This window comes from Micromonospora sp. TSRI0369 (assembly GCF_001905625.1).
In the GTDB taxonomy this organism is placed as follows: Bacteria; Actinomycetota; Actinomycetes; order Mycobacteriales; family Micromonosporaceae; genus Micromonospora; species Micromonospora echinospora_A.
Genome location: NZ_LIVU01000006.1, coordinates 57589 through 114936 on the forward strand (window position 1 = coordinate 57589; position 57348 = coordinate 114936).

Genomic DNA, 57348 nt, shown 5'->3' on the forward strand with positions numbered 1-57348 from the left:
GTACTGGCTGGTCGAGGAATTCGTGACGTCGACCTCGGTCAGCGCCACGTCCACACCCAGCGCCGCGAAGTTCTGCAGCGTGGTCTGGAAGTTGCCCGGCAGCGAGCTGCCACCGGTGAAGTGGGTCTGCAACCCGACGCAGTCGATCGGCACGCCCCGGGACTTGAAGTCCCGGATCATGTTGTAGACGCCCTGCGTCTTGCCGTACGACCAGTTCTCGATGTTGTAGTCGTTGTAGCACAGCTTCGTCGACGGATCGGCCGCCCGCGCGGTGCGGAACGCCACCTCGATCCAGTCGTTGCCGGTGCCCTGCAGGTTGGAGCTACGGCGGCTGCCGTCCTCGTTGAACGCCTCGTTCACCACGTCCCACGCGGCCAGCTTGCCCCGGTAGTGGGCCATCACACCGTTGATGTGATCGATCATCGCCTGACGCAGATTGCTGCCGCTGAGGCTCTGCATCCAGCCCGGCTGCTGCGCGTGCCAGGCCAGCGTGTGCCCCCGGACCTTCAGGCCCCGCTGGGTCGCCCAGTTGTAGATCTGGTCGCCCGAGTTGAAGTTGAACTGGCCCCGCTGGGGCTGTGTCGCGTCCGGCTTCATCTCGTTCTCGGCCGTGATCATGTTGAACTCACGACCGGCGATCGTGCTGTACGTCGAGTCGTTCAGCCGGTTCGCCGCGATGGCGGTGCCGAAGTACCGGCCCGACTGCGCGGCGGCCGCGCCCAGCGTGCTCGCGGCAGCGTTCGCCGACGGCATCATCACCGCGACGGCGGCCACCGTCACGACGCTGACCGCGCCGGCGAGCAGCGCTCGGACGGCGGGCGACCGCCGTCGCCGACTCCCGCCGCGATGAGCGGATGGGCTCATTGCCATCTTGGCCTCCTTACTGGCCAACACCCAGGCCGTCGGGGCGGGACGACTGGACGTTTCGGTTGGGGTATCTAGCTTTGTCGATGCTTCCACCACGCATCGGCGGGGACAATGGTGTTTCGGAAAAGTTTCGGAACGTTTTTGGCCGCGCGCGGCCCGGCGCGGCGTGGCTGGTCACCCGGGGTGCGATGCCGGCCACGCCGCGTCGACGGTCAGGAGACCGTGCAGGCGGTCCCGTTGAGCGTGAAGCTCGCCGGCCTCGGGTTGGCGCCGGTGTGGGTGCCGTTGAAGCCGAAGCTCGTCGAGGCCCCCGGCGCCAGCGTGCCGTTGTAGGACAGGTTCGACGCGGTCACCGCCGTGCCCGTCTGGGTCACGTTCGCCGACCAGGCCTGCCCGACCTTCTGCCCGGCGTTGCCGAACGTGAACGCCAGCGTCCAGCCGTTGATCGCCGTGGTGCCGGTGTTGGCGACGGTGATGTTCGCGGTGAACCCGGTGTCCCAGGAGTTCGCCGTCCAGGTCACCGCGCAGCTCCCGCCGGCAGGCGGCGCGGTGGTGGTCACCGTGACGCCGGACGAGGCGGGAGAGACGTTTCCGGCCGCGTCCACCGCCACCACGGTGAAGGTGTACGTGGTGGAGGCGGTCAGCCCGGTCACCGCCAGCGTGGTGCCGGTGGCCGAGCCGACCAGGACGTTCCCGCCCCGGTAGACGCGGTAGCCGGTGACGCCCACCGCGTCGGTGGACGGACCCCAGGTCAGCGTCAGTCCGGTCGGGCCGATCGCGGAGGCGGTGGGGGTGCCGGGCGCGGTCGGCGGGGTGGTGTCGGGCGCCGGGCCGGCCGGCGTGGTGACGCTGACCGCCGCCGACGACGCGGAGCGGTTGCCGGCGCCGTCGAGCGCCCGCACGGTGAACTGGTACGTCCGCTCGGGCAGCAGCCCGGTCACCGCGAGCGTGTTGGTGGTGGCGGTGCGCAGCACCAGCGCGTCGCTGCCGGTCTGCGCCTGGGTGATCTCGTAGCCGGCCAGCCCGCTGCCACCGGTGTCGGTGGACGCGGCCCAGGTCAACGTGAGCCCGCTCGACGTGACGGCGGACGCGACAGGGGTGCCGGGCACTGTGGGCGCGGTGGTGTCCGGGGTGACCGGTCCGGGCTCCTCGCCCCAGACCCGCACGCCGCCGGAGTAGAGCGGCACCTTGGGGTTGGGCCCGGCGGTGGCCTGGTACGACGGGTCGTTCGTCGGATCCCAGGTGCCACCCTCCGGCACCCCGATCTTGAACTGGACCTCCATCCGGTGCTGCGACTGGCCGGCGGGCGCGATGGTGTAGCCGGTGCAGTCGACCTCGACGTACCAGATGTCGCCGGAGAACTGCTTCGCCGTCGACGGGGACGGGCAGCCCTGCGTGTAGCCGGGGGTCACGGTCACCGGTCCGGTGCCGTCGGGCCGGAAGAAGTACCGGAACTTGCCGGTGGTCAGCGCCCGGGCCGGGAACGCCGACTTGTTGTAGATGATCGCCTTGAGCCCGGTGGCGCGCGGCTCGGCCTGCATCACTGTGGTCTCCACAGTCATCTCGTCCATGTCGGGCGTCTCGGCGGACGGGAAGCCGGCGCGCGGGCTGCCGCCGTACTCGTTGGCGAGGCGGGCCAGCGCGGAGGTGAAGCCGGCGTTGTAGTCGGTTGCCACCTCGTTCATCACGTAGTCCGAGCGGCTGTCGGTGTACGCGTCGTTGGCCGCCGACGGGCCGCCGACGAGCGCGCCGTAGAGCACGTGCCGGGTCTCGGTGGGCACGGTCTGGCTGTCCCACCAGGAGCCGTGCGCGGTGCGGTGGTGCGGGTTGCGCGGCGAGTTGGCGCCGAAGCCGATCTGGTAGCTGGAGTTGCGCGGGTTGTCGCCGAGCGCGTAGTTGATCTGCCGGACGGCGAAGTCGTGGTAGCGCGCCTTGCGCGTGGTGTCGGTGGTCTTGTCGCTGTAGACCAGCGCGGCGAACGCGGTGTTCGAGGCGTACCGCAACGCGCCCCAGGAGTCGAGCACCGCCATCCCGCCGGGCGAGTACGGCACGCGCTGCCCGTTGACGCCCACCGTCCAGTAGTCCAGCCACCGGTTGGCGTCGTCGGCGTACTTCTGCTTGCCGGTCAGGTTGGCCAGCAGCACGTACGCGCCGAACTGCTTGTTGTCCCAGGCGATGGTCCACTTGTAGGAGCGGGTGGTGGACTGCGGCTCGGTGCCGAGCTTGTCGTACTCGCTCTCCGCCTTTGCGAGGTAGGTCGCGTCACCGGTGGCCCGGTACAGCCAGATCGCGCCCCAGACCAGTTCGTCCTGGTAGCCGCTCCACGACTTGTAGAAGCTCGTCGCGTCGGTGATGCACTCGTGGTAGTTCTTCCGCACGGTGTCGGCGAACGTGTAGAGCTGCTTGGCGTGGCCGAGCAGCTTGTCCGCGTAGGTCGCGTCGGTGGGCCGGAACACCATGGACGAGGCGGCCATCGCGGCCGCCGTCTCCCCCGCCAGGTCCGCGCCGCCGCAGCTCGCGTCGATCTTGTACGCGGGCCGCGCCATCGGCATCACCTCGGCCGGGCCCCACCACTTGTGGTCGTCGTCGCCCTTGCCGACCTGTCCGTAGAGGACGTTCGGCGCGGGGTGCGCCTTGACGAAGTAGTCGTTAACGAAGCGCAGGTTGTTCAGCAGGTGGGTGAGCTGCCCGGAGGCGACGTAGCCGTCGCGGTACTCGACCGCGCCCCAGGCCAGCATGGTGGCGCTGAACGCCATCGGGAAGCCGAACTTCACGTGGTCACCGGCGTCGTACCAGCCGCCGGTGAGGTCGACGCCGACGTCGGCGCCGTCGGTGAGCGCCGAGTCGCCGCGCCAGGAGACGCGGTTCCACGAGGGCTTGCGGCCGGACTGCTGCGCCTCGTAGAAGAACAGCGACTTCTGCAACGCCTCGGCGTAGTTGAACGTGGCCGCGGCCTGCGCGGCGGCGGGTACCTCCATGGCCGACGCGGGCGGCGCGGCGGCGACGGCCGTGGCCAGGCCGACGGCCAGCGCGGCGCCGGCGGCGAGCAGCCGGCGCAGCCGCGACCGGCCTCCGGGCGGCGGTATCGGACGGGGCATGGCGAGCTCCTGTGGCTGGCGCCGCGCGGCAGCCGGAGCGGGGACGGCGCTTCGGGCTCCGGCTGCCGCGAGGCAGTGGTGGTGGGGTGACCGCGGGAGCCTCGGGAGCGCTCCCATGGATAAGCGACAATGTAATGGGCACGCAACACGTTGGGAAGGCCGTCGCCGGTGGAGCTCGCCGGACGTACTGGCGGGTAACCAACGGGAGCTGGATCACACCATCGACGCACCTCGATATTGAGGCGACTTGTTCCCTGCTCAGCGGCATCGCGGCGGCGACGAACGCGCCGCCGACGGCCCCGTCCGGGCCGCCGCCGTCCTGGCATACGAGCGTACGGTTGCCCGCCCGCTCGGCACCGCGCGACAGTACGCCTCACCTGCGGTGCCATCGACGCCGCCGCTCCCCGGACAACGCTGAGGAGATCGCGATGGCTCTACGACTCGCCGAGGGCACCTCCTGGTCCGACACGCTCGCCCGGGCGGTGGCCGCCACGCCCGAGGCATTCGACACCACACCCGAGGGCATACCCACGCTCCACAATCTCGTTCAGGGGCAGTGGCGCGCGCTCGGCACACCGGCTCCGGTCCGTACCCCTGTCGACAACACGGTCCTCATCAACCTGGCCCGGCTCGACGCCGAGGCGGCGCGCGGCGCTGTCGCCCACGCCGCGGCGGCGCACCGGGAGTGGGCGCGGACCCCGCTGCCCGAGCGCGTCGCCCGGGTCACCGACGCGCTCGACGCGCTCACGGAGCACCGCGACCTGCTCGCCCTGCTGCTGGTCTGGGAGATCGGCAAGCCGTGGCGGCTGGCCTGCGCCGACGTGGACCGGGCGCTGGACGGCGTGCGCTGGTACGTGGGCGAGATCGAGCGGATGCTCGCCGACGGCCGGGAGCCGCTGCCCGGCCCGGTCAGCAACATCGCGTCCTGGAACTACCCGATGAGCGTGCTGGTGCACGCCGAGCTGGTGCAGTTGCTGGCCGGCAACGCGGTGATCGCCAAGACGCCGTCGCAGGGCGGCGCGGTCTGCCTCACCGTCGCCCACGCGCTGATGCGCCGCGCCGGACTGCCCGCCACCCTGCTGTCCGGCAGCGGCGAGGAACTGTCCGAGGTGCTCGTCCGCGCGCCGGAGATCGGCGCGGTGGCGTTCGTCGGCGGCCGCTCCAACGGCGGCAAGGTCGCCGCCGCGCTGCTCGACTGCGACAAGCGGCACTTCATCGAGCAGGAGGGCCTCAACGCCTGGGGCATCTGGAACTTCTCCCAATGGGACTCGCTCGCCGCGCACCTGCGCAAGGGCTTCGAGTACGGCAAGCAGCGCTGCACCGCGTACCCCCGGTTCGTGGTCCAGCGCGACCTGGTCGACGAGTTCCTCGACATGTACCTGCCGGTGGTCCGCTCGATCCGGTTCGGCCACCCGCTCGCGGTCGGCGACGACTGGTCGGCCGGCGACCCGCTGCCGGAGCTGGACTTCGGTCCGCTGATCAGCGCCGCCAAGGCCGAGGAGCTGCGCCGCAAGGTCGAGGAGGCGGTACGCGGCGGCGCCGTGCCGCTGCACCGGGGCAAGCTCGACGGCGCGCCGTTCCTCGACGGGCAGGACACGTCCGCGTACGTGGCGCCCGCAGTGCTGCTGGCCCCGCCCGGCCGGTCCCGCCTGATGCACGCCGAGCCGTTCGGCCCGGTCGACACCATCGTCGTGGTGGACACCACCGACGAGCTGCTGGCGGCGATGAACGCCTCCAACGGCGCGCTCGTCGCGTCGCTGGCCTGCGACGACGAGGAGCTCGCCGGCAAGCTGGCGGTGGACCTGCAGGCGTTCAAGGTGGGCATCAACAAGCCGCGCTCCCGGGGCGACCGGGACGAGCCGTTCGGCGGCCGGGGCGCCTCCTGGAAGGGCGCGTTCGTCGGCGGCGACCTGCTGGTGCAGGCGGTGACGGTGGGCGGCGACGGCCGGCTCTACGGCAACTTCCCCGACTACAGCAGCTACCCCGCCACCTGATCCCGCGAACACGGACGGGGCCCCCGCATCGGGGGCCCCGCCGTGTCACCGTCCCCCGCATCGGAGGTCGGTCCGGGTGGCGCGCGAACGCGCCGGTTGCGGCCCTCCGGTCGGACCCCTCGGGCGTGCCGCGCCGTTGCGGCTCACCTCCGTGGTCCGGCCGGACGGCCGTCAGCTCATCCTGGCCGCCGCGCCGGCACGACCGCGCCGCGACCGGCCACCGCCGGTCCGCCGGTCACCGCGTCACCGCCGGCCGCCGGCTCGCCCGTCGGCGGCGCGGGAACCAGCGGAAGCGTCACGGTCAGCACCGCGCCGTCGCGTTCCATCGCCACCGGCCGGTCCAGGCGGCGCAGCGTCCGCAGCATCGGGGTGTTCTCGGCCTGCACGTGCAGCAGCACCGCGGCGTACCCAGCCCGGTCGGCGTGGCCGAGCAGGCGGCGCAGCAGCGCCGAGCCCAGGCCCCGGCGCTGCCAGTCGTCGCGGACCAGCAGCGCCGCCTCGGCCTCGTCGCCCTCACCGAGCAGGTTCGCCATCGCCACGACCGGCTCCGCCGCCCCGCCGGAGCCCGCCGTGGCGAGCAGGGTCACGCCCCGGGCCGGCTCCAGCAGCCGGCGCAGCCGCGCCGGCGCCGGGTCGGCCGCCCCGCTCAGGTAACGCCGCTGCCGGCTGCGCGGCGAGCAGGCCGCGTGCAGCTCGCGTACGCCGGGGACGTCCTCGGCCGTCGCCGCCCGCACCGACACCTCCCCGCCGTCGGGCAGCACCAGCGTGACCCGGTCGGAGTCCCGGCGGGCCAGCATCGCCGCCAGCTCGACCAGGGCCTGCGCTCGGGCGTACTCGGCCGGGGTGAAGCTCGGCTCCCGGCGGCGCAGCTCGTACGCGCCACCGGCCGGGTCCGCGAGCGCCAAGGTCGTGCCGCCCACCCCGCCCGGCGCGGCGGCGGGCGTCGGACGCCAGGTCACGGTGTCGGCGCCGAGCAGCGTGCGCAGCGCCGCGCCGGTCGCCTCCGGGTCACGGACCAGCCGCCCGGCGAGCCCGACCACCCGGGTCGGCTCGTCGGCCAGCCCGCGCGCCTCGCTGCGCGCGACCCAGCAGTCCCGGCCCCGGCCGCGCTCCACGGCGGCCCGCAGCTCCGCCTCGGTGATGTCCTCGGGGGCGTCGACCAGGAAGTCGTCGACCGCGCCGGCCTCGGTGGTGTGCACCTGCACGCTGAGGATGTTGACCCCGCGCAACGCGAGGCTCGCCGTGAGCACCGACAGGTAACCCGGCCGGTCGTCCACGGTGGCTCGGATCCGCCACAGCGCCATGGTTGTCTCCCTTCCTCGACACCGACCATGCCGTGCCCCTGTTGCGGGCCCGTTGCCCCGCGGTGACGCGGCCCGTCCGGTCAGGTGACGGTGGTCACGGGTGGCGCGCCGACCAGGTCCAGCCGGTCGCCGAGGATCACCGCGCTGGCGCGGACGATCTGGGCGAGCCGGTCCACCTCGGTGGAGTGGAACCCGGCCGCGGCCAGTGGCTCGCTGTGGTCGCGGGCGACCACCAGCACCAGGCCGGCCCGGCCGAACGGCGCGACCGCGTAGTGGTGCCCCTCCGGGCTGGTGATGGACCGCGCCCGCAGCGGGGTCACCTCGGGCAGCCGGGGCGGCGTCGGCGCCCGCCAGCTCGCGTGGCCGATCGCGGCGACGCCCGCCTCGCCGCTGCGCGAGGCCCAGTCCAGGGGTACGACGGCGGCCACCGCCCAGTCGGCGGCGAGCAGCCCGGGGGCCGCGTCGACGAGCGTGGACACCCCGTCGGCCGGGTTGGCGGCCACCTGCGCGAGCAGTTCCGCGTCCTGCCCGGTGGTGGTGGGCGCGCCAATCGCCCGCCACACGCCGTCCACCCGCACGCCGGGGATCGCGGCCAGCCCGGCGAGCATCCGCTCCACCCGCGCCGCGCCCGGCCACACCACTGTGAAGTCGTCCACCGCCCGGCCGCCGAGCCGCTCCAGGACCACCACCTGCACGATGTCGGCGCCGGAGACGCCGAGTGTCCGGGCCACCTGGCCGAGCGTGCCCGGTCGGTCCGGCAGGGTCACCCGAACTCTCAGCAGCATGTCTGATCCCTCCGCTCGGCGGGCCGGCCGGGCGGCCGGCCGGCTGAGGCCCAGCCTGCCGGTTGACCATTTCGCCCCTGTTGCAGCGGCATGTCCCGCCGGGAAAGCCTGACCTTGACAACAAAGCTGAGCTGCCATCAACTATTCGGATGACCGATCCGGCCGCCGTCGCCCGGTTCTCGGCCGGCCCGGCACCCCGCGGGCTCGACCTCGACCGGCTCACCGCCTACCTGGCCGCGCACCGGCCGGATCTGACCGGCCCGCTGTCGGCGCGGCTGATCGCCGGCGGCAAGTCCAACCTGACCTACCTGCTGCGCGCCGGCGACCGCGAGGTGGTGCTGCGCCGGCCACCGCTCGGGCACGTGCTGGCCACCGCGCACGACATGGCCCGGGAGCACCGGGTGATCTCGGCGCTCGCGCCGACCGGCGTACCGGTGCCGGAGGCGCTGCTGCTCTGCGCCGACGAGAGCGTCATCGGCGCGCCGTTCTACCTGATGGCGAAGGTCGACGGCGAGGTCTACCGGCGGCGGGAGCAGACCGACGCGCTGACGCCGGCGCAGCGGCGCGACCTCGCGATGGCGATGATGGACACGCTCGCCACGCTGCACCGGGTCGAGCCGGCCGAGGTGGGCCTGGCCGACTTCGGCCGCCCCGAGGGCTACCTGGGCCGGCAGGTACGCCGCTGGGCCGGCCAGCTCGACCGCTCCCGCAGCCGACCGCTGCCCGGCATCGACGAGCTGCGCGACGCGCTGGCCGCGAGCGTGCCCGAGGGCGCGAACGCGGGCCGGATCGTGCACGGCGACTACCGGCTGGACAACCTGCTCGCCACCGTCGACCCGGTGGCGGTGCGGGCGGTGCTCGACTGGGAGATGGCCACCCTCGGCGACCCGCTGGCCGACCTCGGGCTGCTGCTGACGTACTGGGACGTGCTGGGCGACAGCGACCACGGCGAGGGCAACCCGGTGGCCGACGGCATCGGCCCGCGCGCCGGCTTCCCCACCGGCGCCGAGCTGATCGAGCGGTACGCCGGGCGCGCCGGCGTCGACGTCGGGCCGCTGCACTGGCACGTGGCGCTCGGCTGTTTCAAGCTGGCGGTGATCTGCGAGGGCATCCACTACCGGCACACGCTCGGGCAGACGCTGGGCGAGGGTTTCGACCGGATCGGTGACATGGTGGCGCCACTCGTGGCGCACGGGCTGCGCGCGGTGAGGGAGAACTAGATGGAGTTCGCGTACGACGACCGGACGGTCGAGCTGCGGCAGCGGCTGGAGGCGTTCCTCACCGAGTGCGTGTACCCGGCCGAGCCGGTGCACCACGAGCAGGTGCTCGCGGCCGGCGACCCGTGGGCCCGCCCGCCGGTGATGGCGGAGCTGAAGGCGCAGGCCCGGGAGCGCGGGCTGTGGAACCTGTTCCTGCCCGACGCCCGCTACGGCGCCGGCCTGACCAACCTGCAGTACGCGCCGCTGGCCGAGCTGACCGGCCGCAGTCCGCACCTGGCCCCGGAGGCGCTCAACTGCGCCGCGCCGGACACCGGCAACATGGAGCTGCTGGCCGAGTTCGGCTCCGAGGCGCAGCGCAAGCAGTGGCTCATGCCGCTGCTGGCCGGTGAGATCCGGTCCGCGTTCTGCATGACCGAGCCGGAGGTGGCCTCCTCCGACGCGACGAACATCGGCACCCGGATCACCCGCGACGGCGACCACTACGTGATCAACGGCCGCAAGTGGTGGTCGTCCGGGGCGATGGACCCGCGCTGCGAGATCTTCATCGTGATGGGCAAGACCGACCCGGACGCCGACCGGCACCGCCAGCAGAGCATGATCCTGGTGCCCCGGGACACCCCCGGCGTGACGGTACGACGCGGGATGCGTGTCTTCGGCTACAGCGACGCCCCGCACGGCGGGCACGCCGAGATCGACTTTTCAGACGTGCGGGTGCCGGCGGAGAACCTGGTCGGCGAGGAGGGCACCGGGTTCGCCATCGCGCAGGCCCGGCTCGGCCCCGGCCGTATCCACCACTGCATGCGCCTGGTCGGCATGGCCGAGCGGGCCCTGGAGCTGCTCTGCCGGCGCGTGCTCGACCGGGTCGCGTTCGGCCGTCCGCTCGCCGAGCAGGGCGTGGTGCGGGAGTGGATCGCCGAGTCGCGGGTCCGCATCGAGCAGGCCCGCCTGCTGGTGCTCAAGACCGCGTGGCTGATGGACACCGTCGGCAACAAGGGCGCGCACACCGAGATCCAGGCCATCAAGATCGCCACGCCGCTGATGGCCGAGTGGGTGATCGACAAGGCGATCCAGGCGCACGGCGGGGCCGGTGTCAGCCAGGACACCCCGCTGGCCGAACTGTGGGCGGCGGCCCGCACGCTGCGCCTGGCCGACGGCCCGGACGAGGTGCACCGCGCCTCGCTGGCCCGCCGGGAACTGCGCCGCTGGTCCTGACCGGCTCCCTGCGCGACGGGCGGGTCAGGCGGAGGCGCGGTGGATGAGCTCGGTGTCCAGCAGCACGTGCGGCGAGGGGACCTCCTCGCCGCGGATGCGGGAGACCAGCAGCCGGGCCATCTGCCGGCCCATCTCCTCGACCGGCTGGAACACGGTGGTCAGCGGCGGCTCGGCCTGACGCGCGATCGGGGCGTCGTCGAAGCCGATCACCGCGACGTCCTCGGGCACCCGGCGGCCGGCCTCGCGCAGCGCGCGCAACGCGCCGAACGCCATCAGGTCGGAGGCGACGAACACGGCGTCCAGTTCCGGGCAGACGTCCAGCAGCCGGCGCATCGCCGCGGTGCCGCTGCCCTCGCTGAAGTCCCCGTACGCGATCAGGCCCGGGTCGACCCTGCCCCCGGCGGCGCGGACGGCCTCCTGGTAGCCGGAGAGCCGGGCCAGGCCGGCGCCCATGTCCTGCGGGCCGGCGATGGTGGCGACCCGCCGTCGCCCCTTGCGGAACAGGTGCTCCACCGCCTGCCGCGCGCCGCCGACGTTGTCCATGTCGACGAACCACGCCGGCTGCGCGTTCGGGTGCAGCATCCGCGCCGGCCGGCCGCCGAGCACCGTCGGCAGGCCGCGCTCCTCCAGCAGCGTGGGCAGCGGGTCGGCGTCGTGCAGCGAGAGCAGGAGCACACCGTCGACGTGCTGGTTGGTCAGGTGGTGCTCGACCCGTTCCCGCTCGATCGGCGACTGCACCATGGCCAGCCAGAGCTGCATCGGCGTCTCCACCAGCCCGGAGCTGACGCCCCGCACGATCGCCGCGAAGAACGGCTCGGTGAAGACCCGTTCCCCCGACTCGGAGACGACAAGGGCCACCGAGTCGGTCCGCTGGGTGACCAGCGCACGGGCGGCGCGGTTCGGCACGTACCCCAGCTCGGCGATGGCCTGCTGGACGGCGGCCCGGGCCTCCGGGCTGACCTGCGGCGAGCCGTTGACCACGCGGGAGACCGTGCCGCGCCCGACGCCGGCGCGAGCCGCGACCGCGTCGAGGGTCGGACGCCCGAGCGAGCGGGTGCGCTGCGTTGTCATCGTCTGTTGCTCCTCCGACGGTCGGGCGGACCCGGCACCGATTGAGGCGTCGGCGCCGGGCCGCCCGTTACTGGCTGGCCCAGCTTATTGTGCGGGCAGTCCGTTGCGTCGGATCACGTCGGCGTACCACCTGGCGCTGGACTTCGCGATCCGGGCCTGGCTGTCGTAGTCGACATAGACCATGCCGAACCGCTTCGTGTAGCCCCAGGCCCACTCGAAGTTGTCCATCAGCGACCAGGCGAAGTAGCCCTTGAGCGGCACGCCGGCCTCGATCGCGGCGTGCGCCGCGCGCAGGTGCGCGGCGAAGTAGGCCAGCCGGTCCGGGTCGTCCACCCGGCCGTCGACCAGCTCGTCGACGAACGCCGAGCCGTTCTCGGTGACGTAGAGCGGCAGGTCCGTGTACTCCCGGTGGACCCGCTCCAGCGTCTCCACCAGGCCCGGGGCGTCGATCTCCCAGTTCATGTCCGTCACCGGGACACCCCGGGTGACGAACCGGACGTCCTCGCTGGCCGGCCAGCAGGACGGCGCCCGCCAGTAGGGCTCCGGCTCCGCGCCCTCGACCGGCGCGGCGACCACGTGCCGGCTGTAGTAGTTGATCCCGACCATGTCCAGCGGCGTGGCGATGGTCGCCAGGTCACCGTCGCGCACGTGCCCCATGTCGGTGAGCCCGCGCACGTCGGCGACGAGGTCCGCGGGGTACGCGCCACGCAGCACCGGATCGAGGAAGAACCGGTTGGCCAGCGCGTCGATCCGGCGGGCCGCGTCGGCGTCCGCCTCCGAGCCGGTCGCCGGGGTGACCGGGTACAGGTTGACGGTGATGCCGAGCTGCGCGTCCGGACGGACCGCGCGGACCGCCTGCACGGCCAGACCGTGACCGAGCATCAGGTGGTGCCCGGCCCGCAGCGCGTCCGCGCCGTCGGAGCGGCCCGGCGCGTGCACGCCGGAGCCGTAGCCGAGGAACGCCGAGCACCACGGCTCGTTCAGCGTGGTGAAGTACTTCACCCGGTCGCCGAGGGCCTCGGCGACCAGGTGCGCGTACTCGGCGAACCGGCCGGCGGTGTCCCGGGCCGGCCAGCCGCCCGCGTCCTCCAGCGGCTGCGGCATGTCCCAGTGGTAGAGCGTCAGCCAGGGCTCGATGCCGTGGCCGAGCAGTTCGTCGATCAGGCGGCGGTAGAAGTCCATGCCCTCCTGGTTGACGCCGCCCGTGCCGCCCGGCTGCACCCGCGGCCAGCTCACCGAGAAGCGGTACGACCGCAGGCCCAGGTCGGCCATCAGCCGCACGTCGTCCGGCATCCGGTGGTAGTGGTCGCACGCCACGTCGCCGGTGTGCCCGGCCACCGTCCGCCCCTCGGTGTGGCTGAAGGTGTCCCAGATCGACGGCGTACGGCCACCCTCCGCCGCCGCGCCCTCGATCTGGTACGCGGCGGTGGCCGCGCCCCAGAGGAAGTCGGGCGGGAAGGTGAGGGCCGGACCGGCGTCGAGGAGACCGACGGCGGGCGGGCTTGCTGGGTTGCTCACGACTTGACGGCGCCTTCCATGATGCCGCCGATGATCTGGCGGCCGAACAGAACGAACACGACGAACAGGGGCAGGGTCGCGATCAACGTACCGGCGAAGATCTGCGAGTTGTCGGCGAAGTAGGCGGTGTTGAGGCTGCGCAGCGAGATCTGGACGGTCGGGTTGGACGGGTCGGCCAGCACCACGAACGGCCAGAAGAACTGGTTCCACTGCTCCATGAAGGTCAGCAGACCCAGCACCGCGGCGGCCGGACGCAGCGCGGGCGCCACGACGTGCCAGTACACCCGCCAGGTGGAACAGCCGTCCACCCGAGCAGCCTCGATCAACTCGTTCGGTACCGCCTGTTCGGCGTACTGGCGCATCATGAAGATCCCGAAGCCGCCGATCAGGAACGGAACGGTCACCGACGGCATGGTGTTCAGCCAGTCGAGCTTGGCCATCAGGATGTACAGCGGCAGCACGCCGAGCTGGATCGGCACCATCATCGAGGTGAGGATGATCAGCAGCAGCGCGTTCTTGCCCCGGAAGCGCAGCTTCGCGAACGCGAAGCCGGCCAGCGAGCCGAAGAACACCGTAGCGACGGTGATCGTCCCGGAGACCAGGAACGAGTTCATCAGGCCCTTGAGGATGTTGGCGTCGCTGTTGGCGAGCACCCGCTCGATGTTCTCGCCGAGCTTGCCGCCGGGCAGGAACGGCGGCGGCCAGGAGTTGGCCGCGTCGTTCGTCCGGCTGGCGATCACGATCATCCAGTAGAACGGGAACAGGGAGAGCAGCACGCCGAAGATCAGGCCGATCATGGTGAGCGGGCTGGCCTTCCAGAGCCGCTCGGCCCGGTGGGTGGTCTTCACCGGCGCGCTGTGCCGGGTGGGCGGGCGGACCGCGGTGGTCGTCATCTCGTCACCTCACTTGTCGGAGCTGATGCGGCGGGCGAGCAGGTAGTTGATCGCCGACATCAACGCGATGAGCACGAAGAGCACGAGCGCGACCGCTCCGGCGTACCCCCACCGGAAACGCTGGTTCATCACGTCGAGCAGGTACATCGTGATGGTCTGGAACTGCCCCTCCGAACCACCGGAGAGACCGCCCGAGCCGCTGGTGAACAGCAGAGGCTCGGTGAACAGCTGAAGGCCGCCGATGGTGGAGATGATCAGCGTGAAGATGATCGTGGGGCGCAGCTGCGGGACCGTGATGGACCAGAACTGGCGCCGCCGAGAGGCGCCGTCCAGCGCCGCGGCCTCGTACATGTCCTTGCTGATCGACTGCATGGCGGCGAGGTAGATCAGCGCGTTGTAGCCGACCCACCGCCAGTCGACCATGGTGGAGATGGCGAACCATGAGGCGAAGCGGTTCGCCCGCCAGTCGATCGGGTCCAGGCCGATGCTGTCGAGCAGCCAGTTGACCAGGCCGAAGTCCTTGGCGTAGAGCATCGAGAAGATCAGCGCTACCACAGCGGTCGAGGTGATGATCGGCATCGCGATGGCCATCCGGAAGAACGTCTGCGCGCGCAGCTTCCGGTTCAGCGCGTTGGCGAGCATCAGCGCCAGCAGCAACTGGGGCACTGTGGAGAGCGCGAACATGCCGAACGTGTTGACCACCGCGTTCCAGAACTGCGGGTCCTCGGTGATCAGTTCGACGAAGTTGTCCATCCCGACGAAGGAGATCGTCGGGTTCAGCGGCGACCGGTCGGTCAACGCGATCCAGACCGTGTACGCGATCGGGTACACGCCGAACACGGCGAAGATCACGAAGAACGGCAGGACGTACAGGTACGGCGAGTACTTCAGGTCCAGCCGGGTCATCGAAGCGGCGCGGCGGCGTGTGTGCCGTGCGGAGCGCGGCGCGCCGGGCTCGGGCGGCGCCGCGGCGTGCAGGTCGAGGCTCATGGGGAGTCCTTCTCCTCGGCCGGCGTCACCCGCCACACGGGCGACGCCGGACTCTGCGGGCACCGCGGGTGGCTCAACCGGTCACTTACCGGCGGCCGCACCGTTCTTCAGGGCCGCCTGCCACTGGTCGCCGGCCGACTTGCCCTGCTCCACGGCGCGCAGCGTGTTCTCCACGGCGGTGCGGACCGCGTTGTTCTTCGGGCCGAGGTAGACCGGCTTCAGCTCGGTCGCGCCGGCGGCGAAGATCTTGCCGACCGGGGCCTTGCTGAAGTAGTCGTTGGTCGAGTCGGCGACGGCCGGGTCGGTGAGCGCCTGCGGGTTCGACGGCAGGTTGCCGACCGCCTTGTACGCGCCGATCTGACCCTTGGCGCTGGTCAGGAACTTGGCCAGCTCCGCGGCCTCCTTCTGGTGCTTGCTCGACTTCGGCACGCCCAGGAAGGAACCGCCCCAGTTGCCACCGGCGCCCGGCGCCTTGGCGATGTCCCACTTGCCGGCCGCCGCGTCACCGGCCTGGCCCTTGATGACACCGGTCATCCAGGCGGGGCAGGCGATGGTGGCGAAGGTGCCGTTCTTGAAGCCGGCGTTCCACTCGTTGGAGAACGACTGGAGGTTGTTGGACAGCCCGGCGGCGATCATCTTGGTGGTGAGGTCGTACGCCGTCTTCACGTCCGCGTTCTGGTCGATGACCATCTTGTTACTCTTGTCGTAGTACGTGTAGCCGCTGCCCTGGCCCGCGACCTGCATCAGCACCACGTTGTAGAAGTTGGTCGCCGAGTCGACGAACTTGTGCTTCTTGTCGGCGGCGGCGAACTTCTGGCCGGTGGCGATGAACTCGTCCCAGGTCGGCCAGAGCGCGCCGACCTGCTCGCGGTCGGTGGGCAGCCCGGCGGCCTTGAACAGGTCGCTGCGGTAGCACAGCGCCATCGAGCCGACGTCGGTGCCGAGGCCCAGCACCTTGCCGTCGGGGGTGGTGCCCTGCTCCCACTTCCACGGCAGGAAGTTGCCCTTGAGGTCGTTCGCGCCGTGGTCGGCGAGGTTCACGAACTTGTCGGCCTGGGCGTAGAACTGGACGATCGTGCCCTCTTCCAGGGCCACCACGTCACCGGCGCCCGAGCCGGCGGTGATCTGCTGCGTCAGGCGGGTGTTGTAGTCACCGAGGCCGAGACCCTTGCCCCGCTCCTGGATCTTGACGTTCGTGTGCTCCGCTTCGTACTGCTTGTACAGCTCTTCGTAGCCGAAGCCCTGGTCGCCGAAGACGTCGACGACCAGCGTGATCGGGCCGCTGCCGCTGCCGCTGTCGCCGCTGTCCGAGTCGTCGCCGCAGGCGGCGGTGGTGCCGAGCACGACGACGGACGCGAGCGCGATGGCCGCGAACCGCCGACGGCGGATTGGGACGCTCATCCGAGACCCCTCTTTCGGTGGTGAGGCGATATCTGCTGTGTGGTGGGGGGTGCGTTTCGCGCGGGCCGGAGCGGGCAGGAGGGAGATCCGCACCACTCTCGGGAGCGCTCCCATGAGGTTGCCGGGAGGTGACAGGGGTGTCAATAGACCGTTGGGAGCGTTCCCATTTCGTTACCGCGCCGCCGGGTGACCCTCCTCGGAACCCGCGCTCAGCGGCGCGCGGGCGGCGCGGTCAGCGGCGCGGGCGGCGCGGTCAGCAGCAGCGGCGCAGCAGGACGGTGGCGCGGTCGCTGTCGAACGCGGCCGGATCGAATGCCGGCCCGGCCCACTCGCGCATCGTCAGGTGCTCCGGGTGCGCCGGGTCGGCGAGCGCGGCCAGCAGGACCGCGTACCCGGCCGGACCGCCCACGTCCTCCGGCGGGCAGGCCCGCTCACCGTCCAGGCAGACCGGGTAACGCTCGTCCGGGTCGGCGGCGCAGCAGTCCTCCACCACCAGGTCGTGCTCCCACCAGTCACCGAAGTCGTAGGTGTAGCGGAACCGGTCGCCCTTGCCCACTACCGCGTCCAGCCGCACGTCCAGCTCGTCGCGCAGCGCCAGCTCGCCGTCCGGATCGGGTTCGCCGTACTGCCGGCCGTCCACGTCGAACGAGTGCAGGTGGCAGTCGCGCCAGCCCATCGCGTGCTGGATCACCCGGTGCAGCCGGTCCAGCGTGTAGCCGCCGGGCACCAGAATCCGCCGCCACACCCGCGGCCGGACCCCGGCCAGCGACACCATGAGCTGGAGAATCTGACGCGACACGACGTCCCATCCTTCCTCGGCATAGGCTGCCTGCATGATCTGCCGAGCCTGCCGGGAACGGCGGCACGACGACTGTCCTGGCCGGAAGTGGTGCGACTGCCAGCACCGTACCCCCGAACCCACTCCTCCGGTCACCGGTCCGGCCGGCGAATGAGCGTCGGAACCCCGATCGAACGGATCTGGCCCGCACCCGTCACCGGCGCGCTGACCGATCCGGAACTCACCGCGCTCTACGGCCGGGCGACCCGCCCGCATCTGCGGGTCAACTTCGTCGCCAGCGCCGACGGCGCGGTCACTCTGGACGGCTACTCCGCCGGGCTCTCCGGCGAGCCCGACAAGCGGGTCTTCGGGCTGCTGCGGATGCTCTGCGACGCTCTCGTGGTGGCCGCCGGCACGCTGCGCCACGAGGGCTACCGGGCGCTCCGGCTGAGCCCGGAACGCCGGGCCTGGCGCCGCGAACGAGGGCTGGCCGAGTTCCCGACGCTCGTGGTCGTCTCCGGCTCGCTCGACCTCGACCCGGCCCAGGCCGCGTTCGCCGACGCCCCGGTCCCGCCGGTGGTGCTCACGCACGCCGACGCCGTACCGCCGCCCGGCCTCACCGACGTCGCCGACCTGGTCCGCTGCGGCACCGGCCGGGTCGACCTCGCTGCCGGCCTGGCCGAGCTGCGCCGCCGCGGGCTGGACCAGGTGCTCTGCGAGGGCGGCCCGCACCTGTTCGGCGCGCTCACCGCCGCCGACCTCGTCGACGAGTTGTGCCTGACCGTGGCGCCCCTGCTCGCCGGCGCCGGCCCGGGCCGGATCAGCGCCGGGGACGCCAGCCCACCCCGCCACCTGCCGCTGCGCCACGTGCTGGCGGCCGCCGACGGGGTGCTCATGCTGCGGTACGCCCGCGACCCCGCCGACCCCACACCCGCCGGAGCCGCCCCCGCCGCCTGAGCCGCTCCCGGCTCCCGGCTCCCGGCTCCCGGCTCCCGGCTCCCGGCTCCCGGCTCCCGGCTCCCGAGATCTTGGTACCAAACGGCCCCCATGAGGGCGCTCTCGTACCAAGATCTCCGAGCTTCCCGGAGCGCGGGACGTGGGTCTCGACATTTGGGGCGGCTCTCGCGCCGAGCGACGATCTTTGGCGACTTGTCGCTCACAGCGGACCGAAACTCGCCAAGCAGCCGGGGGTGCGCGGGCGAGTGGAACGTCATGGGTGTCAAAAGCGCGCGGAGACACCCATGGCGTTCCACCGAGCCGGCCGGGCCGAGGGCCGGAGACAGCGCCGGAGCGGGCGGAATCGTACGCACCGTGGCCGGGCGGATCCGGGCGGCTACCGTTCGGCGCACGGCCGGCGTGGCGTCCGCCGCGTCGCGTGGCAACCTGTCGCATCCCTCGGGCAGGATGCACGACGTGCACCGCCAACGGTACGACCAGCCGACCGGAGACCGCCGATGACCGACGACCAGCTCGACGGGCCCGGCGAGGGTGTCGGCCGGGTGCTCGGCACCGCCGACGCCACCCCGCTCACCTTCTGGACGGCTGTCGCGCCGGGCAGCTACCTGCAGCTGGACGACGTGGTGGTGACCCGCCGCGACCTGCCCGACCGGGAGCCGGTGACGATCGCCGGGGTGGTGACCCAGGTGCGCGCCCGGCACGAGGGGGCGCAGTTCGACTCCGACGTCTTCGCCATCGCCGACGGCACGCTGCCGGCGCAGGTGCAGGAGGCCGCCGAGGTCACCACCACCCGCGTCGACCCGGAGTTCTACGTGCCGCCAACGCCGGGCGCGGTGGTGCACCGGGCCGAGGGTGACGCGCGGGCGCGGGCGCTGCACTTCGACCGGATGGAACGGCGGATCCCGATGGGGATGGGCCGCGACGGCGTGCCGGTCTACCTCAACGCCGACTTCCTCGACGGCACCCGGGGCGCGCACATCTCGATCTCCGGGATCTCCGGTGTCGCCACCAAGACGAGCTTCGCCACGTTCCTGCTCTACTCGGTGTTCCGCTCCGGCGTGCTGGGCGGCGACGCGGTGAACGCCAAGGCGCTGATCTTCAACGTCAAGGGCGAGGACCTGCTCTTCCTCGACCACCCGAACAGCCGGCTCGACGACCCGACGCGGGCGGCGTACGCGAGGCTGGGGCTGGACGCCGGCGCGTTCCCGGACGTGCGGGTGTACGCCCCGCCGCGGGTGGGCGACTCCTCCGGCACGCCCGATGTGAGCAGCCGGCTCACCGGCGTGGACAGCTTCTACTGGACGCTGTCCGAGTTCTGCGCCGACCGGCTCCTGCCGTACGTGTTCGCCGACGCCGACGACGAGCGCCAGCAGTACACGATGGTGGTCCACTCGGTCGCCGCGCACCTGGCCCGCTACGCCCAGCCCGCCGACGGCGGGGTGAGCATCGACGGGGTGCGGCTCGGCTCGTACGCCGATCTGGTCGACCACGTGGTCGAGCAGCTCAACGACGACGAGACGCGCGGCGAGTGGGCCGGCAGCGCGGTCGGGCTGGGCACCGTGAACGCGTTCGCCCGCCGGCTCATCGGCAGCAAGAAGGACCTGGGCCGGCTGATCCGGGGCGATCTGGCGACCCGCCGCCCGCACTCGATCAACACGGCGGAGAGCGCCCAGGTCACCGTGGTCGACCTGCACAACCTGCCGGATCGCGCGCAGCGGTTCGTGGTCGGCGTGACGCTCAAGAGCGAGTTCGAGCGCAAGGAGAAGGCCGGCACCGCCAAGCCGCTGCTGTTCGTCGTGCTGGACGAGCTGAACAAGTACGCGCCGCGGGAGGGCTCGTCCCCGATCAAGGAGGTGCTGCTCGACATCGCCGAGCGGGGCCGTTCGCTGGGCGTGATCCTGGTCGGCGCGCAGCAGACCGCCAGCGAGGTGGAACGCCGGATCGTCACCAACTCGGCGATCCGGGTGGTGGGCCGGCTCGACCCGGCCGAGGCGTCCCGCCCGGAGTACGGCTTCCTGCCGCCCGCCCAGCGGCAGCGGGCGCTGCTGGCCAAGCCGGGCACGATGTTCGTCAACCAGCCGGACATCCCGGTGCCGCTCTGCCTGGAGTTCCCGTTCCCGGCGTGGGCCACCCGGGTCTCGGAGGCGGGCCGCGCGCCCTCGGAGACGCTACGGTCGATCACTCAGGCCGCCGATCCGTTCGCGGTGGTCGGCTCCGGCTCCTCCGACGACGACATCCCGTTCTAGGCGGCACCCAGATGAAGATCCTGCACACCTCCGACTGGCACGTCGGCAAGGTCCTCAAGGGGCAGTCCCGGGCCGAGGAGCACAAGCAGGTCCTCGCCCAGGTGATCGAGATCGCCCAGCGCGAACGCCCCGACCTGGTCATCGTGGCCGGTGACCTCTACGACACCGCCGCGCCCACCCCGGAGGCGACGCGCCTCGTCACCCGGGCGCTCACCGCGTTGCGGCGTACCGGTGCCGACGTGGTGGCGATCGGCGGCAACCACGACAACGGCGCGGCGCTGGACGCGCTGCGCCCGTGGGCCGAGGCGGCCGGGATCACGCTGCGCGGCAGCGTCCGGGAGAACCCGGACGAGCACGTCGTCGACGGGGTCACCGCCGGCGGGGAGCGCTGGCGGCTCGCCGCGCTGCCGTTCCTGTCCCAGCGGTACGCGGTGCGCGCGGTGGAGATGTACACGCTCACCCCGGCCGAGGCCAACCAGACGTACGCCGACCACCTGGGCCGGGTGCTGGACCGGCTCGCCGAGGGGTTCACCGAGCCGGACCGGGTGCACCTGGTCACCGCGCACCTCACTGTGGTCGGCGCGAGCACCGGCGGCGGTGAGCGGGACGCGCACACGGTGCTCGGGTACGCGGTCCCGGCCACTGTCTTCCCCGGCAACGCGCACTACGTGGCGCTGGGTCACCTGCACCGCTCGCAGCGGGTCATCGGCCCCTGCCCGATCCGCTACAGCGGCAGCCCGCTGGCTGTCGACTTCGGCGAGCAGGAGAACGTCAGCTCGGTGACGATCGTGGAGGTCACCGCCACCACCGCCGCCCGCATCCGGGAGGTGCCGGTGCCGGGCGCGGTGCCGCTGCGCACGGTACGCGGCACGCTCGCGCAGCTCGCCGAGATCGAGCCGCCGGAGGGGTGGCTACGCGTCTACGTCCGGGAGCAGCCCCGGGCCGGGCTGCGCGAGGAGGTGCAGGAGATGCTGCCCCGGGCGCTGGAGATCCGGATCGACCCGGAGATGGTGCCCGCGCCGGGCAGCGGGACACGTACCGCCCAGCGGGCCGGGCGGTCGCCGGGCGAGTTGTTCGGCGACTACCTGGACAGCCGCGGGCACGCCGACGAGGGTGTCCGGGAGCTCTTCGACGAGTTGCTGGAGGAGGTGGAGCACTGATGCGGCCGATGCGGCTGGACATGGCCGGGTTCACGGTGTTCCGCGACGAGACGACAGTCGACTTCACCGACGCCGACTTCTTCGCGCTGGTCGGGCCGACCGGCTCGGGCAAGTCGACGGTGCTCGACGCGATCTGCTTCGCCCTCTACGGCACGGTGCCGCGCTGGGGCGGCACGCGCGGGCTGGCGAACGCGCTGGCGCCGTCGGCGACCGAGGCGCGGGTCCGGCTGGTCTTCGAGTCCGCCGGGGACCGCTACGTGGCGACCCGGGTGGTGCGCCGGGACGGGCGGGGCACCGTTAAGACGGCGAACGCCGGTCTCCAGCTCATGCCGCCGGGGTTCGACGTCACCAAGCTCGACACCGGGCTCAGCCCGGAGGATCTGGGCGAGGTGGTGGCCGGCACCCCGGCCGAGATGGAGCAGGCGGTGCTCGACGCGGTCGGGTTGCCGTACGAGCAGTTCACCTCCTGCGTGGTGCTGCCGCAGGGGCAGTTCGCCGACTTCCTGCACGCGAAGCCGGCCACCCGGCAGCAGATCCTGGTGAACCTGCTCGGGCTGGGCGTCTACGAGTCGGTGCAGAAGAAGGCCGTCGAGCGGGCCGGGCAGGCCGAGGCGAAGCTGGAGACCGTTGACAAGATGCTCGGCGGGCTCGCCGACGTGGACGACGAGAGCCTGGCCGCCGCCCGGGAGCGCGTGGACGCGATGCGGGAACTGGCCGATGCGGTCGCTGCCGCCGTACCCGAGTGGGAGCAGGCCCGGGCGACGGCGGGTGAGCGGGCCGCGGCGCTGGCCGCTCTCGACGCCGAGCTGGGCGTGCTGGCCGGGGTCCGGCCGCCGGACGGCACGGCCGAGCTGGCGCGGGCGGTGGCGGCGGCCCGGGTGGCCGCCGACGAGGCGGCGGGCGCGGTCGGGCTGGCCGAGGAGCGCGAGGAGAAGCTGCGCGGGGAGCTGGCCGCCGCCGGTGACGAGAGCGCGCTGCGGCTGCACCTGAAGGCGTACGCGGACCGGGACCGGCTGACCGCGGAGGCGGCGACGGTCCGCGCGGCGGTGGACGCGGCGCGCACCGAGCACGACGCCGCGGTGGCGGCGCTGGCGGCGGCGGGCGCGGACGCGCAGCGGGCCGAGGCGCAGCTGGAGGCGGCGTTCCGCGCGCACGAGGAGGCGAAGGCCGCCGACCAGGCGGTGGCGCTGCGGGCGCACCTGGTCGACGGCGCGCCCTGCCCGGTGTGCGAGCAGACGGTCACCGCCGTGCCGGCGGTGCCGAAGGGCTCGGCGGTGAGCCGGGCGATCGAGGCGGGCAAGTCGGCGCGGGCGGCGAGCGAGGCGGCCAAGCGGGTGGTGCAGGAACGCGACGCCGCCGCGCGCGAGCTGGACCGGGTGCTGCTGCGCGCCCGCACCCAGCACGATCAGCTCGGCGCGCGCCTGGCGGAGCTGGACGGGCAGCTCGCGGACGCGCCCGCGCCGGAGCGGCTGCGGGAGTCGCTGGCCGAGCACGCCCGGCTGCGCGCCGCCTTGGAGGAGGCGGCGGGCGCGGTGCGGGCCGGCCGGGAGGCGGCCCGGCGGGCGCGGGGCGCGCTCGACACCGCGCAGGATCGGCTGCGCCGGGCCTGGCGTGACTTCGACGCGGTACGCGACGGGCTGGCCCGGTTCGGGCCGCCGGCCGCCGACCGGGACGACGTGGCGGCGGCGTGGGCGGCGCTGGCCGGCTGGGCGGACGAGCAGGCGCGGGCGCGGCGCGCGGACCGCGACGGGCTGGCCGGCTCGGTGGACACGGCGCAGCGGGCCGCGGCCGAGGTCGCCGGCCGGATCGCCGCGCTGTTCACCGCGGCCGGGCTGGACGCGCCGCAGGACGCGCCGCGCGACGCTGCGGTGGCGGTGGAGCGGGCCGAGGCGGAGTTGCGCCGCCTGGACGAACGCCGCGAGCAGGCAGCCGGCCTGCGGGAGCAGCGGGCCGGGCACGAGCACGAGGCGCGGGTGGCGCGGGCGCTCGCCTCGCACCTGCGGGCCAACAACTTCGAGCGCTGGCTGCTCACCGAGGCGCTGGACCTGCTCGTCGACGGCGCGTCGCGGATCCTGCGGGAGCTGTCCGGCGGGCAGTACGACCTGGTGCACGACAAGGGCGAGTTCTTCGTGGTCGACCACCACGACGCCGGGCTGCGGCGCGGGGTGCGCACGCTGTCCGGCGGGGAGACGTTCCAGGCGTCGCTGGCGCTGGCGCTGGCGCTGTCCGAGCAGCTCGCCGGCATGTCCACCACCGCCGCCAGCCTGGAGTCGATCGTCCTGGACGAGGGTTTCGGCACGCTGGACGCGGCGACGCTGGACACGGTCGCGGCCACGCTGGAGAACCTGGCCGCCCGGGGCGACCGGATGGTCGGCGTGGTCACCCACGTGCCGGCGCTGGCCGAGCGGATTCCGGTCCGGTTCGAGGTGCGCAAGGACGCGCGGACGGCCCGCGTGGAACGGACCGGCCTGTGACCGGCACGGTCCGGCGGAGCGCCGCGTGACCGGGCCGTCGCCGGCGTTCTTCGTCGACGCGTGGGATCCGGCGTACGGCGCGTCGTTCGAAGCGGCCGGTGGGGCCGGTCCGGCCGCGCCGAGCAGCGCCCAGGTGGACGCCGACGTCGAGCTGCCGGCCACCGACTGGCGGGCGATCGGTCCCCGCGCCGGGGTGCGGTCGCCGGACGTGGTGCTGCTGGTCGACGGGGTACGCCGGATCGACGCCAGCGTCTGGACGGCCGAGGAGGACGGCGGCTCGTTCCCCGGCATCGCCGCCTCGTACGCGGCCGGTGTGGTCCGCTGCGACCTGGACCGGGGCGCCGCCGAGCTGGCCGGCGCCCGGGTCGGCCGGGGGTTGTTCACGGCGAGCCCGTCGGCGCAGGACGTAATCGCCGGGACGGTCCGCTACCCGGTGCACCGGGTCAGCGGCACCGGCGAGCTGAGCAAGCTGCCCGCCGCGGTGCAGGCGCCGCTGACCGCGCTGGAGGTGGCCGTCTCCGACGCGGTACGCACCGACGGCGACCTGCTGGTGGTGGACGGCCCGCTGCGCAGCCGGCGGAACCTGCCGCGCACGCTCGGGTACATCAAGACGCAGCACAGCCAATACCTGGACGGGCGGCTGACAGCAGTGGTGACCGGGCTGGCGCCGGGTGAGCGCTGCCCGGTGTTCCGGCTGGGCACGGCGTGGGGCGGCTGGTCCTGGTACCTGCGTCTGCCGGTGCGCGCCGGCGCGCCGTGGGCCGGGATCGTGCGGGTGGAGTGTTCGGCCGACCTGACAGTGCCGGAGGCGGTCGCGCTGGCCGACCTGTCGCTGGTGACGCTGCCCCGGTTCGCCTCCACCCCGTACAAGGATCCGCGTGCCCCGCAGAACCTGGTGCCGATCGCCGGGCTCGAACGCCGGCTGCGCGGCATGCTCGGCGACGCGCGGCTGCTGCACCGGGTGCTCACCACGGCGGCGCGCGGGATGCGGCGCTGATGGGCCGGCGACGCGACTCCGACCGGGTGGTGGCCGACGTCGACACCGGGCGGGCCGAGCTGGTGCCGGACGTCGACCGCCCGGGCTCGTGGACGCTGCTGCTGGACGGCGCGCCGCAGTCGCATGTGGATCTGACCGACCCGGCTCACCTGGAGTTCGAGTACATCCGGCGGCTCGCCGCCGCGCTGGACCTGGTGGCGCCGGCCGGGGCGCCGCTGCGGGTGCTGCACCTGGGCGGCGGCGCGCTCACCCTGCCCCGGTACGTGCAGGCCACCCGCCCGGGTTCGACGCAGCGGGTGTCCGAGGTGGACGGCGCGCTGGTGGAGCTGGTCCGCCGCGAGCTGCCCTGGCCGTCCGATCCGCGGCTGAAGGTACGGGTGGCCGACGCGCGGGCGACGCTGACGTCGAGCCGCGACGGCGCGTACGACGTGATCGTGGCGGACGTGTTCGCCGGTGCCCGTACCCCGGCGCATCTGACCTCGGTGGAGTACGCCGCCGAGGTGGCTCGGGTGCTGGCGCCCGGCGGCAGCTACCTGGCGAACGTGGCCGACGGCCCGCCGCTGCGGCACGCGAAGGCGCAGGTCGCCACAGTGCGTACCGTGCTGCCCCGGGCCTGCCTGGTCGGCGACGCGGCGGTGCTGCGCGGCCGCCGGTACGGCAACCTGGTGCTGGTGGCGTCCCGGGTGGAGCCGCCGGTGCCGGAGCTGGCCCGGCGGGCGGCCGGCGACTGGTTCCCCGGGCGGGTGCTGGCCGGCGCGGAGCTGGACCGGTTCACCGGGGGCGCGGCGGTGGTCCACGACGCGGACGCCGTCGACTCCACTCCCCCGCCGCCAGGAATTTTTTCCGTCAAACGTTGATCCGATCGGCTGGTCGCTGCGTATCACCGGACGGCCATGCCCGTGGGGGGCCGGCTGATGTCATTGGACAGCGGAGGTCTGCATGCATGCGGTGGCGGCCGGCTGGCACGGCGAAGTGGCGCGGCCCGAGTGGATGTTCGCCCGGGCACAACCACACTCGCGCGCCTCGCGTTCACGCCGGGGGGTCGACGCCCGGCCCGCCGATCGCCAGAATGACCCGGTGCCGCCGCGACCCGCTCCCGGACGCCACCAGGCGACCTCCGCCGAGGCCAGCCACTCCGACCAGCTGATCCGTCTGCTGTACGCGGAGCACGCCGGCCCGCTGCTGATGTTCGTGATGCGGCTGACCGGCGGGGACCGGCAGCGGGCCGAGGACATCGTCCAGGAAACGCTGCTGCGGGCCTGGCGCAACGCGCACCGGCTCGGCGTGCAGGGCCAGGGCTCGTTGCGTCCCTGGCTGGTCACGGTGGCCCGGCGGATCGCCATCGACGAGCACCGCAGCGAGCAGGCCCGCCCGCCGGAGACGTACGACCGGGATCTGACCGCGTTCGCCGAGTCGGACAGCACCGACCGGGTGCTGCGCACGATGACGGTGGCGGACGCGCTGCGTACGCTGAGTCAGTCGCACCGGGAGATCCTGGTGGCGACGTACTTCCGGGGACGCACCGTGCCGGAGGCGGCCGAGGAGCTGGGGCTTCCGCTCGGCACCGCCAAGTCGCGGGTCTACTACGCGCTGCGCGCGCTGCGCACGGCTCTGCAGGAGAGGGGGGTGACCGAATGAGCCGGGCCGATCACATGGACGTCGCCGCGTACGCGCTCGGCGTGCTGGACGCGCAGGACGCGGAGCGGTTCGAGGAGCACCTGGCCACCTGCTGGGCCTGCGCCGCGGAACTGGAGACGATGGTCCCGGTGGTGGGGCTGCTCTCCGGCATAGACGGCGAGGCGATGGCCGCGCTGGAGCAGACGCACACCGATCCGGCGCTGCTGGACCGGACGCTGGTGGCGGTGCGGCGGGACCGCCGTCGTACCCGGGTGCGGCAGTTGCTGGCGACAGCGGCGGCAGTGGTGGTGTTCGGCGGCCTGAGCGGGGTCGCCGCCGGGATGCTCGGCGACGAGCCGGCGCCGACGCCGCAGGCCGGGCCGACGCAGACGGCGCCGACCGCGGCGCCGAGCGGCGAGCCGGGCAACCCGAACGATCCGGGCGTCGGCGGGGAGAAGCCGATCGAGGGCGACCAGCACAACGCCACCGACGCGGGCACCGGCGTGCAGACCACCATGTGGCTGGCGCGCAAGGAGTACGGCACACAGGTCTCGGTGCAGCTGAGCCGCCTGCCCGGGCCGCGTGTCTGCCGGCTGGTGGTGGTGCGCAAGAACGCCACGAGCGAGGTCATCTCCACCTGGTCGGTGCCGGCCGGCGGGTACGGCACGAACCAGAACCAGCTTCCGCTGGAGCTGACCGCGTCCACCTCCGCCCCGGTGCGCGACATCGACAAGCTTCAGGTGCAGTCGGTCGACGCGAACGGGGTGGCGAGTCCGCTGGTGACGGTGGACGACATCTGATCCGGTACGACGACGGCGCCGGGCGGCTGGACCGCCCGGCGCCGTCGTGTCGTGTCCGGGCCGACGGACCCCCTCGTGCTGACGCACGCGCCAGAACGGCTATCGGTTCAATCAGCCCACTGTGAAATGTGCCACCGTTTCGACTTCAACCTTGACAGTGCTGCGCCCGTACTACTCGGCGAACTGCCAAGAACGAGGAGGGCACGTGGCACACCACAAGCGGACGACCGTCATCGTCGCGAGCGCGATGGTCGCACTTACGGCCTGCGCCCCCGCAGGCTACAACGGGGCGAACTCGAGCGCGGCCGAGCCGGTCGCCGTCGCCGCGGCCGAACCCACCGCGGCGGCCGAGCCGGAGGCGTCGGCGGCTCCCGAGGAGGAGCCGGTAGCGGACAAGGCGCCCCCGGCCAACGTGAAGATCACCGACGAGCTGGTCGGCAAGAAGCTGCCCCGGATGGGTCGCGTCGTCACCGACCAGGACGGCTGGGTGCTGTACCGGTTCGACAAGGACTCCGACGACCCGCCGCAGTCCAACTGCGTGGACAAGTGCGCCGAGGTCTGGCCGCCGTCGCTCACCGACGGCAACCCGAAGCTGCGTGGCGTCTCCGACGACAAGGTCGGCACCATCACCCGCCAGGACGGCACGCGGCAGCTCACCATCGGCGGCTGGCCCGTCTACCGCTACATCGGCGACAAGAAGCCGGGCCAGTGGAAGGGCCAGGGCGTCGGCGGCACCTGGTTCGTGGTCGACCCCAACGGCAAGAAGAACCTGACCTGCCTGCCGACCGGCACGCCCAAGGCGGTCGCGCCGCCCGCGGCGGGCAGCTCGAACAGCTCCGGCGGCGGGTCGGACTACTCGTACTGACGTACCAGGTCACGGTGACCGGTCGCCGCCGGGGAGGGCGCGGCCGGTCGCCGTCGTGGACCCGGGAGGCGGGGCGCACCGGCATCGCCCCGCCTCCCGGCACGGCGTGTCCGCCGTCACGCCCGGGCCGCGTGGCAGAGTGACCGGGTGACCTCGCCCGCCGCCCGCCGCACGCTGCGCCCCCCGGCCGGCTACCGGCTGGCCGCGTCGGTGCGGGCGCTCACGTTCAGCCCGTACGACCCGTGCGCGCGGATCGCCGCCAGCACGTTCTGGTGGGCCACCCGCACCCCGGACGGCCCGGCCACGCTGGCGCTGCGCCCGGAAACCGGCGAGCTGACCGCCGAGGGGTACGGCCCGGGCGCCGACTGGGTGGTCGAGCGGGCCGACCGGATCGCCGGGCTGTGCGACGACCTGACCGGGTTCGCCTCGCTCGCCGCCGCGCACCCGCTGGTGGCCCGCCTCGCCCACACCCACCACGGGCTGCGGATGCCCGCCACCGGGCAGGTCTTCCCCCGGCTGCTGCGGGCCGTCTTCGAGCAGAAGGTCACCGGCAAGGAGGCGTACCGGGCGTACGCCGCCACGGTGCGGCACTTCCGGGAGCCCGCCCCCGGACCACTGCAACCGCTGCTGCTGCCGCCGGAGCCGGCCGCGGTGGCGGCCACGCCGTACTGGGTGTTCCACCCGTTCGGGGTGGAGCAGCGACGCGCCGACACGCTGCGCCGCGCGGCGGCCGTCGCGGACCGGCTGGAACGCTGCGCCGACTCGGCGGAGGCCACCCGGCGGCTCACCGCGATCTCCGGGATCGGGCCGTGGACCGCCGCCGAGGTGGTGCGGATCGCGTACGGCGACCCGGACGCGGTCAGCGTCGGCGACTACCACGTGCCGAACACCGTGGCCTGGGCGCTGGCCGGTGAGCCGCGCGGCGACGACGCCCGGATGCTGGCGCTGCTGGAGCCGTTCCGGGGGCACCGGGGCCGGGTGTGCGTGCTGCTGGAGGCGGCAGGTGTGCAGGCGCCGAAGTACGGCCCGCGCGCCCCGATCCGCTCCTTCGCCCGCTACTGACCGGGCTCAGCGCCGCCGGCACAGCCGCCGCAGCGTCCGCCCAAGCCACCAGGCGTACGCCCGCTGGAAGCCGAGCACGACCGGCCCGCCGGCCCGCACGTACCAGTGGGCGGGGCGGCTGAACGCGGTCACCTCGAACCAGACGCCGTCGGCGCCCCGGGTGACCAGGAACGCCTCCTCGCCGACCTCCGGATGCCCGGGCAGCGTGCCGTAGCCGAACCCCGCCCGGTCCGGCTCGTCCACCGTCCAGACCACCTCGGTCGGACCCCACAGGCGCACCGGGCCGACACCCAGTCCCGGCGTGACACGTACCCTTGGAGCCGCGCGCGGCGCGTCCGCGCGCATCACCACACCAGCGGCGCGGTGCAGCCGCCAGCCCAGCAGCGCGTCCGCCGCGACCGGGAAGCCGCCGTCCGGCAGCCGGACCCGGTGGCGCAGATGGTGGTAGCCGGCCGGCAGGCCGCCGTCGCGGGTCGCGCCCACCTCGGGGTACGTCAGCTCGGGCACGGCGGCCACCTCCTCGCTCACGGGGAACACCCGCCAGGGTACGGCCGCCCCGGCCTGTGGTGAGCTGAGCCGGTGACCGACGTGACCATCGCCCCCGCCGACGTCGCCGACGCCGGTGAGATCCTCACCGTGCAGCGCGCCGCGTACCTGGTGGAGGCGCAGCGCTACCGGGACGTGTTCCTGCCCCCGCTGACCGAGACGCTGGACGAGGTCCGGGCGGCGCTGGCCGGACCGGACGTGGTGCTCGCCGCGCGGCGCGGCCCCCGCCTGGTCGGCTCGGTACGCGCCCGCGTCGACGGCGACACCGCCCACGTGGGCCGCCTCTCGTCGCGCCGGACCAGCAGGGCCGGGGCGTCGGCGGACGGCTGCTGGACGCGGTCGAGCACGCCTGCGCGGGCCGGGTGACCCGGTTCGCGCTGTTCACCGGCGCGGACAGCGCGGCGAACCTGGCCCTGTACGCGCGCCGCGGCTACCGGGTGGTGGCGCACCGGCCGGACGAGAACGGCAACCGCCTCGCCGTGCTGGAGAAGACGCTCAGTTCCGCTCGCAGCGACGCCTGAGCCCGTCCGCCTCCTGCCGCAGGTAGCGCCGCATCATCGACCCGGCGAGCAACCCGAGCAGGCCGGCCAGCGGACCGGTCTGCACCAGGGCCAGCTCGGCCCGGGTGCGCCCGTCGCCGAGCGCGACGAGGCGATGCTCACCCCGGCTGCGCACGCCCGGGCTCGTGGACTCCCAGACGAAGGAGTACGGCGGCTCGATCTCGGTGACCCGCCACACCGACGGACGCAGGCGCGGCTGCTCCAGCCGCGCGGTCGAGCCGAGCGCCAGCGGACCGGGTTCCAGCCGGCGTGCGGCGGTGACCGAGGGTGTCCACTCCGGCCAGCGCTCCACGTCGGTCTGCACCGCCCAGACCCGGTCGACGTCGGCGGCGATCTCGACGGACTGCACGAACCGCATCAGCGTTCCTCCCCGTGGACGCGTCAGCTCAGGCTACGCCCGCGCCCCGTCTCGCCGCCGCCCCGCGCGCCCGCCTTCGCCCCTCGCACCCTCGCCCGCCTTCGCCCGCCGATCTTGGAGTTGTGGCGCCCAGGATGCCCCTTTGGCGAACTTCGCGAGGTGCCACAACTCCAAGATCGCCGGTTCGCAGGGCCGCGGAGATGCCTGGGCCGGGTGTTCCGCCGCCCGGCCGCGGCCGACCCGGTCCGCTGGTGCGAGGGGCAGGCGGTGCGAGGGGTAGGCGGCGCGGGGGTCAGGCCGCTTCGCGCAGGTCGGCCAGGGTGACCGGGGCGTACCGCTTCAGCAGCCGCTCCAGCTCGGCGACCGAGCCCACCTCGCCGACCACGTTCGCGCCGCCGCCGTGCTCGGGCGGGTAGCGGTGCGCCAGCCGGTACCGGTAGCGGCCACGGATCAGCTCGACGCTGACCCGCCAGCGCCCGCAGCATCCGCAGCTCCACTCCGGCACGCCGCGACGGTAGCTCTGACCTGCGGTTCCACCATCCGGGCGACGGTGACGAACACGTCCTGGCCGGGACACGCCGCCCGGCTCCCGCCGGTGATCTGCCTCACCACTGTCGGTGGCGTCTGGTTGACTGGTCGCCGTGGACCTGCCGATCAACCCTCCGGTCGAGCCGATGCTGGCCAAGAGCGTGGCCGAGCTGCCCACCGATCCCGGTCTGACCTACGAGCCGAAGTGGGACGGCTTCCGCTGCATCGTGTTCCGCGACGGTGACGAGGTCGAGCTGGCCAGCCGGGGCGGCAAGTCGATGACGCGCTACTTCCCCGAGGTGGTGGAGCAGGCACGCCGGCAGCTCCCGCCCAGGTGCGCGGTCGACGGCGAGCTGATCGTGATCCGCCGGGACGGGCCGGGCGGGCACCCCCGGCTCGACTTCGAGCTGCTGGCCCAGCGGATCCATCCGGCCGCCTCCCGGGTGAAGCTGCTGGCCGAGACCACCCCGGCCGACTTCGTCGCGTTCGACCTGCTGGCGATCGACGACGAGCTGCTCACCGGGCAGCCCTATCCGCAGCGCCGCGAGCGGCTGGAGCAGGCGCTGTCCGGGGTACGCCCGCCGGTGCACGTGACCCAGGTGACCACCGACCCGGAGGCGGCCCGCCGCTGGTTCGAGGTGTTCGAGGGCGCCGGCCTGGACGGGCTGATCGTCAAGCCGGCCGACCTGCCGTACGAGCCGGGCAAGCGGCTCATGTTCAAGGTCAAGCACGCGCGCACGATGGACGCGGTGGTGGCGGGCTTCCGCTGGCACAAGTCCGGCCCGGTGGTGGGCTCGCTGCTGCTGGGGCTCTACGACGACCAGGGCGTGCTGCACCACATCGGCGTCAGCTCCTCGTTCACCATGGCCCGCCGCAAGGAGCTGCTGGACGAGCTGGAGCCCTACCGCGAGGTCGGCGGCGAGCACCCGTGGGTGCACGGCGACCACGAGCGCGGCCAGCGCATCCCGGGCGGGGTGAGCCGGTGGACCGGTGGCAAGAACCTGGAGTGGGAGCCGCTGCGTCCCGAGCTGGTGGTCGAGGTGGCGTACGACGCGATGGAGGGCGACCGGCTGCGCCACACCGCCCGGTTCCTGCGCTGGCGCCCCGACCGTGATCCCCGCTCGTGCGGCTACGGCCAGCTCGACCGCCCGATCCGCTACGACGTCGACGAGGTGCTGCGCGGCGATCCGGCGGCGACGGTCGGTGACGCAGTCGGCCGGGCGTAGCCTGGCGGTCGACACGATCATGGAAGGCGCCCACGTGACAGGCTTCCCCGACCGGACCCGCCGGTTCCGGCCCGCCCTCGCCGCGTTCGTCGCGGCGGTGGTGCTCACCGCCGGCTGCACGCTGCCGGCGTTCGCGCCGCGCGCCGAGAGCGAGGGCGAGGCCGCCCCGCCGGGCACGGCCCCACAGTGGCGGGCCTGCCCGGAGGTGCCGAACGAGCTGGTCGGCCGGGGTGCTGCGGACATGCGCTACGACTGCGCCCGCATCGCCGTGCCGCGCAACTGGGGCACCGGGGCGACCACCGGCGCGACCGCCGGGCCGGGCGCGGGCGAGACGTTCGAGATCGCGCTGATCCGGGCCCGTTCGACCAAGCAGCGCGACCGGATCGGTTCGCTGGTGGTCAACCCCGGGGGTCCCGGGGCCTCCGGCGTCGACACCGCCGTCTACCTGTCCTTCGGCCCGGCCTTCGGCGGCCTGCCGACGGCGATCACCGACCGGTTCGACATCGTCGGCTTCGACCCGCGCGGGGTGGCCCGGTCCAGCCCGGTCAAGTGCATCTCCGACTCCGACCTGGACGCCAGCTTCGGCTACGACCCCGACCCGGAGAGCCAGTCGTCGTTCGACGGCTTCGTCGGCCTCAACCGGCGCATCGGCGAGCGGTGCGGCGCGAAGTACGGCGACCAGCTCCCGCTCTACGGCACCGAGCAGGCGGCCCGCGACATGGACGCGGTCCGCGCTGCGGTCGGCGACGACAAGCTGACGTACCTCGGCTACTCCTACGGCACGCTGCTCGGCGCCACCTACGCCCAGCTCTATCCGCAGCGTGTGCGCGCGCTGGTGCTCGACGGCGCGGTGGACCCGCAGCAGAAGCTGATCGCCGGGTCGGAGAGCCAGGCGAAGGGCTTCGAGCGGGCGTTCGACAACTTCTCCCGCTGGTGCGCGGCGAACGCCGGCCGCTGCCCGATCGCCCCGGACGCCCGGGGTGCGGTCACCGACGCGATCGCCAAGGCGAAGACCTCCCCGGTACGCGGGCAGGACGGCCGGGAGGCGACCTCCGGCTGGGTCTTCTACGCGGTGATCTCCTCGCTCTACACCGAGCAGGGCTGGCAGGAACTGGCCCGGGCGATCGACGAGCTGCAGGGCGGCGACCCGGACGCCGTGTTCAAGCTGGCCGACTCGTACGCGGGCCGCGAGCCGGACGGGCACTACTCCAACCTGTTCGACGCCAACCTTGCGGTCAACTGCGCCGACGAGACCGAGAAGCCGACCCGCGAGCAGGTCCGCTCGTTGCAGTCGCAGTGGCGGCAGAAGTACCCGCTGTTCGGTCCCGCCCTGGCGGTGGGGATGCTGGGTTGTGTGGAGTGGCCCGGCGAGCGGGACCCCTATCCGACCGGCCGGGCGAACGGCGCGCCGCCGATCCTGGTGGTCGGCACCACGGGTGACCCGGCGACGCCGTACGAGCAGACGCCCGCCCTGGCCGCGATGCTGGGCGTGGGGCGGGTGCTCACCTGGGAGGGCGAGGGGCACACCGCGTACCCGCAGACGTCGTGCGTGACGTCGGCGGTCGACGCGTACCTGATCTCGCTCACCGTCCCCCGGGAAGGGCTGCGCTGCCCGGCCCGGTGACGGTCCGGCCGGCGGCCGGGAGCCGGACGCCGGCCGGTCGAACGTCGGCGGTCAGCCGGCGGCCGGGGGCGTCCAGTCCTGCGGCACGTGCCCGATGCGGACGCGCTGGGGGTGGTCGCCGACCGGGACGCTCGCGACCTTCTGCCCGGTCGCGAAGTTGATCGCGGTGACCTGGTCCGCGCCGGATTCGGAGATCACGCAGTCCCGGCCGTCCCCGCTGACGGTGGCCCAGTACGGCTTGCTCGCGAGCACGAGCGGCCCCTCGCGCAACGTGGCCCGGTCGAGCACTGTGGCGTAGTCGTCCATGGTCCCGGCGACGCAGATCCGGGTGCCGTCGGGGCTCATCGACAGGCCGTGGTGCCGGGAGTCGTTGACCCAGGTGGTGCGGTCCTCGCTGGTGGCCGGGTTCTTCGGCAGCGTGGCGACGCGGGTGACCCGGTCGGTGGCCACGTCGTACTCGATGACGCCGTTGAAGAAGGACACCTGGAAGTAGAGCCGGCTGCCGTCGGGGGTGAACGCGGCCGGGCGGACCGCGTCGGAGAGGTCGCGGCGGCCGGCGGCGTCGAGGCGGTCCCGCATGTCGATCACCTTGACCACCTGGTAGGTGGTGGTGTCGGCGACGGTGATGCGCCGGTCGCCCTTGGTCCAGTCGAGCCAGGGCGCGTCCAGGTCGGTGTTGACCTCGCCGATGGACATGTTCCACAGGCGGGTGCCGCCGTCGGTGTAGATGTTCTCGTGCGGCTTGTCGCCGGTGCCGAACGAGCCGAGCTGCGCTCCGGTGCGGATGTCCAGCACGTGCACGGTGTTGGAGGTGGAGGCGGAGACCGCGACCCGGGTGCCGTCGGGCGACACGGCCATGTGGTCGGAGCGGTAGCCGGAGACCGGGAACCGCCAGCGCAGCGCGCCGGTGGCGAGGTCGATCGAGACGACGTCGGCGAAGCTGGGCCGGGACACGACTACCGCGCTGCCGTCGGGGGTGGTGTACATGTCGTCGACGAACTGGTCGTGGCCCTCCCCCGGGCCCTGCCGGATGCCGAGGAAGTACGCCAGCTTGATCGGGTTGAGGTAGATCTCGCGCAGCCGCGCGGCGCGGTCCGGGATCACGTTGATCCGGCCGAGCTTGGCGTAGTCGCCGCGGGACCGGATGACGTCGGCGGTGCCGTCCCAGTTGTTGCCGACGAACATCACCTCCTGGAGCGCGACAGCGGCGGCGGCCGGGGCGGGCGCCGTCATCAGCGGGGCCGGGGCGACGAGGGCGAGCGCAGCCAGCACTGCGAGGGCGGCGCGGCGGCGGGATCGGGGCGGGCGGAGTGGCACGGGGGTCATGGACGCCTCCTGGCAGCCGGTACGACATCGACGTTTCTCAGTGGCGCGAACGGTGTTACCTTGCGGCAACAACCAGGAGAGCAACCATCCCGCCGCCGCGGCTAGGGACCGGACGTCAACGCCCGCGCGGCCCGGTTGTGCCGCGACGACAACGGGAGGCGGCGTGACCCGGACCGGGAACGTCCCCACCTTCGGCGCGTTGCTGCGCGACCTGTCCGCCGATCCGGCCGCGGTCGACGAGGTGGCGCGGGCGGCCCGCGCGGACTCCCCCGAGGTGGCCCGGCTACCCGCCGACGAGGTACGCCGCCAGGTCGTCCTGCTGCTGACCAGCGGTCTCGGCGCGCTGGAACGCCACGAGGATCCGGCCGGGCGGGACTTCGCCGAGGCCCGCCGGCTGGGCGCGGACCGGGCCGCGCAGGGCGTCACGGTGGCCGGGCTGCTGCGCGGGGTGCAGGCCGGACGGGACCGGGCGGTGGAACTCGTGGTGCGGCACGGCCGGGCCGCCGGCATCGCCGACGAGGTGCTGCTGGAAGGGCTGCTCACCATCGGCCGGTACGCCGCGGCGGTGGAGCGGGCGGTGGTCGACGGGCACCGCAGCGCCGAGCGGGAACTGGTACGCACCGGCGCGGCGGCCCGAGTGCACCTGCTGCGGCGGCTGCTGCGCGACGGACCCGCCGGTACGCTCCCGGCCGAGCTGACCCGGTTCGGGCTGCGGCCGGACGGGCGCTACCACTGCCTGGTCGCCGCGCCACCCGACCCGGTACGCACGCACGCCCTGCACCGGCAGCTCCTCCGGCACGGTGGGCTGCTCGGCACCGTCGACGACCGGCTCGCCGGGCTGCTCCCGCGGCTGCCCGACGCCGCGCCGGCCGGCCCGCTGACGCTTGTCGCGCCCGCGCAGCCGCTGGAGCGGGCCCCGGCCATGTACGCGCTCTGCCTGGCGGCGCTGGCCACCGCTGCCCACCGGCGGCTGGGCGGCCTGCGGCAGGTCACCGACCTGGCCGGGGAGACCGCGCTGGCCGCCCAGCCGGTCCTGGCCGAGCTGCTGCGTGGCACGCTGCTCGGCGCGCTCGACCCGGCCGACGGCTTCCACCGGGAGCTGGCGGGCACCGCGCTCGCCTGGCTGCACCACGGCCAGCGGCTGGACCAGACGGCCGCCGAGCTGCACGTACACCCGAACACGGTGCGCTACCGGCTGCGGCGGCTGCGGGAGCTGACCGGCGGGCCGCCGGTCGAGGAGGGCGCGCGGTGCACGGTGCCGGAGACCGTGCACTGGTGGTGGGCGCTGCGCAGCTGGCTGGACGGCGGCTGACGCCGCCGCACCTTCTCGACGTCAGACCGGCCGACACCGGCACGAGGCGCTGTGTCAGGCTGGCCGGGTGACCGAGGTGATCTTCCGGGAGGCGGTCCGCGCCGACCTGCCGGCCGTGCTCGCGCTGCTCGCCGACGACGTGCTGGGGCGTACCCGTGACCTGCCCGAGGTGGACGAGGCGTACGAGCGGGCGTTCGCCGACCTCGACGCCGATCCGCGCAACGAGCTGATCGTCGCCGACGACGGCGGGGAGCTGGTCGGCTGCTTCCAGCTCACGTACATCCCCGGGCTGGGGCGGCACGGGGCCGAGCGGTGCCTGATCGAGTCCGTGCGGGTGCGCTCCGATCGGCGCGGCCGTGGGCTGGGCGGGACGATGATGCGCTGGGCGATCGACCGGGCCCGGGAGCGCGGCTGCGCGCTGGTGCAGCTCACCACCGACAAGCAGCGCGCCGACGCGCACCGGTTCTATCGCGACCTGGGCTTCGTGGCCAGCCACGAGGGCATGAAGCTGGCGCTCTGACCGGGCCGCGACCAGGCGCCGGGCCGCCGCGACCAGGCACCGGGCCGCTACCAGGCTCCGGGCCGCCACCCGAAGGCGCGCGGCCCGGTCACCCGGGTCAGTCCTCCGGCGCCAGCCGGCCGTCGCGCAGCGTCAGCGTCCGGTCGGCCATCTCGATCAGCGCCGGATCGTGCGTGGCCACAAGGGCGGTCATCCCCCTGGCGTGCACCACGGCCCGGAGCAGGTCCATGATCGAGCGGCCGGTCTCGGAGTCGAGCTGACCGGTCGGCTCGTCGGCGATCAGCAGGTCCGGCTCGTTCGCCAGCGCCCGGGCCACCGCCACCCGCTGCTGCTGCCCGCCGGACAGCTCGTACGGGCGCTGCGCCGCGTGCCCGCCCAGCCCGACCAGCTCCAGCAGCACCGCCACCCGCTGTTCCCGCTCGGCCGCCGGCACCTTGGCCAGCCGCAACGGCACCCCGACGTTCTCCGCCGCGGACAGGATCGGCACCAGGCCGAACGTCTGGAACACGAACCCGATCGTGCCCCGGCGCAACGCCAGCAGCTCCCGCTCGCCCGCGGCGGTGACCTCGTGCCCGGCCACCCGGATCAGGCCGGCGTCCGGCCGGTCCAGGCCGCCGACCAGGTTCAGCAGCGTGGTCTTGCCGGCGCCGGAGCGGCCCCGCACCGCGACCAGCTCGCCGCGCCGGGCGGTGAAGGAGACGTCCTGTACGGCGTGCACGGCGTGCTCGCCCTTGCCGAAGGTGCGGCTCACCCCCTCGACCTGGACCACGTCCTCCACTGCCGTCGCCGGCAGCACCACTGTCTGGTCGGTCATCACTCACTCTCCTCGGCGTGCGTCCGGTCGCCGGGGCGCACCTCGACGTGGTCGGGTTCCAGGTTGAGCCGGACCCGGTCACGCAGCGACAACGCCTCCACGAACTGCGCCGGCAGCTGCATCCGGCCGGTGCGGTCCAGCACCGCGTACTCCTCGCTGACCATCTCGGTGCCGCCGTCGGCGGTGACGCGCGCGGTCCGGCGTACCTCGGAGGCGGTCCGGCCGTCGCGGATCGCGACGGTACGGCGGACCTGGCCGGCCACGGCGTGGTCGTGGGTGACCACCACGATGGTGACCCCCAGCTCGGCGTTGATGGTGCGCAGCGCGGCGAACACCTCCGCGCCGGTGGCCTCGTCCAGCTCACCCGTCGGCTCGTCGGCGAAGAGGATCTCCGGGTCGTTCGCCACCGCCACGGCGACCGCGCAGCGCTGCTGCTCGCCGCCGCTCATCTGGCCCGGACGGCGGTCCGCGCAGTAGCCGACGCCGACCATGTCCAGCAGCTCGCGGGCCCGCTCCCGCCGCTTGCGCCGCCCGCCGGCCCGCCCGGCCAGCTTCATCGGCAGCTCCACGTTCTCCAGCGCGGTCAGGTACGGCAGCAGGTTGCGGCCGGTCTGCTGCCAGATGAACCCGACCACCTCCCGCCGGTAGGCCAGCCGTCGCTTGTTCGACAGCGACAGCAGGTCGTAGTCGGCGACCCGGGCGATGCCGGCGGTCGGGGTGTCCAGGCCGGACAGGATGTTCAGCAGCGTCGACTTCCCGGAGCCGGACGCGCCGACGATCGCGACCAGCTCACCCCGGTCGATGACCAGGTCGAGGCCCTGCAGGGCGACGACCTCGACGCCCTCGGTCTTGAAGATGCGCACCAGGCCGTCGCAGACGATGTGCCCGCGCAACCGGTCGCGTCCTCCGGCCCGTTGCGCGGCCCGTTCGGCCGCGCGCTGTTGCAGGGACGCCAGATCCGGCACGGACGCCTCGGCGGTCGCGGTCATCTCAGCTCTCCTCTCCGAGCCGCAGCACCTCACCGAGGCGCATCCGGCGGTTGTTCACGGCCTCCACGGCGATCGCGAAGCCCAGGGCCACCATGGCCAGGACCGACACCCCGGCGACCAGGCCGGGTTCGAACTGTGGGCGTACGTCGACGCCGCCGGTGAACGCGGGCAACCCGAGCACCGGCGTGAGCAGCAGCGGCAGCAACGCGCCGACCACCGCGCCGGTGAGCACCGACACCAGCACCAGCGGGGTCAGCTCGACCATCAGCATGCCGCGCCACTGCCGGCGGGACAGGCCCATGGTGCGCAGCCGGGACAGCACCTGCCCGCGCGAGCGCGCCCCGGCGAGCACCGCGAGCGCGAGCCCGAGCAGCCCCAGCACCGCGCCGCCCCCGGCGCCGAGCGCGAAGCCGAACACCAGCAGGCCGTTCACGCCGGTGCCGCCCAGGTCGGCGCGGACGGCCGAGCGGGCCGTCACCTCCGGCGCGCGGGCCTTGTCCCCGGTGCCGACCCCGCCGATACGCAGGTAGCGGTTCTGCCCCTCACGCGCGACCCGGTCCACCTCGGCCGCGTCCACGCCCGCGCCGGCCAGCACGAAGCCGGTGGGCGCGAGCTGATGCGGCGCGTCCGCCGGCAACGCCGGCCACGGCAGCACCACGAACCGGCGTACGCCCTTGTCGACAAGCGCGAAATCGTCGACAGTGGCGGCGGTGCGCACCGGCAGCCGGTTGCCCTGCACGTCCAGCCAGGCGGGGCGTTCGCCCCGGGCGTCGGCGAGCCCGGCGTCGGCCAGCTCGTCGGCGACCGCCGGGGACACCAGCGCCGGCAGCGGCGTACTCCCGTCGGCGCCGGCCCGCAGCGGGTCGGGCACGCTCACCGGTACGCCGGCCCGGCGCGCCACCTCGGCGAACCGCTCCCCGTCCACGAGCACCACGCGCAGCTCGGTGATCGGCGCGGGGCGGCCGGCACGGTCGGCGTACGGGCGCTCGGCCGGCACCGTGAGCAGCGGCGCGACCGCGCGTACCCCGGGCAGCTCAGCCAGTCTCTCCGCGGTGTCCGGCGCGAAGCGCTCCCCGCGTACCAGCAGGTCACCCGGCACGGCCTGGGCGGCGGCGGTGTCCCGGCCGGTCTCGATGCCGGTCGCCACCACGCCGCAGAACGCGGCGGTGGCCACGGCCAGCACCACCACGACCAGCGGCCCGGTGCTCGCGGCCCGGCCCGCGCGGGCGGCGCCGAGGAACGCGACGCTGCCGCGCGCCCGGGCGGCGACGCGGCTGAGCAGCCGCAACGGCCAGGGGTACGCGCGCAGCGCCACCAGCGCCGCCGCGATCGCCAGCAGCACCGGCACGGACACCAGCAGCGGATCCACCGAGCCGGCGGTGAGCCCGCGTCGGCGCAGCAGGAACGCGCCGAGCACGGCGAGCCCGAGCACCGCTACCTCGACGGTGAGCCGGACGGCGGGCGACCGGCCGCCGAGGTCGGAGCGGCCACCGGCGCGGCGGCCGACAGCGAGCGCGGCGAGTGGCGGCAGCAGCGTGGCCAGCAGCCCGGCGATCAGCACCCAGAGCCACGGCGACCCGGTGCCGGGCAGCAGCCCACCGAGCAGCCAGCCGATCCCGGCCGCGGCCGGCAGCACCAGCACCGACTCGGCCAGACCGCGACGCAGCACGTCACCTGTCGAGCCGCCGCGCGCCCGGATCAGGTGGAACTCGGCGCGGCGGCGGCGCGCGGCCAGCCGGGCGGCCAGCAGCGTCAGCCCGGCCAGCGTGGCGAGCAGCCCGGCGGCGATGACCGCGAGCAGGGTACGCGCGGCGGCGAGCGAGTCGGCGAAGCGCCGCAGCGGGATGTCCGCGCCCTGGCTGAGGGTCATCTTGACCTCGGTGGGCAGGGCCCGTTCCAGCCCGTCGACACCGGCGATCAACGCGTCGAGGCGGCCCGCTTCGAGCCGGTCCGGGGCGATCCGGTACCGCCAGCCGAAGGTCACCGGCCACTTCCGGGCGGTGATCGAGTTCAGGCCCGCGTCGGCGGTGTACGCGACTGCTACGAACGGGTCGCCGTCGCCTTCGGGCGGGCTGAGCTTCAGCATCGACGGCAGCGTGTCCCAGACACCGCCGGCCGGGTCGTTCGGCCGCCACACGCCGACCAGGTCGACCGGGCGGGAGTTGAGCACGTTGTTGTCGCCGTCCAGCAGCGAGAGGCGGAACCGGTCGCCGGCCGCGACGCCCAGCGTGGTGGCGATCGTCTCGGCGAGCGTCACCTCGATCGCGCCGGCCGGGGTGACGCCGCGTTCCGGCCACCGCCCGTCGACCAGGGTGGCCGCCTCCCGGATGCCGGTGCCGGCGCGCAGGTGCAGGTCGATCAGCCCTTTGTCGTCGCTCAGGGTCGGACCGCGCAACCGCCCGGGTACGGTCTGCGCCGCGAACCAGCGCTCGCCGATCGTGTCGCGCACCTCGGCGGGCATCTTCTCCTCGACCGCCGCGAGCAGGGCTCCCCGGCTGGCGACGACGGGCTGCTCCGAGGCGGGCACGACGTCCGGCGCGGTGCTGTACGTGAGGTCCCGGCGGGCCACCGGCTGACCGGCGACGTACTCGGTGAGCCCCTGCCCGGTCAGCCGGTCGGCCACCCGGGGCACGCCCGTGATCAACAGCGCGGTCACCAGGGTCAGGACGGCGAGCAGCAGGAACTGCCCCCCGTATGCGCGGACCCGGCGCGCGGCACCAGGAAGGCTCATCGTTCTCCTCCGATCCGGAGCTGCGCGGCGGCGACCCGCTGGCGGATGCCGGTGGTGATGACGGCGGCGAAGGCGAGCGCGGCGAGCAGCAGCCCGGCGGCGGTCGCCCCGATCGGCACCCAGGGCACTGTGAAGACCGCCTCGGGCACCGGCCGTCCGGCGGCCGGGGTGAGGATCACAAGCGGCACCATGGTGGCCGCGACGAGGGCGCCGACCAGCAGCCCGACGCCGACTCCGATCGCAGCCAGGAAACCCTGCTCGGCGAGGTAGGCGCGGGCCAGCAGCCGGGTGTTCGCGCCGAGCGTGTTGAACACGGCCAGTTCGGTGAGCCGCCGCCGGGTGGTGGCCCACACGTCGACCGCCAGGCCGACCAGCGCCAGCAGCACCGACCCGAGCGCGGCGGCGAGCAGCCCGGTGCGGGCGCCCTGCCAGTACGGGTCCCCCGCGGCCTCCTCCGCCACGCGCTGCCGGTCCAGCAGCACCGTGCCGCCGACAGTGGCGAGGGCCTCGGTCGCGGCGGCATGCCCGCCCGGCGTGGTACGCAGCCACCACTCGGCCACCGGCCGCACGCCTCCGCTGCGCTCCAGCAACTGGGCGCCGGCGGTGGGCAGGTCCAGCAGCACGCCGTCGCCCCCGGTGCCGGGGATCGCGGCGACCTGGCCGACCACAGTGGCCTCCACCGTCACCTCGGAGACCGACAGCTTGACGGTGTCACCGGTCTGCACGCTCAGCGCGGCGGCGACACCCGGTGTGATCAGCACCGGCACCGGCGGGTCCTCGGCCATGGGCACCACGGCGAACCGGGACGACGGCACCCGGGCGAACTGCAACAACCCTGCGGGCACGTCGAAGCCCTGCGTCGCGTCCACCTCGGTGGGCGTGGCCCGGGCGTCCCGGCGCGGCCCGCTGCCCGGGTCGATCACCCGCCAGGCCCCCTCCACCGGCAACGGCAGCGCAGCGCCGCCGCCGTCGGTGAGCCGCATGTCGCTGAGCAGCAGCCGGTACGAGCTGCCGGTGGCGTCGCCGCCATCGGCCTCGAAACCGGTCAGACGCAGCGGGGCGCCACCGGTGTCGGGCAGCGGCACGGAGAAGCGCACCGGCCGTCCCTCGCCGCCGGCCTCGGCCAGCCGGACCCGCCAGGTGGCCCCGGCGTCGGTGGCGAACAGCGCGGTCACCGCTACGCGCGGCCGGTCGTACATGCTCTCCACGGGCGTGCGGACGGTGCCGGAGAAGGTCTTCGCCCCGGCCGGCAGGACACCGCCGACCGGGTCGGCCCGGCCGTCGGCGAGCCGGTCCAGCAGGGCCCCGGTGGACGCCCCGCCGTCGGCGTCGTCGAGCCGGATCATCCCCTTCGCGGCGGCGGCGTCGAGGGCCACCACTGTTGCCGGCCGGGCCTCGCGGCCCAGGCGCACGTCGTCGCGCCAGGCGGGCAGCACCCGGTCGATCCCGGGCACGGCGGCCAGCTGGGCGGCCCGGTCGGCCGGGGCGGTGCCGTCCCGTTCGGTCAGCCGCAGGTCCGTGCCGACCGTGTGCTGCGACTGGTCGCGCTGCGAGCGTTCCCAGGAGGCGACGAGCGACCACGCGAGCGTGCTGCCGCCGACGGCGAGCGCGAGCAGCAGCACCGGGCCGGCGTGCGGGCGGCGGCCCGCCTGCCACATGCCGAACATGGTGGCGTTCCAGGGTCGGCGGTCGACGAAGCGTTCCGCGATCCGGGTGGTCGGCGGCAGCAGCCGCAGCGCGATCACCGCGCCGGCCAGCACGCCGATGGTGGGCGCGGCGGCCAGCAGCGGGTCGATGCCGAGGCTGCCGTTCGCGCCCGCGAGCGGCGAGGAGTACTGCCGCAACTGGGTCCAGGCGAGCACGGCGAGCGCCACCAGCACCACGTCCACGCTGGCGCGCTGCACGGCAGCGCTGCGGGACGGGCGGGACCGGGCCGCCATGTCGGCGACGTAGGTGCCGGCCCGGCGCAACGCCGGCAGCACCATGGCGAGCAGGCAGCCGACCGCCGCGCCCACCGCGACCACCCAGACCCGGGCCAGGTCGCCGTCGGCCAGCCGCAGGTCCGCGCCGAGATACCGGACCGCCTGCCCGGTCAGCGCCGGGGCCAGCAGCAGCGCCGGCGCCACCACGAGCGTGGCCTCGCGTGCGGCGAATCCGGCGATCTGCCGGCGCGCCGCGCCCCGGGCCCGCAGCAGCGCGGTCTGCGCCCGCCGGTCCTCGTTGAGCAGCGCAGCCACCAGCACCAGCGCGTACCCGCCGAGCACGACGATCAGCAGCAGCGGGGTGAGCAGCGCGGAGCGGCCCACCAGGTCGGCCCGGCCGAGCCGGTCCACCAGCCGGTCCAGGTGGCTGACCTGCTGCGTCGAGGAGCCCAGGCCGGTCGCCTCGGGCAGCCGCTCGGTGATCTCGTTCAGCGCTGTGGTCACGGCCGGCAACCGGGCCGGTTCGACGGCCACCAGGTCGGGGTCCACCAGCCAGGCCGCCGAGGTGGAGCCGGGGAAGGTACGGGCGAAGTCGGCCGGGTCGAGCGCGAACGGCCCGTACGACGTGACCTCCGCGTCGCCCTGGCTCTCCCCCACCCCCGGGGCGAGCCGCCAGTACGCCTCGGTCGCGTCCCGGGGCCGCCACGTGCCAGCCACCACCACCGTGCTGGCCCGCTCCGCGCCCCGGTCGTACAGCGGCACCCGCTCGCCGACCTCCAAGCTGAGTTGCGCGGCCACCTTCTCCGGCAGCGTCACCTGCAGCGGGTTGCTGCCGGGCACCGGCCACGCCCCGGCGGTCAGCTCGGCGTGCGCCGGCAGTTCGTCGAGCGTGGCCAGGTTGGCGAACATCGGGTCGTCGTCGGTGCGGGCGGCGCCCACGTCACCGGTCAGCTCCCGCCCGGTGCCGGAGCGGACCCCGGCCACCGTGACCGGCGCCCCGCCCAGCCCGTTGGCGAACTGCGCCCGTACCGCCCGGTCCCGCTCGGCGTACGCGGCGGCGTCCGCCCCGCCGGAGCCGCTGATCAGCAGGCTGCGCTCCTCCGCCGGGGCGGCGTCGAGCACCGCCCGGGCGCCCGCGTCCACCGCCCGGCGGTTGTAGTCGGAGAGCCCGGTGACCAACGCGACCGCGACGAGTGCCGCGACAGCGGCGGCGAGCAGCAGCCCACGGGCCTCTACCGCCCGCCTCCACACCAGCTTCATCCGACGTCCTCTCCTGGCCCCGGCGGGCCGATGCCGAGAGAGAGCAGTGACACCCACGAAAAGGTTCGCGCCCGTTACATGATCGTTATCGGTCCCCCTCCGCCCTTCCTCCACCCCCGCCGCCACCTCCCCGCCCCACCCCGTCGATCTTGGAGTTGTGGCGCCTCGAATGACGTCTATGCGGCTTTTGGGAACGACCACAACTCCAAGATCGACGGCGCGGGTGCGCGGCTGTCCACAGGGGCGGATTTTGAGGGTTGAGGCGGGAGGGTGAGGGGGTGTGGCGGTACGGGGAGTTGCTGGCGGGTGGGGTGAGTCGTGGGGCGGTCCGGCACCAGGTGGAGGCGGGGCGGCTGGGGCGGCTGTCCCGTGGTGTCTACGGGTACGCCGACGACGAGACGGACCGGTTGCGCGCCCTGTTCCGGCGGTTGCCGCCGGGAACCGTCGCGGGGTTCCACACCGGCGCGCGACTGCACCGGTTCGGGGCGGTGACCGACGACCGGGTGCACGTGATCGTGCCGCCCGGCGTGAGCGCACGGCGGATCCAGGGCGTGGCGACGCATCAGACGGTACTGCCGGTGCCGGACGCGGTGGAGATTGCCGGCATCCCCTGCGCGCCGGCCGCCCGCTGCGCCGTGGACCTGGCCCGGGTGATCCGGCGGGCGGACGCGCTGCCGGTGCTGGACCTCTGCCTCCGCGCCGGCGCCTGCCGCCGCGAGGACCTGCTCACCGAGGTGGCCTGGCACGTCGGCCTGCGGGGAGTACGACAGGCGGGGCAACTCGTCGCGCTCGCCGACCCGCGCCCGGAGTGCCGGCAGGAGAGCCAGTTGCGCCTGTTGCTGATCGACGGCGGGCTACCTCCGCCGGAACCGCAGCTGTGGGTTCCCGACGAGGACGGAAACCTGATCTATCGCCTCGACCTGGGCTATCGCGACCGGCGCATCGGCGTCGAGTACGACGGCCGTTCCCACCTCGACCCCGGCAGGCTGCACCACGATCGGTCCCGGCTCAACTGGCTGGCCGAGCACGGCTGGCGCATGCGGGTCTACACCGCCACCGACCTCTACCGCCGTCCCCGGCACATCGTCGCTTCGGTCCGGAGCATGCTCACCGCGCCCGCCTGAGCCGTGGTCACCCGGGCGTCAGGGGCGGGGGCGGTCGCGGTCCTTGGACGGCTGGACCCGCTTCGGCTCGCCGGGCATCTTCGGGTACTCCGGCGGGTACGGCATGTCGCCCAGCCCGTCTGCGGCATCCCGCTCGGCCCACTCCAGCAGGGGCGTGATGTCCCACGGGGCGTCGTCGATGCCGGCGTGCGGATCGCCGCGCTCGGCGAACCGGGCCGGCACCGTGCCCAGGTGGAAGTCGTCCGGGTCGACCTCTGGTAGCTCGTCCCAGTCGACGGGGGTGGAGACGGTGGCGCGGGCGTTGGCGCGCAGCGAGTACGCGCAGGCGATGGTGCGGTCCCGCGCCGTCTGGTTGAAGTCGACGAAGACCCGTTCGCCCCGTTCCTCCTTCCACCAGGCGGTGGTGACCAGCTCGGGGCGGCGTCGTTCCAGCTCGCGGGCCAGCGCGATGGTGGCGCGGCGTACCTCCACGAACGTCCAGCGCGGCTGGATGCGCAGGTAGACGTGCACGCCCCGGCCACCGGAGGTCTTCGGCCAGCCGGGCACGCCCAGCTCGTCCAGCAGGCCGCGCAGCTCACCGGCGGCGGTCACCGCGTCGGCGAAGTCGGTGCCCGGCTGCGGATCGAGGTCGACGCGCAGCTCGTCGGGGCGGTCGGTGTCGGCGGCGCGCACCGGCCACGGGTGGAACACCACGGTGCCCATCTGCGCCGCCCAGGCCACGTGCGCCAGGTCGGCCGGGCACAGCTCGTCGGCCTTGCGGCCGCTGGGGAATGCGATCTGCGCGGTGCGCACCCACGGGGGTACGCCCCGCTGCGGCACCCGCTTCTGGAAGAACATCTCCCCCTCGATGCCGTCGGGGAAGCGCTGGAGCGTGGTCGGCCGGTCCCGCAGGGCGCGCATGATCCCATCGCCGACGGCCAGGTAGTAGCGGAAGACGTCGGCCTTGGTGAAGCCCTGCTGGGGGAAGATCACCCGGTCGGGGCTGCTCAGCCGCACCGTGTGCCCGGCTACCTCGATCTCCTCGACCGTGCCCTTGCCCGCCATCACGCGACCATATGCGATGCCACCGACAGCCGACGTACCGTGAAGGGGTGAGTCTTTCCGACAACGAACTGCCCCGTACCGAGGACGAATGGCGCGTGCGGCTGAGCCCCGAGGAGTTCCGGGTGCTCCGCGAGGCCGGCACCGAGGCGCCCTGGACCGGTGAGTACGTCGACACCAAGACCCCCGGCGTCTACCACTGCCGGGCCTGCGGGCTGGAACTGTTCCGCAGCGAGGACAAGTTCGACTCGCACTGCGGGTGGCCGAGCTTCGACGACGCCATCCCGGGCGCGGTCAAGGAGATCCCGGACAACACGCTCGGGATGCGCCGCATCGAGATCCGCTGCGCGCGCTGCGACAGCCACCTCGGGCACGTCTTCGAGGGTGAGGGTTTCACCCCGAAGGACACCCGGCACTGCGTCAACTCGATCTCGGTGCGGCTGGAGCCCAGCGCCGGCTGACGGCGGCGTCACAGCCGCAGCAGGCCGCCGGCCTCGTCCACCCGGTCGGCGGCCTCGTCGTCCAGCCAGACGCCGCCGGTGGCCAGGTAGCGGAAGCGGTACTCCCCCGGCTTCAACCGGACCGTCACGGTACGGGTGCCGTCGCGACGCGGCACCAGCTCGTGCCGGCCGGGCTCCCACCCGTTGAAGCAGCCGACCACGCTCACCGTGCCGGCCGGGGTGTCCCGGGGCAGCGAGAACGTCACCCGGGTCTGGTTGCCGAAGAGCTTGTTGCGCTTGATCACGAATCCTCCGGGGATTTTCGGCGGTCACATCAGTCAACGCGCGACACGCCGGGAGCGACTCGCCGTAGGGCCGGATCAGGTTCGCCCGTTCCGGTTGCCCGATGGTGTCGTCTGCGCGACTCTCGGATGACAGGTCCGTTTTCGGGGGGTTTCGCATGGCAACCTGCGAGGTTTGCGGTAACGACTACTGGATGGCGTTCGAGGTGCGCACCGTCGACGGGGCGCGGCACACGTTCGACTGCTTCGAGTGCGCGGTACACAAGATGGCGCCCATCTGCGAGCACTGCCAGATCAAGATCGTCGGGCACGGCGTCGAGGTCTCCGGCCGCTTCTTCTGCTGCGCCCACTGCGCCCGCGCCGTCGAGGGCGAGCAGGGCGCCGAGGTACACGACGCGGTCGGCGCCCGCCCCGCCTGACGCGAGCGCTCCCCGGGGCGCAACAGGCGTCGATCTCCGTCTAGCATCCCTCCGGTGTCCCGACGGTTGATCATCACGGCGGCCCTGGTCGCCGTCCTCGCCGGCTGCTCTCCCGCCACCGAGCCCGCCCCCGCCGCCGCCCCCGATCCGGCCCTCGTCGCGCCCTCGCCCACCGACGGCGGGGCCGCCGAGGCGCTGCGCGACCGGTACGCGGCGACCGGCAACCTGGCCGGCCTGGCCGAGAGTCCCGAGTACGCCAGCGAGCGGCTCGACTCCGACGGCGTCGTGTGTGGTCGCCCGCTGCCCCTGCTCGACCGGCGGCTCGTCGTGTCGACCCGGGTCTTCGGCACGCCGGAGGGCACCCCGGCCGGCGAGTTCGTCGAGATCGCCCAGGAGACGGTGGTCTACCCGGACGAGCCGACCGCGGCGGACGCGGTGCGGCGAATTTTCGACGTGCTGGAGGCGTGCGGGCGCGACGAGGAGGACGGCCAGGTGACCAGCGGACACACCGCCGGGAAGCTGCCCGCCGGGCTGGGCGTGCCGGGCCGGATGGTGTCGGCCACCATGACCCTGTCCGACGGCACCCGTTTCCCGCACCGTTACGGCTGCCTCCAGCAGGGCCGGGTGACCCAGTGCGTCTGGGTGTGGACCCGCTCGGCGGCCGACACCGGCACCTGGTTCGAACGCGCCGTCACCGCCACCGCAACCGGGCTGCGCACGTCGAAGGGCTGAGCGCGACGGGCCGCGCCAACCCGGTGCGCTGAGCCGACGCGTCGCGCCAGGGGGAGCACGACCGGCCGGAATCGCGCCACCTACCCTGGGCCGATGCCCGTCGAGTCCCACCTGGCCGGCTTCGCCGACCTGGACACCAGCACCTTCCACGACCTGCTCCGGCTGCGCATCGACGTGTTCGTGGTCGAGCAGTCCTGCCCGTACCCGGAACTGGACGGCCGGGACGTCGAACCCGGCACCCGCCACCTGTGGCTGACCAGCGACGGCACCGTCGTGGCGTACCTGCGGATCCTGGCCGACCCCGGCGGCGTGGCACGGATCGGGCGGGTGGTGGTGGCGCCGGCGGCCCGCGGCGCGGGCCTGGCCGGCGCGCTGATGGCCGAGGCCCTCGCGGTGGTGGGTGACCGGCCGTGCGTGCTCGACGCGCAGACCCACCTCGTGGGCTTCTACGCGGGCTGCGGTTTCACGGTCGACGGCCCCGGCTACGTCGAGGACGGCATCCCGCACACGCCGATGCGCCGCGACCCGACTCATTGACGTTTGTCGCTTTTTGTGGCAGCGTGCGGGCGGAGCCGCCACGCGGGAGAGGGCAACTCCCGACAGTCCGGGCGTCGTGCACCGACCCCATCCCGGAGGCTTTCCATGTCCACTCCGTACCGCCGCCCGTTACCGCTCGCGGCGGCGATCCTCGCCGTCTGCGCGGTCGTCGCGGCGCTGCTCACCACCGCGTTCTCCGGCCCGGCCTCGGCGCACGGGTCGGTTGTCGACCCGGCCTCGCGCGCCTACAGCTGCTGGCAGCGCTGGGGCGGTGACTTCCAGAACCCGGCCATGGCCACCCAGGACCCGATGTGCTGGCAGGCGTGGCAGGCCGACCCGAACGCCATGTGGAACTGGAACGGCCTGTTCCGCGAGGGCGTGGCCGGCAACCACCAGGGCGCCATCCCGGACGGGCAGCTGTGCAGCGGCGGCCGCACCCAGAGCGGCCGGTACAACGCGCTCGACACCGTCGGCGCCTGGAAGACCGTGCCGGTCACCAACAACTTCCGGGTCAAGTTCTTCGACCAGGCCAGCCACGGCGCCGACTACATCCGGGTGTACGCGACCAAGCAGGGTTTCAACGCTCTCACCTCGCCGCTGCGCTGGAGCGACCTGGAACTGGTCGGCCAGATCGGCAACACCCCTGCGAGCCAGTGGACGCGTGAGGTGGACGGCGTGTCCATCCAGATCCCGGCGAACGCGCCGGGCCGCACCGGCCGGCACATCGTCTACACCATCTGGCAGGCCAGCCACCTGGACCAGTCCTACTACCTGTGCAGCGACGTGGACTTCGGCGGGTCCGGCCCGACGAACCCGCCGACCAGCACCCCGCCCACCAGCACGCCGCCGACGAGCACGCCGCCCACCAGCCCGCCCCCGACCACGCCGAACCCGGCCGGCGGCTGCACCGCGACGTACGCGATCACCGGTTCGTGGGGCGGCGGCTTCCAGGCCGACGTGAAGGTGACGAACAACAGCGGCTCGCCGATCCGCGGCTGGTCGGTGAGCTGGAACTACCAGAACGGCCAGCAGGTCAGCTCGGCGTGGAACGCCACTGTCACCACGAGCGGAACGCTGGTGACGGCACGCAACGCCGCCTACAACGGCTCACTCGCGCCGGGTGCGAGCACCTCGTTCGGCTTCACCGGCTCGGCCGGTGCGACGAACCTGGTGCCCAGCATCGTGTCCTGCACGACGACCGCCTGACGGCTGTCTTCCCGGTCGGGGCCCTGCTCGACACCCGCTGGGGTGTTAAGCGGGGCCCCTTCCTCTACCGCAGGCGTTAAGAAGGTGCCCTTCCTTTCACACCAGGCAGTTGACGATGTCGGCAACCGAACGGCGGCGGCCGGTGTAGAACGGGATCTCCTCCCGCACGTGCCGCCGGGCGCCGGAGGCGCGCAGGTCACGCATCAGGTCCACGATCCGGTGCAGCTCGTCGGCCTCGAACGCGAGCATCCACTCGTAGTCGCCGAGCGCGAACGACGCCACCGTGTTGGCCCGCACGTCCGGGTAGCCCCGGGCCATCTTGCCGTGCTCGGCCAGCAGCTCGCGCCGCTCGGCGTCGGGCAGCAGGTACCACTCGTACGAGCGCACGAACGGGTAGACGCACAGGTAGGCGCGCGGCTGTTCGTCGTTCAGGAACGCCGGGATGTGGCTCTTGTTGAACTCGGCCGGGCGGTGCAGCGCCATCTGCGACCAGACCGGGGTCAGCGCCCGGCCCAGCGTGGTGCGGCGGAACCGCAGGTACGCGTCCTGGAGCGCGTCGCTGGACGACGAGTGCCACCAGATCATCAGGTCGGCGTCGGCGCGCAGCCCGGCCACGTCGTACGTGCCCCGGACCGTGACGTCCTTGCCGGCCACCTCGGTAAAGAGCGACTCGACCTCGTCGACGACGTTCTCCCGCAGCGACGGCAGCGGGCTGGTGGCCCGGTACACCGACCACATGGTGTAGCGGATGGTCTCGTTGAGCTCCCGCAGCCGCGCCGCGTTGGTCTGCTCGGTCATGCTGCCGATCCTTCCAGTGCCGTGATGATCTCTTCGGCCGCCGTCTCGCCGGAGCGGACGCACACCGGGATGCCGACGCCGTCGTAACCGGCCCCGGCCACTGCAAGCGTCGGGTGGGCGGCGCGCAGCGCCGCCCGGACCGCCGCCACCCGGGCGGTGTGCCCGGGCGTGTACTGCGGCAGCGCGCCGCCCCACCGCTGCACGTGCCGGGCCACCGGAGCCGGCAGCGGCGCGCCGAGCACCGCCGACAGCTCCCGGTGCACCGCGTCGGCCAGGTCGTCGTCGGTGAGCTGGAGCGACGTCTCGTCGCCGCACCGGCCCACCGAGGCGCGCACCAGCGCCAGCCCGTCCGGCCGCCGCAGGTGCCCCCACTTGGTGGTGAAGAACGTGGACGCCTTGATCGTCAGCCCTTCGCCGGCCGGCACCAGGAAGCCGGACAGCTCCGGCAGGGCCGGGCCGGGCAGCGCCAGGGTGATCAGGGCGACGCTCGCGTAGTCGAGCGCGCCGACCGTGTCGGCCGCCTCGGGCGCGGCGGCGGCGAGCAGCCGGGCGGCCGGGCGGGCCGGCACCGCGAGCAGCACCGCGTCGACCTCGACGTGCTCGGCGTCGCGGGTCGGCCCGACGGTGAGCCGCCAGCCGGCCGGGGTGCGGCGCAGCTCGCGTACCGCGGCGCCCCGCCGGATCGTCGCCCCGCTCGCCGTCGCCGCCGCCTCGACCAGCGTGCTGAGCCCACCGGCGAGAGTGCCGAAGACGGGTGCGCCGGGCGCGCGCGGCGCGGCGGCCTGCGCGGCGCGTACCGCACCGACAAGCGTGTGCTCGGCGCGGGCCGCGCGGGCCAGCGCCGGCATCGTGGTGACCAGCGACAGGTCGTCGGCCCGCCCGGCGTACACGCCGCCGAGCATCGGGTCCACGAGGCGGTCCACCACCGCGTCACCGAGACGCTTGCGGACCAGCTCACCGACCGAGGTGTCCTCACCGTCGGCCAGCAGCGGCCCGCCCGCGTCGCGGTCGGCGTCCGCGGCCGGCGGCGCCACCGCCGCCACCTTCTCCAGATCCCCGGGTACGCCGACGAGCGTGCCGCCCGGCACCTGGTGCAACGTGCCGTCGACGAGCAGGGCCGCCTGCCCGACGGTCGGGTGCACGATCTCCTCGGCCAGGCCGAGCCGCCGGGCCAGCGTCACCGCCGCCGACTCGCCACCGGCCGGGTCGCGCATCAGGAACGACTCCGCGCCGAACTCGACCGGCCCGCCGGCCAGCTCACCGGTGAACAGCTTGCCGCCGAGGCGGCCGGACTGCTCGTACACGGTGACCTCGGTGCCCTCGGGAGCGCTGTCGCGCAACCGGACGGCGGCGGCCAGCCCGGTGATCCCGCCACCGATGATCGCCACCCGCCACGGTCGCACCACTGTCTCCTCCTAGCGCTCCGGTCGCGCGGTCAGCTCGTGCACCAGCGCGACCACCCGGGTCAGCACCTCGGGGTCGGTCTCCGGCAGCACGCCGTGGCCGAGGTTGAACACGTGGCCGGGAGCGGCCCGGCCCTGCTCGACGATGCGCCGCACCTCGGTCTCCACCACTGGCCAGGGCGCGAGCAGCACGGCCGGGTCCAGGTTGCCCTGCACCGCCTTGTCCGGCCCGATCCGGCCGGTGGCGACGTCCAGCGGCGTACGCCAGTCCACGCCCACCACGTCGGCGCCGGCCTCGCCCATCGCGCCGAGCAGCTCGCCGGTGCCCACCCCGAAGTGGATCCGCGGCACGCCGGCGTTAGCGAGCCCGCCCAGCACGTACGTGGAGTGCGGCAGCACGAAGCGGCGGTAGTCGGCCTCGGAGAGCGCGCCCGCCCACGAGTCGAACAGCTGCACCGCGGACACCCCGGCCTCGATCTGCACCTGGAGGAACGCCAGCGTCACCTCGGCCAGCCGGGAGCACAGCGCGTGCCACAGGTCCGGGTCGCCGTACATCAGCGCCTTGGTCTTGGCGTGGGTACGCGACGGCCCGCCCTCGACCAGGTAGCTGGCGAGCGTGAACGGGGCCCCGGCGAAGCCGATCAGCGGGGTGTCGCCCAGCTCGACGACGAGCTGGCGCACCGCCTCGTCCACGTACGACACCTCGTCGCGGCCGATCGGGGTGATCCGCTCGACGTCGGCGGCGGTACGGATCGGCTCGGCCACCACCGGGCCGGTGCCGGGCACGATGTCCAGGTCGATACCGGCCGCGGCGACCGGCACCACGATGTCGCTGAACAGGATCGCCGCGTCCACGCCGTGCCGGCGCACCGGCTGCAGCGTGATCTCGGTGACCAGGTCCGGCCGGCGGCAGGACTCCAGCATCGGCACGTTCGCCCGGATCTCGCGGTACTCCGGCAGCGACCGGCCGGCCTGGCGCATGAACCAGACCGGGGTGTGCGGGCCCGGCTCGCGCCGGCAGGCGCGCACGAAGGGCGAGTCGGCCGGCCCGCCGCGGCGGGGTTCTCCGTCTCGGGCGGCAGTGCCCGTGGTGTCGGTGGTCATCGCGGCAATCGTGCCACGCCCCCGGCAGGCGCCCGCGCTCACCGTCCGCATTTGTGACGTAGAAGGAAGGGCCCCCGCTTAACGCCTCCGGTAGAGGAAGGGCCCCTTCTTAACCGTCGATCACCCGGCGCGCCGTCGCGCGCCGTACGGTGAGCGCGGCATAGGCTGCCCGCATGGCCCCCCCGATCGCGCTCCCGGAAACGTTCGCTCGCGCGGTCGCGGGGCTGCGATCGGTGACACCCCGCCCGGAGATCATCCTGGAGGAGGTCGGCGCGCCGCAGCGGCTGGCCCCGTTCGCGTTCGCGCTCTCCGCCGCCGTGATGCGCGACGACGACGAGGTGGCCACCGGCCGCCTGATCCTGCTGCACGACCCGGCCGGCCACGAGGCGTGGCAGGGCACGCTGCGGCTGGTCACGTACGTCACCGCCGAGCTTGAGGTCGACCTGGCCAGCGACCCGCTGCTGCCGGGCGTCGGCTGGACCTGGCTGACCGACGCGCTGGACGTGCAGGGCGCCGGGCACCGCGCGATCGGCGGCACCGTCACCCAGACGCTCTCCACCCGGTTCGGCGAGCTGGCCGGGCCGCCCGCCGCCGGTGACATCGAGATCCGCGCCTCCTGGACGCCGCTGCGCGCCGACCTGGGCCCGCACCTGCTCGGCTGGTGCACGCTGCTGGCCTCGACGGCCGGCCTGCCGCCGCCCGGCGTCACCGCGCTGCCCCGCCGCTCCGCCGGCGCCGCCTGACCGTCGGCTCGCGAGGGCCGCGTACCGGCACACGGGTCGCCGCACGCGCGACGACAGTTGCGGCGGGCCGGGGCGGTTCGCGCTCGGCGTACCCCTGTGTTGACGCGCGAAGGCCGCCCCGCGCGTGCGGGGCGGCCTCACGGCGGACGCCGGTCAGAGGTAGTTCTCGGCCTCGTCGCAGACCTTGTCCAGGCCCTTGTTCGCCGCCTCGAAGGCGGCCCGGTCGCCGCGCGACGCCGCGGCGATGGCGGTGGTCAGCTTGTCCAGGCAGTTCGCGATGACCTTCTTCTGCCGGGCCTGCTCGTCCCGGTCGTTCTTGGTGCCGGTCAGGTCCTGCTGGGTGTCCGACAGCCGCTCCTGCACCGTCTTCAGCTCACCCTTGAGCTTCTCGATCTCCTGCTGGTTGGCCGAGATGGTGCCCTCGCGCTGGCTGACCAGCCGCTGGGACTTGTCCAGCTCGCCGTTCGTGGAGACGTACAGGAAGGTCATCACGCCGCCGAAGACGAACAGCAACGCGGCGACGAGGCCGAGGACCAGCGGGGCCCACTTACGGCCGCCGCCGGCGGGCGCGCCGCCGACCGGTCCGTAGCCGCCGGGCGGCCCGGACATCGGCGGCGGCCCGTAGCCGGGGCCGGACACCGGCGGGACCGAGGACGGCGGGGCCGACAGCGGCTGCGGGTAGCCGGGGCCGGAGACCGGCGGTACGGAGACCGGCGGCGCCGACATCGGCGGGGGCACCGGAGCGGCGCCCGGCGCGTAGCCCGGCTGTCCCGGCGCGGCGGGCGGGTAACCGGCGTACCCGGGAGCACCGTCGGGCGCGGCGGGCTGGTGCAGGGTCGGCGCGGGCTGGTTCGGGTCGTACTGCTGGGGCGCGGGCCGGCTGCCGTACACGTTGCCGTAGACCGTGCCCCCCGGCGCCGGGGGCGGGTTGTCGCCTCCGGCCGGTGGGTAGGACATGTCGTTCCTCCAGATGAGCTGGTCCCCCGCGGGGTGGCCCGATGGGCCGGGGTCGATGCGACGCGGTCGCCCACACCGGCGTGGGCGACCGGTCAGCAGAGGCGGAACCGGTCGCAGGCGGTCTTGATCGGCACCGCCAGCCCGATGCCCTCGGCGTTGCGGGCCTTGGCCGTGGCGATGCCGACGACCTCCTTGGACCCGTTGATCACCGGGCCGCCGGAGTTGCCGGGGTTGATCGGCGCGTCGAACTGGATCACCGGGCCGCCGCCGCGCTCGTCCTCGCGGAACGCGCTGACCACGCCCGTGGTGACGCTGTCCTGCAGCCCGAGCGGAGCGCCGACCACGATGATCTGCTGGCCGGACCGCACCGGGTCGCTGGCCGCGACCAGACCGGCGAACTTGGCGGTGGTCCGCAGCTGCGCCAGATCCTTGTCCTTGTCGGTGGCGATGATCGTCGCCTCGAACCGCTGGTCCTTGCGCTCCAGGAACACCTTGCGTTCACCGGCGGTGAAGACCGACTCGACCACGTGGAAGTTCGTCAGCAGCGTGGTGCCGCCGCCGGACGGGGCCTTGCCGACGGCGAACGCGGTACCGGTGAACTGCCCGGCCCGCACCCGGAACACGCTCGGCAGCACCGCGCTGGCCACCGCCTCCGGGTTGAAGGCGGCGCCGGCCTGTTTCTCCAGGCTGCCCGCGCGCTGCTCCAGGCCGTCGAGCCGGCTGGCGTCCGCGCCCTGCCCCTCGGCCATCCGCTTGTCGGCGGCGGCGAGCCGGTCGTCGAGCCGGTAGATCTGGTACGCCTGCACGCCGCTGACCACCGCCAGCACGGCGGCCAGCGTCAGCGCCACCACCGCGAGCCGGCTGCGCCGGGCCGCGCGCTCCGGCGGGCCGAGCGGCGCGCCGAAGCCGGAGACCTGCTGACCCGGGTACGCCGGTGGCTGGCCGGGGTACGACGGCGCGGACACCGGCTGGCCCGGATAGGCGGGCGCGGAGACCGGCCGGCCCGGGTACGGCGAGCCGGCGCCGGAGTGCCGGTCCGCGTACGGCGAGGGCGGCTGGCCCGGGAACGACTGTGACCCGGCGGGAGCCTGACCCGGGTAGGCCGGGGCGGCGGACTGGGCCGGTGCGGTGCCGTAGGAGGACTGACGCGGCTGGGCCGGCTGGGCCGGCGCGGAGCCGAACGACGACGGGCCCGGCCGGGTGGGCACCGCGCCGAACGACGGCTGGGACGGCGCGGGCGGGGTCGCGACGCCCGACGACGCGGAGTAGGCGGCCGACGGCGACGCCCCGGCGGCGTCGGCGCGGCCCGGGTAACCGGCGGACGGCTGCGCGGCCGCCCGCGCCGGATAGCTCGCGCCCGACGACGCGGCGGGGTAGCTGGCACCCGAGGACGCCGGGTAGCTGGCGCCGCTCCACGCCGGACCGCTACCGCCCGCCGTCGACCCGGACAGTGGAGCCGAACCGCCGGGCGGGTCGAAGCGCGGTGGCAGCGGCCCCGGCCGATCGGCCGTCGGGTC

General features: G+C 73.9%; 49 protein-coding genes and 1 pseudogene (2 of these 50 cut by a window edge). 25 read left to right on the forward strand and 25 right to left on the reverse strand.

Annotated elements, in window-relative coordinates:
* Positions 1-870, reverse strand: the 5' portion of a protein-coding gene (locus AMK25_RS21035; protein WP_073830118.1) for a non-reducing end alpha-L-arabinofuranosidase family hydrolase. It extends 1584 nt beyond the left edge of the window; 870 of the gene's 2454 nt are visible here — the first part of the coding sequence; the start codon lies at positions 868-870; its stop codon lies beyond the left edge, outside the window.
* 209 nt (positions 871-1079) lie between these two features.
* Positions 1080-3965 (reverse strand): glycoside hydrolase family 9 protein, encoded by a 2886-nt coding sequence (locus AMK25_RS21040; RefSeq protein ID WP_073830119.1) that lies wholly within the window; start codon positions 3963-3965, stop codon positions 1080-1082.
* A 428-nt stretch (positions 3966-4393) separates the two neighbouring features.
* On the opposite strand from AMK25_RS21040, the gene AMK25_RS21045 reads away from it, so the two are divergent.
* On the forward strand, positions 4394-5959 hold the full coding sequence (locus tag AMK25_RS21045; protein ID WP_073830120.1) for an aldehyde dehydrogenase family protein: 1566 nt from the start codon (positions 4394-4396) through the stop codon (positions 5957-5959).
* A 176-nt stretch (positions 5960-6135) separates the two neighbouring features.
* Here the strand turns inward: AMK25_RS21045 and AMK25_RS21050 are convergent, their stop codons facing one another.
* Positions 6136-7263, reverse strand: coding sequence for a GNAT family N-acetyltransferase (locus AMK25_RS21050; RefSeq protein WP_241826436.1), 1128 nt, complete (start codon positions 7261-7263; stop codon positions 6136-6138).
* An 80-nt stretch (positions 7264-7343) separates the two neighbouring features.
* Positions 7344-8048 (reverse strand): amino acid-binding protein, encoded by a 705-nt coding sequence (locus AMK25_RS21055; RefSeq protein WP_073830121.1) that lies wholly within the window; start codon positions 8046-8048, stop codon positions 7344-7346.
* Between the two features lie 149 nt (positions 8049-8197).
* Between AMK25_RS21055 and AMK25_RS21060 the strand changes: the two genes are divergently transcribed.
* A complete protein-coding gene (locus tag AMK25_RS21060; protein WP_073830122.1) occupies positions 8198-9268 on the forward strand; it encodes a phosphotransferase family protein in 1071 nt (356 codons plus the stop codon).
* Complete coding sequence (locus AMK25_RS21065; protein ID WP_073830123.1) at positions 9269-10480, forward strand: acyl-CoA dehydrogenase family protein; 1212 nt, start codon at positions 9269-9271, stop codon at positions 10478-10480.
* A 24-nt stretch (positions 10481-10504) separates the two neighbouring features.
* Here the strand turns inward: AMK25_RS21065 and AMK25_RS21070 are convergent, their stop codons facing one another.
* The 6 genes from AMK25_RS21070 to AMK25_RS21095 form a co-directional block, all read right to left on the reverse strand.
* On the reverse strand, positions 10505-11551 hold the full coding sequence (locus AMK25_RS21070; RefSeq protein WP_073830124.1) for a LacI family DNA-binding transcriptional regulator: 1047 nt from the start codon (positions 11549-11551) through the stop codon (positions 10505-10507).
* Positions 11552-11635: 84 nt separating this feature from the next.
* Entirely contained in the window at positions 11636-13069 is a 1434-nt protein-coding gene (locus AMK25_RS21075) for a GH1 family beta-glucosidase (protein ID WP_073830125.1), read from the reverse strand.
* Positions 13066-13866: a carbohydrate ABC transporter permease gene (locus AMK25_RS21080; RefSeq protein ID WP_198937639.1), complete on the reverse strand. Its 801-nt coding sequence runs from the start codon at positions 13864-13866 to the stop codon at positions 13066-13068. Before AMK25_RS21080 ends, AMK25_RS21075 begins: the two co-directional genes overlap by 4 nt.
* A gap of 105 nt (positions 13867-13971) precedes the next feature.
* Positions 13972-14952: a carbohydrate ABC transporter permease gene (locus AMK25_RS21085; protein WP_043325606.1), complete on the reverse strand. Its 981-nt coding sequence runs from the start codon at positions 14950-14952 to the stop codon at positions 13972-13974.
* A gap of 81 nt (positions 14953-15033) precedes the next feature.
* Positions 15034-16353, reverse strand: a complete 1320-nt coding sequence (locus tag AMK25_RS21090; protein WP_073830127.1) for an ABC transporter substrate-binding protein — start codon at positions 16351-16353, stop codon at positions 15034-15036.
* A 253-nt stretch (positions 16354-16606) separates the two neighbouring features.
* A complete protein-coding gene (locus AMK25_RS21095) occupies positions 16607-17152 on the reverse strand; it encodes a plasmid pRiA4b ORF-3 family protein (RefSeq protein WP_073830477.1) in 546 nt (181 codons plus the stop codon).
* 150 nt (positions 17153-17302) lie between these two features.
* On the opposite strand from AMK25_RS21095, the gene AMK25_RS21100 reads away from it, so the two are divergent.
* From AMK25_RS21100 to AMK25_RS21145, 10 genes are all read left to right on the forward strand, one after another.
* Complete coding sequence (locus AMK25_RS21100) at positions 17303-18088, forward strand: pyrimidine reductase family protein (RefSeq protein ID WP_073830128.1); 786 nt, start codon at positions 17303-17305, stop codon at positions 18086-18088.
* A 497-nt stretch (positions 18089-18585) separates the two neighbouring features.
* Positions 18586-20334 carry an ATP-binding protein gene (locus AMK25_RS21105; protein WP_073830129.1) on the forward strand — a complete coding sequence of 583 codons (1749 nt, stop codon included), beginning with the start codon at positions 18586-18588 and terminating at the stop codon, positions 20332-20334.
* Positions 20335-20345: 11 nt separating this feature from the next.
* On the forward strand, positions 20346-21494 hold the full coding sequence (locus AMK25_RS21110) for an exonuclease SbcCD subunit D (RefSeq protein ID WP_073830130.1): 1149 nt from the start codon (positions 20346-20348) through the stop codon (positions 21492-21494).
* Positions 21494-23968: an AAA family ATPase gene (locus AMK25_RS21115; protein WP_073830131.1), complete on the forward strand. Its 2475-nt coding sequence runs from the start codon at positions 21494-21496 to the stop codon at positions 23966-23968. Before AMK25_RS21110 ends, AMK25_RS21115 begins: the two co-directional genes overlap by 1 nt.
* Before the next feature lie 25 nt (positions 23969-23993).
* On the forward strand, positions 23994-24965 hold the full coding sequence (locus AMK25_RS21120; RefSeq protein ID WP_073830132.1) for a hypothetical protein: 972 nt from the start codon (positions 23994-23996) through the stop codon (positions 24963-24965).
* The gene (locus AMK25_RS21125) at positions 24965-25822 is read left to right on the forward strand and encodes a spermidine synthase (protein WP_073830133.1); all 858 of its coding nucleotides are present in this window, start codon (positions 24965-24967) and stop codon (positions 25820-25822) included. The genes AMK25_RS21120 and AMK25_RS21125 overlap by 1 nt, the downstream gene beginning before the upstream one ends.
* An 82-nt stretch (positions 25823-25904) precedes the next feature.
* Positions 25905-26603 (forward strand): sigma-70 family RNA polymerase sigma factor, encoded by a 699-nt coding sequence (locus AMK25_RS21130; RefSeq protein WP_073830134.1) that lies wholly within the window; start codon positions 25905-25907, stop codon positions 26601-26603.
* The gene (locus AMK25_RS21135) at positions 26600-27382 is read left to right on the forward strand and encodes an anti-sigma factor family protein (RefSeq protein ID WP_073830135.1); all 783 of its coding nucleotides are present in this window, start codon (positions 26600-26602) and stop codon (positions 27380-27382) included. The genes AMK25_RS21130 and AMK25_RS21135 overlap by 4 nt, the downstream gene beginning before the upstream one ends.
* Positions 27383-27587: 205 nt before the next feature.
* Complete coding sequence (locus AMK25_RS21140; protein ID WP_073830136.1) at positions 27588-28247, forward strand: COG4315 family predicted lipoprotein; 660 nt, start codon at positions 27588-27590, stop codon at positions 28245-28247.
* A gap of 147 nt (positions 28248-28394) precedes the next feature.
* Positions 28395-29309, forward strand: coding sequence for a DNA-3-methyladenine glycosylase family protein (locus AMK25_RS21145; protein ID WP_073830137.1), 915 nt, complete (start codon positions 28395-28397; stop codon positions 29307-29309).
* Positions 29310-29315: 6 nt separating this feature from the next.
* On the opposite strand, the gene AMK25_RS21150 is transcribed toward AMK25_RS21145, so the two are convergent.
* Positions 29316-29837, reverse strand: coding sequence for a DUF1990 family protein (locus AMK25_RS21150; protein ID WP_073830478.1), 522 nt, complete (start codon positions 29835-29837; stop codon positions 29316-29318).
* A gap of 51 nt (positions 29838-29888) precedes the next feature.
* On the opposite strand from AMK25_RS21150, the pseudogene AMK25_RS21155 reads away from it, so the two are divergent.
* A pseudogene (locus tag AMK25_RS21155) lies at positions 29889-30376 on the forward strand (GNAT family N-acetyltransferase).
* Here AMK25_RS21155 and AMK25_RS21160 read toward each other — a convergent pair.
* Both AMK25_RS21160 and AMK25_RS21165 read right to left on the reverse strand, forming a co-directional pair.
* A complete protein-coding gene (locus tag AMK25_RS21160) occupies positions 30351-30773 on the reverse strand; it encodes an SRPBCC family protein (RefSeq protein WP_073830138.1) in 423 nt (140 codons plus the stop codon). The pseudogene AMK25_RS21155 and the gene AMK25_RS21160 sit on opposite strands and share 26 nt — an antisense overlap.
* A 292-nt stretch (positions 30774-31065) precedes the next feature.
* Positions 31066-31278, reverse strand: coding sequence for a hypothetical protein (locus AMK25_RS21165; protein ID WP_073830139.1), 213 nt, complete (start codon positions 31276-31278; stop codon positions 31066-31068).
* 136 nt (positions 31279-31414) lie between these two features.
* Between AMK25_RS21165 and AMK25_RS21170 the strand changes: the two genes are divergently transcribed.
* Positions 31415-32527, forward strand: a complete 1113-nt coding sequence (locus AMK25_RS21170; RefSeq protein ID WP_073830140.1) for an ATP-dependent DNA ligase — start codon at positions 31415-31417, stop codon at positions 32525-32527.
* A gap of 19 nt (positions 32528-32546) precedes the next feature.
* Positions 32547-34151, forward strand: coding sequence for an alpha/beta hydrolase (locus AMK25_RS21175; RefSeq protein ID WP_073830479.1), 1605 nt, complete (start codon positions 32547-32549; stop codon positions 34149-34151).
* A 51-nt stretch (positions 34152-34202) separates the two neighbouring features.
* Here the strand turns inward: AMK25_RS21175 and AMK25_RS21180 are convergent, their stop codons facing one another.
* Positions 34203-35477, reverse strand: a complete 1275-nt coding sequence (locus tag AMK25_RS21180; RefSeq protein ID WP_073830141.1) for a YncE family protein — start codon at positions 35475-35477, stop codon at positions 34203-34205.
* A gap of 163 nt (positions 35478-35640) precedes the next feature.
* Between AMK25_RS21180 and AMK25_RS21185 the strand changes: the two genes are divergently transcribed.
* A complete protein-coding gene (locus AMK25_RS21185; protein ID WP_073830142.1) occupies positions 35641-36789 on the forward strand; it encodes a helix-turn-helix domain-containing protein in 1149 nt (382 codons plus the stop codon).
* A 67-nt stretch (positions 36790-36856) separates the two neighbouring features.
* A complete protein-coding gene (locus tag AMK25_RS21190) occupies positions 36857-37309 on the forward strand; it encodes a GNAT family N-acetyltransferase (RefSeq protein WP_073830143.1) in 453 nt (150 codons plus the stop codon).
* A 97-nt stretch (positions 37310-37406) separates the two neighbouring features.
* On the opposite strand, the gene AMK25_RS21195 is transcribed toward AMK25_RS21190, so the two are convergent.
* From AMK25_RS21195 to AMK25_RS21210, 4 genes are read right to left on the reverse strand one after another with little or no spacing between them, the layout of a single operon-like run.
* Positions 37407-38123 carry an ABC transporter ATP-binding protein gene (locus tag AMK25_RS21195; protein WP_073830144.1) on the reverse strand — a complete coding sequence of 239 codons (717 nt, stop codon included), beginning with the start codon at positions 38121-38123 and terminating at the stop codon, positions 37407-37409.
* Positions 38123-39112: an ABC transporter ATP-binding protein gene (locus AMK25_RS21200; protein WP_073830145.1), complete on the reverse strand. Its 990-nt coding sequence runs from the start codon at positions 39110-39112 to the stop codon at positions 38123-38125. Before AMK25_RS21200 ends, AMK25_RS21195 begins: the two co-directional genes overlap by 1 nt.
* Position 39113: 1 nt before the next feature.
* Positions 39114-41843, reverse strand: a complete 2730-nt coding sequence (locus AMK25_RS21205) for an FtsX-like permease family protein (protein ID WP_073830146.1) — start codon at positions 41841-41843, stop codon at positions 39114-39116.
* Positions 41840-45025: an FtsX-like permease family protein gene (locus AMK25_RS21210; RefSeq protein WP_073830147.1), complete on the reverse strand. Its 3186-nt coding sequence runs from the start codon at positions 45023-45025 to the stop codon at positions 41840-41842. Before AMK25_RS21210 ends, AMK25_RS21205 begins: the two co-directional genes overlap by 4 nt.
* A gap of 278 nt (positions 45026-45303) precedes the next feature.
* Here AMK25_RS21210 and AMK25_RS21215 point away from each other — a divergent pair, with 278 nt between their 5' ends.
* Entirely contained in the window at positions 45304-46149 is an 846-nt protein-coding gene (locus AMK25_RS21215; RefSeq protein WP_073830148.1) for a hypothetical protein, read from the forward strand.
* Between the two features lie 18 nt (positions 46150-46167).
* Here the strand turns inward: AMK25_RS21215 and ligD are convergent, their stop codons facing one another.
* Positions 46168-47193 carry a non-homologous end-joining DNA ligase gene (gene ligD / locus AMK25_RS21220; RefSeq protein WP_073830149.1) on the reverse strand — a complete coding sequence of 342 codons (1026 nt, stop codon included), beginning with the start codon at positions 47191-47193 and terminating at the stop codon, positions 46168-46170.
* A 47-nt stretch (positions 47194-47240) separates the two neighbouring features.
* Between ligD and msrB the strand changes: the two genes are divergently transcribed.
* Positions 47241-47651: a peptide-methionine (R)-S-oxide reductase MsrB gene (msrB, locus tag AMK25_RS21225; RefSeq protein ID WP_030503019.1), complete on the forward strand. Its 411-nt coding sequence runs from the start codon at positions 47241-47243 to the stop codon at positions 47649-47651.
* A gap of 8 nt (positions 47652-47659) precedes the next feature.
* Here msrB and AMK25_RS21230 read toward each other — a convergent pair whose 3' ends face one another.
* On the reverse strand, positions 47660-47935 hold the full coding sequence (locus AMK25_RS21230) for an isoamylase early set domain-containing protein (RefSeq protein WP_030503018.1): 276 nt from the start codon (positions 47933-47935) through the stop codon (positions 47660-47662).
* 155 nt (positions 47936-48090) lie between these two features.
* Between AMK25_RS21230 and AMK25_RS21235 the strand changes: the two genes are divergently transcribed.
* The 4 genes from AMK25_RS21235 to AMK25_RS21250 all read left to right on the forward strand — a co-directional run bounded on the left by AMK25_RS21235 (position 48091) and on the right by AMK25_RS21250 (position 50826).
* The gene (locus AMK25_RS21235) at positions 48091-48351 is read left to right on the forward strand and encodes a Prokaryotic metallothionein (RefSeq protein WP_073830150.1); all 261 of its coding nucleotides are present in this window, start codon (positions 48091-48093) and stop codon (positions 48349-48351) included.
* A 54-nt stretch (positions 48352-48405) separates the two neighbouring features.
* Positions 48406-49083, forward strand: a complete 678-nt coding sequence (locus AMK25_RS21240) for a hypothetical protein (RefSeq protein ID WP_073830151.1) — start codon at positions 48406-48408, stop codon at positions 49081-49083.
* A 93-nt stretch (positions 49084-49176) separates the two neighbouring features.
* Positions 49177-49620 carry a GNAT family N-acetyltransferase gene (locus tag AMK25_RS21245; RefSeq protein WP_073830152.1) on the forward strand — a complete coding sequence of 148 codons (444 nt, stop codon included), beginning with the start codon at positions 49177-49179 and terminating at the stop codon, positions 49618-49620.
* A gap of 105 nt (positions 49621-49725) precedes the next feature.
* Entirely contained in the window at positions 49726-50826 is a 1101-nt protein-coding gene (locus AMK25_RS21250) for a lytic polysaccharide monooxygenase auxiliary activity family 9 protein (protein ID WP_073830153.1), read from the forward strand.
* A 96-nt stretch (positions 50827-50922) separates the two neighbouring features.
* Here AMK25_RS21250 and hemQ read toward each other — a convergent pair whose 3' ends face one another.
* The 3 genes from hemQ to hemE are packed head-to-tail and all read right to left on the reverse strand — an operon-like array spanning position 50923 to position 54131.
* Positions 50923-51624: a hydrogen peroxide-dependent heme synthase gene (gene hemQ, locus AMK25_RS21255; RefSeq protein WP_073830154.1), complete on the reverse strand. Its 702-nt coding sequence runs from the start codon at positions 51622-51624 to the stop codon at positions 50923-50925.
* Positions 51621-53030, reverse strand: a complete 1410-nt coding sequence (hemG, locus tag AMK25_RS21260; RefSeq protein WP_073830155.1) for a protoporphyrinogen oxidase — start codon at positions 53028-53030, stop codon at positions 51621-51623. Before hemG ends, hemQ begins: the two co-directional genes overlap by 4 nt.
* 9 nt (positions 53031-53039) lie before the next feature.
* Positions 53040-54131 (reverse strand): uroporphyrinogen decarboxylase, encoded by a 1092-nt coding sequence (gene hemE / locus AMK25_RS21265; RefSeq protein ID WP_198937617.1) that lies wholly within the window; start codon positions 54129-54131, stop codon positions 53040-53042.
* A gap of 173 nt (positions 54132-54304) precedes the next feature.
* Between hemE and AMK25_RS21270 the strand changes: the two genes are divergently transcribed.
* Positions 54305-54874, forward strand: coding sequence for a DUF3000 domain-containing protein (locus AMK25_RS21270; RefSeq protein ID WP_073830157.1), 570 nt, complete (start codon positions 54305-54307; stop codon positions 54872-54874).
* Positions 54875-55027: 153 nt separating this feature from the next.
* Here AMK25_RS21270 and AMK25_RS21275 read toward each other — a convergent pair whose 3' ends face one another.
* Positions 55028-55831, reverse strand: coding sequence for a hypothetical protein (locus AMK25_RS21275; protein ID WP_073830158.1), 804 nt, complete (start codon positions 55829-55831; stop codon positions 55028-55030).
* Between the two features lie 92 nt (positions 55832-55923).
* Positions 55924-57348, reverse strand: partial view of a trypsin-like peptidase domain-containing protein gene (locus tag AMK25_RS21280; protein WP_073830159.1) — the 3' portion only. It continues 48 nt past the right edge of the window; the window shows 1425 of its 1473 coding nt (coding positions 49-1473); its start codon lies beyond the right edge, outside the window; it ends in the stop codon at positions 55924-55926.

Coding starts and splice junctions, on each gene's coding strand:
- AMK25_RS21270 (WP_073830157.1), top strand. CDS start 54,305: ATGGCCCCCCCGATCGCGCTCCCGGAAACGTTCGCTCGCGCGGTCGCG.
- AMK25_RS21195 (WP_073830144.1), bottom strand. CDS start 38,123: ATGACCGACCAGACAGTGGTGCTGCCGGCGACGGCAGTGGAGGACGTG.
- AMK25_RS21080 (WP_198937639.1), bottom strand. CDS start 13,866: ATGATCGGCCTGATCTTCGGCGTGCTGCTCTCCCTGTTCCCGTTCTAC.
- AMK25_RS21245 (WP_073830152.1), top strand. CDS start 49,177: ATGCCCGTCGAGTCCCACCTGGCCGGCTTCGCCGACCTGGACACCAGC.
- AMK25_RS21200 (WP_073830145.1), bottom strand. CDS start 39,112: ATGACCGCGACCGCCGAGGCGTCCGTGCCGGATCTGGCGTCCCTGCAA.
- AMK25_RS21070 (WP_073830124.1), bottom strand. CDS start 11,551: ATGACAACGCAGCGCACCCGCTCGCTCGGGCGTCCGACCCTCGACGCG.
- AMK25_RS21085 (WP_043325606.1), bottom strand. CDS start 14,952: ATGAGCCTCGACCTGCACGCCGCGGCGCCGCCCGAGCCCGGCGCGCCG.
- ligD (WP_073830149.1), bottom strand. CDS start 47,193: ATGGCGGGCAAGGGCACGGTCGAGGAGATCGAGGTAGCCGGGCACACG.
- AMK25_RS21235 (WP_073830150.1), top strand. CDS start 48,091: ATGGCAACCTGCGAGGTTTGCGGTAACGACTACTGGATGGCGTTCGAG.
- AMK25_RS21210 (WP_073830147.1), bottom strand. CDS start 45,025: ATGAAGCTGGTGTGGAGGCGGGCGGTAGAGGCCCGTGGGCTGCTGCTC.
- AMK25_RS21175 (WP_073830479.1), top strand. CDS start 32,547: ATGGAAGGCGCCCACGTGACAGGCTTCCCCGACCGGACCCGCCGGTTC.
- AMK25_RS21100 (WP_073830128.1), top strand. CDS start 17,303: ATGAGCGTCGGAACCCCGATCGAACGGATCTGGCCCGCACCCGTCACC.
- AMK25_RS21045 (WP_073830120.1), top strand. CDS start 4,394: ATGGCTCTACGACTCGCCGAGGGCACCTCCTGGTCCGACACGCTCGCC.
- AMK25_RS21060 (WP_073830122.1), top strand. CDS start 8,198: ATGACCGATCCGGCCGCCGTCGCCCGGTTCTCGGCCGGCCCGGCACCC.
- AMK25_RS21040 (WP_073830119.1), bottom strand. CDS start 3,965: ATGCCCCGTCCGATACCGCCGCCCGGAGGCCGGTCGCGGCTGCGCCGG.
- AMK25_RS21160 (WP_073830138.1), bottom strand. CDS start 30,773: ATGCGGTTCGTGCAGTCCGTCGAGATCGCCGCCGACGTCGACCGGGTC.
- hemE (WP_198937617.1), bottom strand. CDS start 54,131: ATGACCACCGACACCACGGGCACTGCCGCCCGAGACGGAGAACCCCGC.
- AMK25_RS21250 (WP_073830153.1), top strand. CDS start 49,726: ATGTCCACTCCGTACCGCCGCCCGTTACCGCTCGCGGCGGCGATCCTC.
- hemQ (WP_073830154.1), bottom strand. CDS start 51,624: ATGACCGAGCAGACCAACGCGGCGCGGCTGCGGGAGCTCAACGAGACC.
- AMK25_RS21090 (WP_073830127.1), bottom strand. CDS start 16,353: ATGAGCGTCCCAATCCGCCGTCGGCGGTTCGCGGCCATCGCGCTCGCG.
- AMK25_RS21105 (WP_073830129.1), top strand. CDS start 18,586: ATGACCGACGACCAGCTCGACGGGCCCGGCGAGGGTGTCGGCCGGGTG.
- AMK25_RS21180 (WP_073830141.1), bottom strand. CDS start 35,477: ATGACCCCCGTGCCACTCCGCCCGCCCCGATCCCGCCGCCGCGCCGCC.
- AMK25_RS21125 (WP_073830133.1), top strand. CDS start 24,965: ATGGGCCGGCGACGCGACTCCGACCGGGTGGTGGCCGACGTCGACACC.
- AMK25_RS21050 (WP_241826436.1), bottom strand. CDS start 7,263: ATGGCGCTGTGGCGGATCCGAGCCACCGTGGACGACCGGCCGGGTTAC.
- AMK25_RS21110 (WP_073830130.1), top strand. CDS start 20,346: ATGAAGATCCTGCACACCTCCGACTGGCACGTCGGCAAGGTCCTCAAG.
- AMK25_RS21065 (WP_073830123.1), top strand. CDS start 9,269: ATGGAGTTCGCGTACGACGACCGGACGGTCGAGCTGCGGCAGCGGCTG.
- AMK25_RS21055 (WP_073830121.1), bottom strand. CDS start 8,048: ATGCTGCTGAGAGTTCGGGTGACCCTGCCGGACCGACCGGGCACGCTC.
- AMK25_RS21135 (WP_073830135.1), top strand. CDS start 26,600: ATGAGCCGGGCCGATCACATGGACGTCGCCGCGTACGCGCTCGGCGTG.
- AMK25_RS21115 (WP_073830131.1), top strand. CDS start 21,494: ATGCGGCCGATGCGGCTGGACATGGCCGGGTTCACGGTGTTCCGCGAC.
- AMK25_RS21205 (WP_073830146.1), bottom strand. CDS start 41,843: ATGAGCCTTCCTGGTGCCGCGCGCCGGGTCCGCGCATACGGGGGGCAG.
- AMK25_RS21130 (WP_073830134.1), top strand. CDS start 25,905: ATGCATGCGGTGGCGGCCGGCTGGCACGGCGAAGTGGCGCGGCCCGAG.
- AMK25_RS21275 (WP_073830158.1), bottom strand. CDS start 55,831: ATGTCCTACCCACCGGCCGGAGGCGACAACCCGCCCCCGGCGCCGGGG.